A 57,671-nucleotide genomic window follows, 5' to 3' on the forward strand; every position below is an offset into this window, starting at 1 on the left:
TTCGCATCCCAGCCTGCAACGCGATGGCGCCCTCCCGGTCGCACCATCGCCGATCCGGCCGCGCGGACAAGCGGTTACCGCCAGCGGCATGCAGGACTTCGTAACGCCATGTGCGCTGCGCGTCGAGGAAATTCCCGGCGTCATCGACCAGTTCAAGCAGGCTGCGCGCCACGCACAAGCGGCAGGTTTCGACGGCGTCGAGATCCATGGCGCCAACGGTTACCTGATCGACCAGTTCCTGCGCGACGGCAGCAACCAGCGCATCGATGCCTACGGCGGCACGCCCGCGCGTCGGCTGACGCTGCTGATGGAGATCATCGAAGCCGTGGCCGAGGTATGGCCGCGCCAACGCATCGGCGTGCGGCTCAGCCCGGAGAACCGCTTCAACGACATGTCGGACAGCGATCCCGCCACCCATTTCGCGTTCCATGTCGGCGAACTGAGCCGCGCAGGGCTGGCCTACCTGCACGTGCTGGAAGGCGACATGTCGAACGACGCCAACGCACTGGATTACCGCGCGCTTCGCCGTTGCTTCGATGGCGCCTACATCGCCAACAACGGCTACGACCGAACGCGGGCGCAGCAAGCCCTGCGCAATGGCGATGCCGACCTGGTGGCCTTCGGCACCGCCTTCCTGGCCAACCCGGACCTGGTCACGCGGCTGCGCCACGGCTGGCCGTTGAACGCAGCCGACCCGAGCACTTTCTACGGCGGCGATGAGCGCGGTTACATCGACTACCCTGCCTACGACATGTCCGCCGAAACCGCCTCCCCATGAGCAAGGCCACCACCACCGCCAGCACCCGCGAACGCATCGTCCAGGCCGCCGACGACCTGTTCTATCGGCGCGGGTTCGAGAAGACCTCGTTCGCCGACATCGCGGCGGATGTCGCACTCGCGCGCGGCAATTTCTACTACCACTTCAAGAGCAAGGACGAGATCCTGGGCGCGGTGATCGCGCTGCGCGCTGCGCGCACCCAGGCGATGCTCGACGGCTGGACGCGCGGCGCAAACACGCCCGTCGATCGGCTGCGCTGCTTCGCCGACATGCTGATCCGCAACCGTAAGGACATCCAGCGCTACGGCTGCCCGGTCGGCACCCTGTGCGCCGAGTTGGCCAAGCTGGAACACGCCGCCAGCGGCGATGCGGGCATGATCTTCGGCCAGTTCCGCGGCTGGCTACGCATGCAGCTCGAGGCACTGGGCCGCAAGGACGATGCCGACATGCTTGCGATGCACCTGTTGTCGCGCAGCCAAGGCATCGCCGCACTGGCCAACGCCTTCCACGACGAAGCCTTCATCCGCCGCGAAGTCGCGCTGATCGATGCGTGGTTGCAGTCGTTGCAACCGATGCCCGAAAAGCATCCGGCGCGACGCACCAAAAACAACGCTCGATAGGGGACGACGCCATGCACATCATCTTCCTCCGCTTCGGCTCGAACCGTGCGCAGGCCAGCGAACATGCCGCCGCGCATCTGCAATGGATCCAGCAAGGCATCAGCAGCGGCGTGTTCCTGCTCGCAGGATCGTTGGATCAGGCGCAGGGCGGCGTGGTACTGGCAACCGGCATCGACCGCGCAGAGATCGAACGCGTTGTGGCCGAAGATCCGTTCGTAGCCCACGGCATCGTCGATGCGGAAATCCGCTCGATCACGCCCGCGCGCATGGCGGAAGGCATGGCCGCGCTGTTGCGTGATGTCGACGAATCAGCTGCGGCTGGCTAGCTTTTTCGCTTGTCCCGCACCTTCACCACCTGTCCTTGACGCTTGGTCTCGAACAGGCCAACCGCCTCGATCAAACTCACCAGCTTGGCGTAGCCGTAGTTGCGCGGATCGAACGAAGCCTGGTTGCGCACCTGCTTGCCCACGGCGGCGAGATTCACCCAGCCGTCTTCATCGTCGTCGTCCGCTTCGGACTCGATCGCGCTGCGCAGCATGTTCACAAGCCGCGTATCGCCGCGCAGTTTCTTGCCGTCCACCGGCTGCACCGCCGGCTGTTCCGTCGTGCTGGCGTCGCGTGCGGCGGCACCGAGCGCTTCCAGGTAGATGAACTGCGAACAGGCGGCGACGAAGGGCTCCGGCGTTTTCGCTTCGCCGAAACCGTACACGCGCAGGCCCGCACTGCGGATGCGCATCACCAGCGGGGTGAAGTCGGCATCGCTGGAGACCAGTGCGAACGCCTGCATCCGCCCGGAAGCCAGCAGGTCCATGGCGTCGATCACCATCGCGATATCGGAGGCGTTCTTGCCCTTGCTGTAGTCGTACAGCTGCACCGGCTGGATGGCGTAGGGATGCAGCGCCTTTTCCCAGCCCTTGAGGCCGGCCTTGGTCCAGTTGCCATAGGCGCGGCGCACGTGCGCCGCTCCATGGCGGGCGACCTCCGCGAGGATCGCTTCGATCTTCGCGGCAGGTGCGTTATCGGCATCGATCAGCAGGGCGATGCTGTTGTCTGCGTCGGCCATGGCACGCTCCGGTGGTGGTCGATGCAGCATAGCCGATGCCCATGACCGGTCATCGTTGGTGATGGCTAGGCACGCTCGATACGACAGGCATAGCAGCCACGACGTGCGTTGTGTGCGTGCAGGAACGCGACCTTCGGGTCGGCGAAGAAACGTTCGATCAACGATTCGAGTTCAGCACCTTCGGCAACCTCGGCATCGCGCATCCAGCCTTCGGTGTCGTAGGCGCGCACCGACAGCAGGCGGCTGTGTTGTTGTTCGGGGATCGCGTTGCGCAGCTCGCCCGTTGCCGTCGCCGATTCGCGGACGAAGATCGGGCCATCGCCGCGATACGGCGAATCGGCATCGAGATGACGCCAGTTGAGCAGCAGCAAGGTTTCGCCGGGTTCGGCATCTTCCAGCGTGATCCGGCAGGGGTAGCCGGGCTTGGCATCTGCCGTCATGCGCGTGATGCCACGCGCACGCAATTCGGTTTCGTCCAACCCGAACAACGACTGGAACGGTGCAAGCGGCAAGCCGCTGACGATGTAATCCATGGGTCGCTCCTTGAATGAAGCGACAGCATCGCAAGCCTGGCAAGGCGGCGAACTCCGTTTCTTGCGCCGCGCATGACAAGTATGCACGCGGCTGCGATCCTGCACGCCATCCACGCCGGAACATCCCATCGTGTCCTTCGCCCTGCAGCTGTTCGACCTGATCGGCATCTTCGTGTTCGCGCTCAGCGGCGGCGTGCTGGCGGTGCGCTATCGGCTGGATCTGTTCGGCGTGCTGGTGCTGGCCTGCGTCACTGCCGTGACCGGCGGCATCGTGCGCGACGTACTGATCGGCGCGATCCCGCCTGCTTCGCTGGCCGATTGGCGCTACCTGGCCACCGCGATCCTGGCCGGCCTGGTGACCTTCTGCTGGAGTGGCGTGATCGAGCGACTGCGCAACCCGGTGCTGATGTTCGATGCCGCCGGCCTGTCGCTGTATGCGGTGCTCGGCACCGGCAAGGCGTTGGCGTTCGGCCTGTCGCCGTTCGCTGCCACCCTGCTCGGGATCATCACCGGCATCGGCGGCGGTATCGCCCGCGACCTGCTGGTGGCGCGCACGCCGGTGGTGCTGCAGCAGACCGAGCTTTATGCGGTGGCGGCGATGGTCGGCGGTGGCATCGTGGCGATCGCGCATGCGCTCGGCTGGCCGCAGGTGCCGGCGATGGTGGTCGGCGCGCTGCTCTGCTTCGTCTTGCGCTTCGGGGCGATCCGCCGCGGCTGGCGGTTGCCGGTGGCACGCGCACCGGACGATCCCGACAAACCCTGATCTCCGAAACGCGAACGGCCCGGATCGCTCCGGGCCGTTTTTGATTGCTTCGATTCGCCGCGGCTTACGCCGCGAACAACGCCTTCATCTTCTTCAGCGCATTCGCCTCGACCTGGCGAATGCGTTCGGCGGAGACGCCGTATTCGTCGGCCAGTTCCTGCAGGGTCACCTTGCTGTCGGCATCCAGCCAGCGGCGCTTGATGATGTCGCGCGAACGCTCATCGAGCTTGGCCATGCCTTCGCGCAGCAGCTCCAGCTGGTTGTCTTCGCTGTCGGCGGATTCGTAGGCTTCGGCCGGGTCCACGTCATTGTTTGCGACGAGGTAGTTGGCCGGTGCCGGCGGGGCGTGGTCGTCGTCGGCATCATCCGGCGCATCGAAACCGATGTCGCGACCGGACAGGCGCGATTCCATTTCCAGCACTTCGCGTTCGCTGACGTTGAGGTCCTTCGCCACCGCACTGACTTCGGCCGCACTCAACCAACCCAGGCGCTTCTTGCTCTTGCGCAGGTTGAAAAACAGCTTGCGCTGCGCCTTGGTGGTGGCGACTTTCACGATGCGCCAGTTCTTGATGATGTATTCGTGCATCTCCGCACGAATCCAGTGCACCGCAAAGCTGACCAGGCGCACGCCGACCGTGGGGTCGAAGCGCTTCACCGCCTTCATCAGGCCGATATTGCCTTCCTGCACCAGGTCGCCCAGCTGCAGGCCGTAGCCGCTGTAACCGCGGGCGACGTGGATGACGAAACGCAGGTGCGACAGGATCAGTTCCTGCGCCGCGGCGATGTCGTTGTCTTCGCGCAGGCGACGCGCGAGGCGCTGCTCGTCCTCGACGGACAGCACCGGGATCTGGTGCACGGCACCGATGTACGCCTCCATCGAACCGAGCGTGCTCGGGATCGGCAGGTTGTTGGCGACCAATGCTTGGGACATCGAGACCTCTTTCATGTGGGTGATTTTAGCAGTCGCCATATCTGACTGCTAACCCTGCCAAAAGTTCATTAGTGTTCCGTTTATGGAACGATGGGCCGCACCAGCCCCCTCGCGCCACAGGAACGTCATGGGGACTATCAGGCGGGGGACAAGGCCCGGGCCGGCATGACGCCGACCCGGGAATCTGTCAGGGCTGGGGACGGGCCGAACCGGCCGTCAACATCCCCGTCTGATCACCCGGCTGCAGCATTGTCTGGCTCGGGCTCAGGCGCGGCAGCTGTCCGTAGGACAGGCGGATGCCGAAGGTATTGGCGAACAGGTCGCGGGCCTGCTCACGGCGGTATTCGAAAGCCAGGTTCCAGCCGTTGCCGAAGGCCATGTCGATGCCCGCACCGAAGCTCGCCACATCGTCGTTGTAGCTGCGCAGGCCCAGCAGATAGTCGCCGCTGCGCGGCAGCACCACGTAGTTGATGCCCGCATCGGCGTTGTTCTGCAGCGACTGCCGCCATTCCAGCATCCAGTAAGGCCGGATCATCGCCGTGTCGGTGCTGAAGGCGTAACGCCCCTCCACGCCTAGCGCCGCCGTGCTGCTGTCCACGTCCTGTTTGGCGTACTGCAAGTCGTAGATGCCCAACCCGGCCTCGCGGTAGGCGTCCAGCGTGGTGCGGCTGCTGTCCAGGCGGCCATAGCCGGTGTAGGCACCGTTCCCGGCGCGGTGCTCGTAACCCAGCGTCAGCGATCCGAACAGCTGGTCGCCATCGCGCTTGGCGGTCGCCGTGGCATTGGCCACCGCACTCCAGCGGACGATGTCGAAGTCCAGCCGCCCCCAGCCCAGGATGCCGTCCACGAACCACGCGTCCGCGCGCCACAGCCCGTACAGGGCCAGCGAGCGCTGGCGTGCATCCAGCGAGGAACGGCCATCGTCGAGGTCGCTGTCGTTCCAGCCGAAGCCGCCGGCCGCACCCAGCACCGCGTTGTCGCCGATCAGGCGATCCACGCCGAAGGTCACGCCGTCACTGTGGAAGTCGAAGCCCTCGCGGGTGCTGCGTGCATCGCGCTCGCCCACCACCACCGACCCGGCGCTCCAGAAGCCCCAGCCCTGCGGCATCGTCGGGGTCATCCCGGCCTGCCCGGCATTGAGCGTCAGGCCCAGTTGGCCCAGGCTGCCGCCCACCCGCAGCGCCACCGTGTTGGACGAGGCATTGCCGCCGCTGCGCAGCTGCTGCAGGCGGCCACGGATGTTGTCCTGCTGCACCTGTGCGAAGCGCACGCTGGCATCCACCTGCGCCTGCAGGCCGCCGGCCACCGAGGGATCCTTCGTCGGGTCCGGGCGGTCGCTCACGGTCAGGGTGATGCTGATCGAGGCGGCTTGGTAATTGGTGGTGGCCGCCTGCGTCGCGGTGAGCGTGGTGCTGCCTGCACCCACCAGCGTCACGGTGGTACCGCTGACCGTGGCCACCTGCGCGTTGCTGCTGGCGAAGGTGAAAGTGCCCGGGCTGGTGCTGGCCGGGGCGGGCAGGTCGAACGCAGCCTCACCGTAGACCTTGCTGATGTCCGTGGTCCATCCCAGCACGGGTGCCGCCTTGCCGATCATCACCGTAAGCGTCGCTTGCGGTGCGGCGCTGTAACTGGTGTTGCCGGCCTGGTCGGCGGTGATGGTGCAGGTACCGGCCGACAGCATCGTGACCGTGCTGCCGGCGACCGAGCACACGCCCGATGTCGTCGTAGCAAACACTACCGGATTGCCCGAGGCACCGCCCGTGGCCGCGACACTGAACGTACCACCCGGCGCATAGGTCGGCGTGGCGGGAGTGGCCGCAAAGCCGGCGATCGCCTGCGTGGCCTGGCTGATGGTGATGGTCTGCGTCACCTGCGTGGCGGCGGTGTAGTTCGCATCGCCGGCCTGGTCGGCGGCGATGGTGCAAGTGCCGGCGGACAGCATCGTCACCGTGCTGCCGCTGATCGAACAGACGGTCCCGGTCAGCGAGGAATAACTGACCGCGAGACCGCTGCTGGCGGTCGCCAGCGGGTTGAGGGCAAACGTCCCGTTCGGTGCGTAGGTCTGGTTCGTCTGCGCACCGAAGGTGATGGTCTGCGTCGCTTGGCCGATCACCGCATTCAGCATCTCCTGCGTGGCGGCGGTGTAGTTCGCATCGCCGGCCTGGTCCGCCGTCAACGAACAAGTGCCGGCCGACAGCATCGTGACTGTGCTGCCACTGACCGTACAGATGCTCGGTGAGGTGGAAGCAAACGTCACCGGGTTGCCCGAAGCACCGCCCGTGGCGCTGACGCTGAACGTGCCATTCGGTGCATAGGTTGGTGCGGCAGGATTGGCCGCAAAGCCGGTGATCGTCTGCGTGGCCTGACTGATGGCGATGGTCTGGCTCACCGGGGTTGCGGCGGTGTAGTTCGCATCGCCAGCTTGGTCGGCGGCAATGGTGCAGGTGCCGGCGGACAGCATCGTCACCGTGGTGTTGCTAATCGTGCACACGCCGGTCGTTTGCGAGGTGTAGCTGATCGCCAAGCCGCTGCTGGCGGTGGCGACCGGGTTCAAGGCGAAGGTGCCGTTCGGCGCGAAGGCCTGGTTCGCTTGCACGTCGAAGGTGATGGTCTGCGACTGCTGCCCCACCAGCACGCCCGTCGTCCCCGCGACATTGTTCAGGGTCAGGTCGGCATCGTTACCCACGGCATCCTGCACGCTGCCGCCGTTGGCCGAAAGCGCGCCCAGGGCGATGCCGTCGTTGTCGCTATCGCCCGCGACCACGGTGTAGCGGAACACCAGCGCGTTGCTGCCGGAGCCGGACAGGTAAGCCGCCTGCACGGTGGTGGTGCCGATCACCACCGCCAGCTGCGGGGTACCGGTGACCGTGACCGCTTCATTGAAGGTCACCGTGAAGTCCAGCGTCTCACCGCTCAGATAGCGCCCAGCGGCAGGCACGGCCACGGACGTCACCGCCGGCGGCGGTATGTAGGTGTACTGGCTTGCTGCACTGGTGCCGCCCGGCGTGGTCACGATGACATCCACGGTGCCGCTGCCTGCTGGTGCGGTGGCGGTGATCTGGGTATCAGTGTCGACCGTAAAAGAGCTGGCTACGGTTGTGCCGAAGTTCACCGCCGTGGCGCCGGTGAGACGGGTGCCGGTAATAGTGACCGTTGTCCCGCCTGCGGCCGGGCCGCTGGCGGGCGACAAGCCTGTAACTGTGGGAACTGGGGGTACGTAACTCGCGCAGATCTCTGCTTCACCATCGCCAGACTGCATGCCAGCCTGGTTGTAGATGACGTTCGTCAGGCCGCCGGTATAGGAGGCGCCGCCACCGCCACCGCCACCGCCACCGCCAGCGTTATTACCGCCGCCGCCGCCGGTGGCCGCACTGGCTCCATAGCCACCGCCACCGCCACCGCCGCCGCCGCCGCTGCTACTACTACCGCCGACGCCGCCGGGCTGGAAGGCGCCTGCGGGGAAACCGCTGGATGTGCCCCCGCCGCTGCCGCCGCTGCCCCGCCGCCGCTGCCGCCGCTGCGGCCGTCACCGCCGCCACCCTCGCCGCCGATGCCGGAGCCGTCGCCGCCGTAGCCGCCGCCGCCGCCCGCGACAGCAATCACAAAATTACCAGTAACTTTCGTCAGGCTGGTACCGCCGCCGCCGCTGTAGCCGCCCCCGTAGCGGTTGCCGCCGCCGCCGCCGCCGCGGCCGCCGCCGCTGCCGTCGCTACCGCCAATCACAACCTGGAAGGTGTCGCCCGCGCTCACGCTCAGCGTCCCCGCCACTAGACCGCCGTAGCCGCCACCTATGTCGCCGCCCAGCCGCAGGCCAACACCACCAATGCCATGCGCAGCCACGGGCGCCGCCCGGCCTTTTGATTCTTCCCCAACATGTGCAGTCCCCTGTGGTCGACATGAACTGTGACCGAGGCCTCGTTTTACCCCGCGGCCTCCCGGCCTGCAAGCGGCGGGCCGCACCTGCGGGCAGCGTTCAGCCGATGCCGGATGGCAGTACCCAGTCGATCGGCGTCTGCCCGGTACGAGCCAGGAATTGGTTGGCGGCGGAGAAATGCCCGCACCCCAAGAAGCCGCGATGGGCGGACAGCGGCGAGGGATGCGGGGCCTTCAGCACCCGATGCCGGCGGGCGTCGATCACCTTGCCCTTGGCCTGCGCGTAGCTGCCCCAGAGCAGGAAGACCAGGTTCTCGCGCTCGCGGTTGAGCACGTCCACCACGTGGTCGGTGAAGCCTTCCCAGCCCTTGCCCTGGTGCGAGCCGGGCTGGCCGGCTTCCACCGTCAGCACGCTGTTGAGCAGCAGCACGCCCTGCCTAGCCCACGGCAGCAGGCAGCCGTGATCGGGGCGGACGAAGCCTGTATCGCTGGCCAGTTCCTTGTAGATGTTGTGCAGCGACGGCGGCACATCGACCCCGGGCAACACCGAAAAGCACAGCCCGTGCGCCTGTCCGGGGCCGTGGTACGGATCCTGGCCGAGGATCACGACTTTCACCGCATCGAACGGGGTGGCGTCGAAGGCGGCGAAGATGTCCGGGCCGGCGGGATAGATGGTGGCGCCGGCCGCCTTGCGCTGACGCAGGAAGGCCGAGAGCTGCTGCATGTCCTCGCGCGCGAACCAGTCGCCGATGCGGGCTTTCCAACTGGGTTCGAGGCGGATGTCAGCCATGTGTCGCGCGAACCGAGCGTCCGGGCTTCATCGCGCTCTTCCTCACTGCGTTCCAGGCTCCGGCAGCTTCGCCAACCGCAGCTGGAACAGCGCCTTGGTCACCAGCAGGCGTTCCTCGATGGGCTTGAGCACCAGGTCATTGGCGCCTTCGCGCAACAGTGCGGCCTGGTTGTCGCGGTTGTCCTCGCCAGTCATCACCAACACTGGCAGGCGGCGCTTGCCGTAGCGGAACACGCCGCGGATCTGGTTGAGCAGTTCGCGGCCACTGAGTGCGCCTTTCAGGTACACGTCGGTCAGCACCAAATCGGCGCCGACATCGCCATCGCTGCGGCCGATGTACTTGTGCAGGTGCTCCAGCGCGTCTTCGGCGCTGATCACGTGCAACACCTGCATGTTCTGCCGTTCCAGCATGCGCTTGGTCGCCACCGCCACCACCCGGCTGTCCTCGACGTAGAGGATGCGTGCGCCTTCGATCGGCGCCGGCTGCACGTAGCCGCGGATGAAGGCGGCCAAGGCGCCGTGGCCGAGCGACTTGTCGAAATAGTCGGTGATGTCTTCGGTGAAGGCGCGGGTCTCAAGCGCTTCCTGCGCATTGCCGGAGACCACGATGATCGGCACGTAGGCTTGGCCCGCGGCTTCGCGCACCATTCGCGCCAAGGCCAGGCCATCGCCATCGGGCAGCACCAGTGCGGTGGTGACGAGGTCGACCGCGCCTGCGGCCAGCGCCGTGCGCGCATCGTCCAGGCCGCTACAGGCGATGACATCGGCATTGGGCAATTCGCGCAGCAGGGTGTCGCCGATCAGCTTGCGCACCAGTTTGCTGCCATCGACCACCATCACCCGCGGCGCATCGCTGACCACGTGGCGAAGATCCTGCTTCACCGCCATATCAGCGCCCTACCGGCCGGGTCTGGCGCAGGTAATGGCCGGTCACCAGGCCCGCACCCAACCAGCCCAACAGGCCGGCGGCGACCAGCACGCAGGCCGCCGGAAGCGGATCCAGCCCATGCAAGGTGAAACCGCTGCCGTATTCCGCGGCAAGATCGGCCAGCGGTTGGCGCAATGCCATCCATGCGGCGGTCAATACGGCGAGCGCCAATGCACCTGCGCCAAGGCCGTACCACACGCCGAGATACAGGAACGGCCGACGCACGAAGCCGTCGCTGGCACCGAGCAATTGCAGCACGCCGATTTCCTCGCGCCGCGACTGGATGTCCAGTCGCACGGTATTCCCGACCACCAACAGGGCACCGAGGCCCAGCAGCATGGCCAGCACCAGCACCGCGCGGCCGCCGAAGCGCAGCCATGCGTCCAGGCGTTCGCGCCAGATCGCATCGTGCTGCACGCGTTCGGCCTCGGGCAGGGTTTTCAGCGATTCGGCCAGCAACAGCTCGTCGCCCTTCGGGCTGACGCGCAGGACACTCGGCAACGCGGCCCGCGCCTGCTCCGCACCCAGTGCGTCGATCGCCGCGGCCAGGTCGGGGCGGGCGCGCAATTGCTCCAGCGCCTGCTGCGGCGTGACCAGTTCGACCTTGGCGACATCGCCGCGGGCGCGCAACGAATCGGCGATGACTTGTGCTTTCGCGGCATCGACCTCGGTGTTGAGAAACACCGCGATTTCGCGCGATTCGCGCACTTCGCCGCCCAGCCGCGCCACGTTGTCCAGCACCAGCCATAGGCCCAGCGGCAAGGCCAGCGCCACCCCCATCACGCCGATGGTGAGCAAGGTGGCCCACGGCTTGCGCAGCATGCGGCCCAGGCTGGCGACGATGCTGTAGCCGTGATGGTCGAGCCAGGCGCCGAAGCGGCTCGAATGCACGGCGCGCTCATTGACGTGCCGATCACTCATCGGCCAGGTCCTCCGGTGAGATGTCGTCCACCAGTCGGCCATGGTCGAGCACCAACACGCGCTTCTTCATGCGCTTGACCAGCCCGAGGTCGTGACTGGCGACCAGCACGCTGGTGCCGCGCTCCGGCAGTGCCGCGAACAGCGCCAGAATTTCGGCCGACAAGGTGGGGTCGAGATTGCCGGTGGGTTCGTCGGCGATCAGCATCGCCGGCTCGGCGATCACCGCACGGGCGATGCCAACACGCTGTTGTTCGCCGGCCGACAATTGCGAAGGCAACGCGCGCTCGCGTTCGCCCAGCCCGAGCTTCTCCAGCAACACGCGTACGCGCTTGCCGATCTCGCCACGGCGCATGCCGCGCAGGATCAGCGGCAACGCCACGTTCTCGGCCACGCTGCGATCCATCAGCAACTGGTGGTTCTGGTAGACCACGCCGACTTCGCGACGATGGTGGGCAATACGGCCACCGCGCACCTTCAGCAGGTTGCGCTCGGAAAACAGCACCGCGCCACGGGAGGGGCGTTCGGCCAACTGGATCAGCTTGAGCAAGGTGCTCTTGCCGGCACCGGAATGACCGGTGACGAACAGCATTTCACCGGCTTCGACCGAAAAATCGACCTCGGCCAAGGCGACGTGGCCGCCCGGGTATTGCTTGCTGACGTTATCGAAACGCAGAACCGTCATGCGCGGGCGTCGTGCGAGGGAAGCCGCAGTATCGCCCGTGGCGCTGGCCGCGGCCAGCGCGAACTTGCAGAAGCGTGGCGCGCTTAGTGCTGCTTGCTGGGCGAGCGGGTGACCAGCGATTTCAACCCGCGGCCAATGCGGGCCAGCAGCGACGGTGGCGGCGGCGCGGCGGCCGCCACAGGCGCCGAAACGGACGACTGCGACTGCGTGGCGGCTTCGCCATTCTCGATGCGCTGGCCGCCACGACGGCGACGGCGCTTGCGCGCGGGACGCTCACCCTCGACCGGCGCGAGTTTCGGCACGGCGGGTGCTGCAGCCGTGGTCGTGGCCGGCGTGGCTTCGCCCTCCACCCGCGGCTTGCGCGGCGGACGCGGGCCACGCTCACGGCGTTCGCCAGAACCGGAACCCGAACGCGGGCCGCTGCGTTCGCCACGGCCACCCGGACGGCCGCCACTGCGGCCACCGCCACGCTTGGCGTCCTCGGCGGCGCGCGCCTCGCGCACTTCCTTGAAGATCTCGCCGATGCTCTCGCCCTCTTCGGCATCGACCTCCACGCCTTCGCGCGGCTTGCGCGGGATCGCAACCAGCATCTCCGGGGTGACGTGTTCACCCGGGATTTTCTGGTCGATGTAAGCCTCGATGTCGGGCAGCGACATGCCGTAACGCTCGCAGGCGAAACTGATCGCGTCGCCTTCGGCGCCAAGGCGGGCGGTACGGCCGATGCGGTGCACGTAGTCTTCGGCATCGAACGGCAGGTCGTAGTTGTAGACGTGCGAGACACCGTCGATGTGCAGACCGCGCGCGGCCACGTCGGTGGCCACCAGCAGTTCCAGCTGGCCGGCCTGGAATTTCTTCAGCAGCGATTCGCGCTTCTTCTGCGGTACGTCGCCGCTGAGCACGCCGACCCGATAGCCGGCGCGTTCCAGCGCGCGCGCGACGCGTTCGACGAAGGCCTTGGTGTTGACGAAGACCATGGTGCGCGCGCCTTCGCTGCGCGACAAAAGGCCGATCAGCAGCGGGATCTTCTCTTCATCGGCCGGGTAATACACCTTCTGGCGCACGCGCGCGGCGGTGATCGATTCGGTTTCGACGACAAGCTTTTCCGGCTCGTTCATGTGCTCGTAGGCCAGCTCCAGCACGCGATGGCTGAGGGTGGCGCTGAACAGCAGGGTCTGGCGTTCGGTGCGCACCGGCATGCGCCGCAGCAGGAAGCGGATGTCCTTGATGAAGCCGAGGTCGAACATGCGGTCGGCCTCGTCCAGCACGCACATCTCGCAGGCGTGCAGGCTGACCACCTTGTGCTGCTTGACGTAGTCGATCAACCGGCCGGGGGTAGCGATGATGACGTCGGCACCACGTTGCAGCAGTTCGCGCTGCTTGTCGTAATCCACGCCGCCGTAGACCAGGGCGAACTTCAGGCCGAGGTCGGAGGCGAACTTCACCGCGTCCTTGTGGATCTGGATGGCCAGCTCGCGGGTGGGCGCCAGGATCAGTGCACGTGGGTCTTCCGGCTTGCGGTCGGCCAGCGCCGGGCGCTTGAGCAGGCGGTCGATCACCGCGACCAGGAAGGCCAGGGTCTTGCCGGTGCCGGTCTGCGCCTGGCCGGCCACGTCGCGGCCGTTCAGCGCCAACGGCAAGGTCAGCGCCTGGATCGGCGTGCAGCGGGTGAAGCCGGCGGCCTCCAGCCCGGCCAACAGGCTTGGATGCAGGTCGAAGGAGGAAAAAGTGATATCGGTCAGGGGTTTATCGGACACGGAGGCGGCCTCTGGCGGCGCGGCAGGCGTGTCCATCGGAACATCGCGTGCACGGTCGCACTTGTATGAATAGGGGGCAGCCACGCAGACTGTCCGGGAGATTCCGGGGCTGTTGATTCCCGGCACGGCACCTTGAAACCCATGGTGCATCCCCACAGTTTACCATCCCGGCGCAGTCGCCCCGGGCCCTGCTTCTGGAGCCGCCATGACCGACACCGTTTTGCACGCCACCGATGCTAATTTCGCCGACCAGGTGCTGGCCTCCGACCAGCCGGTGCTGGTGGATTTCTGGGCGCCATGGTGCGGCCCGTGCAAGATGATCGCGCCGGCGCTGGACGAACTGGCCGGCACCTACGCGGGCCGCGCCAAGATCGTGAAGGTGGATGTCGACCAGAACCAGCAGACCGCTCTGAAGTACCACGTGCGCAGCATCCCGATGCTGCTGCTGTTCAAGGACGGCCAGGTGCAGGCCACCCAGATCGGCGCGGTGGGCAAGGCCCAGCTGGCGCAAATGATCGACAAGTCGCTCTGATCCCGCTTTCTCCCGCTCCCGCTGGCGGGAGCGGGCTTGGGGTGAGGATGGCTCCCGCTGAACGCCAGCCACCCCGCCTGTTGCGCGCCATGCCGCGCCAGTGCTAGTTTTCCGCCTGACCCGGCGCCGCTTTACCGCGACACACCGCCTCTTGGGCGCGCCGCACCCCATCTGATTCCTTTCCCAGCCCCACCTGCAACGGGTGGGCTCGCAACGCAAGCGAGGATTTTTCCCTTGTCAGACCCGACCAACGACGCCACCGGCGAACCCGCCGAGAAGCGCGTGCGCAAGACCCGCGTGGCCAAGCCCAAAGACGCGTTGACCGTTCCCCCCATCGAAGACGCCAAGCCGGCCCCGCCGCCACGCGCCGAGCCCGTGCAGGCCGTCACTGCCGACGCACCGCCACCGCCCGCCGCGCCTGCGCAAGCCACTTCGCCCGAGGCGCCGGCCGGCCAAGCTGGCAGCGAAGCCACGAGCGGCGGCAACGAAGCCGGCGGTTTCGAACAACGCGACGGCCAGCCGCGCCATGGCAACAACAACCGCCGCGAGCGCTTCAAGAACCGCCGCGACCGCCAACGCGAGCGCTACCGCGACAATGGCATGCAGGACGACGGCGGCAACGGCGAGAACTTCGTGCCGCGCCCGCACCCGCAGGTGCCGGAAGGCTTCCCCACCTATTCGCTCGGCGACCTCAAGCGCATGCCGGCGCCGAAGCTGCTGGACATCGCCGAGCAGCTGCAGATCACCGACGGCGTGGCGCGCGCGCGCAAACAGGACATCATCTTCGCCATCCTTAAGGTGCTGACCCGCCACGGCGAAGGCGTGCAGGCCGATGGCGTGCTGGAAATCCTGCCGGACGGCTTCGGCTTCCTGCGCGCGGCCGAGGCCAGCTACCTAGCCGGCCCGGACGATACCTACATCTCGCCCTCGCAGATCCGCCGCTTCAACCTGCGCACCGGCGACCACGTCTCCGGCCGCATCCGCTGGCCGAAGGACGGCGAGCGCTACTTCGCGCTGAACATCGTCGACACCATCAACGGCGAGCCGCTTGAGGCATCCAAGAACAAGGCCCTGTTCGAGAACCTCACCCCGCTGTTCCCGCGCAAGCGCTTCAAGCTGGAACGCGGCGACGGTTCTTCGGAAGACATCACCGGCCGCATCCTCGACCTCATGGCCCCGCAGGGCAAGGGCCAGCGCGCCCTGATCGTCAGCCCGCCAAAGGCCGGCAAGACGATGATGATGCAGCAGATCGCCACCGCGATCACGACCAACCACCCGGACGTGCACCTGATCGTGCTGCTGATCGACGAGCGCCCGGAAGAAGTCACCGAGATGCAGCGCACCGTGCGCGGCGAAGTGATCTCTTCCACGTTCGATGAACCCGCCGCGCGCCACGTGCAGGTCGCCGAAATGGTGATCGAGCGCGCCAAGCGCCTGGTCGAACACAAGCGCGACGTGGTGATCCTGCTCGACTCGATCACCCGCCTGGCCCGCGCCTACAACAACGTGCTGCCGAGCAGCGGCAAGGTCTTGACCGGCGGCGTGGACTCCAACGCCCTGCATCGGCCGAAGCGCTTCTTCGGCGCCGCGCGCAACGTGGAGGAAGGCGGCAGCCTGACCATCATCGCCACCGCCCTGGTCGATACCGGCAGCGCGATGGACAAGGTGATCTACGAGGAGTTCAAGGGCACCGGCAATTCCGAAGTGCACCTGGACCGCCGCATCACCGAGAAGCGCGTGTACCCGGCGATCGGCGTGAACCTGTCCGGCACCCGCCGCGAAGACCTGCTGATCGAGCCGGAGCTGCTGCAGAAGATCTGGATCCTGCGCAAGCTGCTGCACCCGATGGACGAGATCGCGGCGATGGAGTTTCTCTTGGACAAGATGAAGAACACCAAGTCCAACGACGAGTTCTTTAGTTCGATGAAGCGGTGAGTGCCGCAACATTCGGCATTTGTAGGTACAGCAAAAAGCCCCGCATCGCGGGGCTTTTTGTTTGTACGGCGGCCGTCATCAGCCTGCAGGGATTGGCGTGATCATGACCGGGGAATTCTGCGCGATCGGCAGCGGGCCTGACGGCATCGAAGCCGCCATGCATTCCTTCGACGACCGAACGAACGCCCCTTCCCGTTCTTCACAACACGCCCCCGATCACATTTTTGTCGCTGAGCCCAAAAGGCGACGAGCCGGCGAGGTACTCGCCGTCGTTGAGGTCGGAAACGCCAACAGCTCGCTCGTCCTCCGTGCCAAGCAACCAGGGCACCGGGTAGTTCGGCCCACGAAATTCCTGGCGCCACTTGCCGGCCAGGGATTCGCTGCTGGCCCCGCCTGACGAAAGGACGTATTGGACGGGAACCCGCACAGTGAGGTCGCTCGCCTTCAATCCAGCAACCTCCTTCGCTTCGACCTTGAATTTCCACTTCGCAGCTGCCCCGGCCGCATTCTTTTCCAGCATCACTCGGGCGCGGTCCAGCAGTTCAGGCTTGCCTTTGACATTGAGCAAGCTCGATTGCGACGCGAACACGTCCGCCACCGTGCCATCACGGTTCAGCCGTACGTTCAACAGCACCAAACCCTCGACACCGGCGAGCTGCATGCCTACCGGATAACCTGGCGGCGTCATCTTGATCGACGTGATCGAAACCACCGGTTCGGGCTCGGCAGGCTCGCCGGCAAGCCCAAGCGTCTTGCCCTGTTCAGCCAACGCCTGCGCTGCGGCGCGTTCCGCGTCGTATTCCTCCTGGGTGTTGGAACGGAATACGACGTTGTCGACCCGTACCTCGTAGCCGCCTTTCACCTCGGTAGCCGCCAGCGTGATCCGCATCGGCGATTTCGCGGCAGCGGCCTTGCCATCGACCGCGATCGGTCGGAAGCGCCACGTCGGCACCGCCTTGGCGACCAACTTCTGGATCGGGGGCTCGAGCTTGGTGAGTATCCGATAATCGAGCACACGACCTTCCGGGTCGATCGAAACTTCGCCATCCACCCGCAGCGTCAGCACGCTCTCGCCCTGTGCGATCTGCACCTTGGTCGCTGCCTGCACTGTGCCCACCGCCAACAGCAGCGCCAAAAACCCCTTCACCATCACCCGCAACGTCATCGTCCCTCTCCCTGGATCGGCCCAGGCAGAGTATGCCAGCGCCGAACGCAGCCCCAATCGCGGATACTGGACGTCCCTGAACGGAAGCAGGCCACACATGCACGGCGGTCTAGAACTCGCATTAGTCTTCCTGCTGGCGGCGGTCATCGCGGTGCCGGTGTTCAAGCGCTTCGGCTTGGGCGCGGTACTGGGCTACCTGGCCGCCGGCGTGGCGCTGGGGCCGTTCGGGCTGGGGGTGATCCGCGATACCGACCGGGTGCTGGCCGCCAGCGAGATCGGCGTGGTGATGATGCTGTTCGTGATCGGGCTGGAGTTGTCGCTGCCGCGCTTGAAGGTAATGCGTCGGCCGGTGTTCCTGGTCGGTGGCCTGCAAGTGGCGCTCACCGGATTGGCGCTGTGCGCGCTGGTGATGATGCAGGGAACCGGCTGGAAGACCGCGATCGTGGTGGGCCTGGGCCTGGCGCTATCGTCCACCGCGGTGGGCCTGCAACTGCTGTCCGAACGCAAGGAATTGGCCAGCGACCATGGTCGGTTGGCGTTCGCCATCCTGCTATTCCAGGACTTGGCTGCGATCCCGCTGCTGGCCGCGATCCCGCTGCTCGGCACCGCGATCAACCCGGACTCCGGCGAAGCGCCCTGGTTGGCGGTGGCCAAGGGCGTGGGCGCGATCGCGGTGCTGGTGTTCGGTGGCCGCGTGTTGCTGCGCCACGTGTTCAAAGTCGTGGCGCGCACCGGCATGCCGGAGGTATTCACCGCGACCTCCCTGCTGGTGGTGCTGGGCAGCGCGTGGTTGATGGAGCTGGCCGGCCTGAGCGCGGGCCTTGGCGCGTTCCTGGCCGGCGTGTTGCTGGCCGATTCCGAATTCCGCCACGAACTGGAAGCGCAGATCCAGCCGTTCGAAGGCCTCTTGCTGGGTCTGTTCTTCATGGCCGTGGGCATGAGCATCGACGTGCAGCGGGTGATCGCCGAACCGGCCCGCATCGCCGCCGGCGTGGCGGTGCTGATGGTGGTGAAGTTCGTGATCCTGTACGCGCTTGGACGACGCCCCGGCAGCCTGGATCGCAAATCGGCGCTTCTGCTGGGCAGCGTGCTGGCGCTAGGCGGCGAGTTCGCCTTCGTGGTGTTCTCCGAGGCCGACAAGGCCGGCCTGTTGCAACCCGCCGTGCGCGACCGGTTGGTGGCGATGGTCGGCGTGTCGATGGCGCTCACGCCGCTGCTGCTGATCGGTGTCACCCGCCTGATCAAGACCAAGGCGCCGCGCAAGCCGGAAAGCAAGCGTCCGTATGACGAGATTCCCGACGAACATCCGCAGGTGCTGATTGCCGGCTTCGGGCGAGTGGGCCAGATCGTGGCGCGCCTCTTGTACGCCAACAAGGTGAAGTTCGTGGCGATCGACAGCGACGCCGAGGAGGTCGACTGGTTTCGCAGTCGTCGCTTCGGCAGCGAGCTGTACTACGGCGATCCATCCAAGCCGGAATTGCTGCGTGCCGCGGGTGCGGCCAACATCAAGGTGTTCGTGGTCGCGGTGCCCACGGAAGAGTCCTGCCTGCGCATCGTGCGCGTGCTGCGCCGCAATTACCCGCAAGCCAAGGTACTGGCGCGTGCGCGCGACCGCCGCCACGCCTGGAAGCTGATGGACCTGGGCGCCACCCCGATCCGCGAGACCTTCGGCTCCAGCATGGAGATGGGGCGTGAGGCACTGGTCACGCTGGGCATGCCGGCCGACACGGCCGAGCATCGCGGCACGCTGTTCCGCCAACACGACGAACACATCCTGGCCGCCCAGCACCTGGTCTACGACGACGAGGACGCGCTGATGCAGACCGCGCAAGACGCGCGCAAGGAACTGGAACAGTTGTTCGAGGCCGACGTGGGCGAAGGCACGCTCGGGCAGATCGTCAGCCGCCCGGACTGAGGTCTATGGCTCGCGCAGGAATCGCGCCATCGACACCTGCGATGGCGCACCGCCCTGTGGCGCCAGTTCCGCCGCGACATCCACGTAGCCACGCATCACCGCGATCTCGCGCGGGGTGCGGTTCAAGGCATCGCGCTGGTCGAGGTCGGCGCCTTCGCGCAACAGTGCCTGCGCGATCCGCAGCAGGCCATGCAGTGCGGCCAGGTGCAACGGGCCGAAGCCGCGTTGGTCGCGCGCGTCCAGTGGCACGTCTTCATCGAACAAGCGTTCCAAACCAGCCAGCACCACGTCTTCGGTGCTCGGCGTGCCGGGCTCGGCGCGCGCGCCCAGCAGCAGCAGCAGGGGCGTGACTCCACCGGCGGCGGATTGTTGCGGATCGGATCCGGCCAGCAGCAGCGTGTCCAGCAACGCGACCAGGCGGGGACGCTCGCGCGCGGTGAAACCGTACAAGGCGGCGCAATGCAGCGGAGTCAAGCCCTGGGCATCGGTGGCGTGCAGGTCGGCGCCGGCCTGCAGCAGGCGCGAGACCAGTTCCGGCAACCCCAGCGCCGCGGCCAGCATCAGTACGGTGACTTCGCCCGGCAAGCGCTGTTCGAGACCCGCGCCGGCATCCAGCAGGTGGTCGACGATCTCCGCCTGGCGCATGCTCACCGCCGCCGACAACGGGGTGGCGCCGGTGTTCGCCGCCAGGCCAGGGTTCGCGCCGCGGGCCAGCAGCAGGTCGACCAAGGCGCGATGCCCACCGCCAGCCGCGCGCAACAAGGCGCTGCAGCCCTGGCTGTCGACGGCATCGACCGGCAGGCCGAAATCGAGCAAGCGGCGCACAGCATCGGTATCGCCCACCAGTGCTGCGGCTGGCACGTCGCTGGCCTGCAACGGGCGGCGCGGCAACCGCCAGCCGCGCCAGTCCAACCAATCGGCCAGGTCACGGCGGCCGGCGGCAAGCGCCACGCCCAACGGCGTCTGTCCGTCCGCGGCACGACGATCCGGCGCGGCACCGGCGGCAACCAGCCGCTTCAACTCGTCCTCGCGACCCAGCGCGGCGGCCAGGTGCAGCGCGCTCATGCCATGGCTGTCGCGTGCATCCAGGTCGACGCCATGCGCGACCAGGCGCTGCAGCAATTGCGTCCATTGCAGGCGTACCGCCAGCGCCAACGGCGGATCGCCGGCAGACGAAGGCGCGAACGGATCCGCGCCGCGCTCCAGCAACTCCAGGGCGAAACGCTGCGCGCGCGGATCCTTCGTTGGCTGCGCATGGCAGGCGGCCAGCCAGTTCGCGAACCCGCCGCCGCCTGCAGGCGACGCACCATGCGCGAACAGCGCGCGCAGCGCCTGCATCCCGTCCGTGCCGCGCGCCAATGCGGCGGCGACCGGCAATGGCGCACCCGGCACCCGCGCTTCGGCCTGTGCGCCGTGGCGCAACAGCCATTCGATGCGCGCAGGCTCGGCGGCGATCTCGGCATCGCACAGCAGGCCGTTCATTTCGGCCGTGCCGAGCAGTGCCGCCAACGGCGCCAGTTCGCGGCCACCCACACCTTCCAGCAGGCGTTCGCGCAGCAACAGTTGCGGCGGTCGATCCGGTGCGGTGCCGTCGTCTTCATCCATCGCCACCGGCAAGTCGCGTTGCGGATCCAGTGCGGACACCAGCGTCCAGCGGCCGGCCGCGGCGGCCACGTCGACCACGCTGCGGCCTTCCGCATCCTGCGCCTGTGCATCCACGCCCAGTTCCAGCAGGCGCTTCACCAGTGCCGCCGAAGGCGCTTCCGCGGCAACCGCCAGATGCAGGGCGTTCGCACCCGTGCCGTCGCAGGCGCGCGGATCGGCCTTCGCCTCCATCAGGGCGTCTAGCGCCGGCAGCGCGGCGTTGCGTGCACTGTCCAGCAGCGGCGTGCGGCCTTCGCCGTCGCGCGCGTGCACGTCGGCGCCGGCATCAAGCAGGGCGGCCACGATCCCGGCATGACCGGCGAATGCGGCCTCGTGCAGCGCGCTGCGCCCGCGCGCATCACGCGCATCGACCCGCGCCTTGTGCCGCAGCAACAGCTGCACGCCGGCGGCATCGTCCTCTTCGGTACCGGCCGCGGCCAGCAGCACCGGTTGGCCGTCGGCGGGTTCCGGCTTCGCACCGCGCTCCAGCAGGAAGCGGGCGAGCCGCCAGTTGCCGGCGATGCAGGCGGTGCCCAGCGGCGACACGCCTTCGCCGTTCAGCGCATCCATTTCCGCGCCGGCATCGCGCAGCAGGGCGGCCACGCCGGGGTCGGAGCTGCGCGCGGCGTAGTGCAGGGGCGTATTGCCTTCGGCGTCTGCGATGCGTGGATCGGCGCCGTTGGCGAGCAGGGTCATCACCGCTTCCGGGCGGCCATGCCAGCTGTCGCGGGTGGCAGCCAACAGCGGCGTGGTCCAAGCGTGTGCAGCATTGATGTCGACACCGCGTTCGATCAGCCCGCGCAGCAGGCGCAGGTCGGGCAGCACCGCGGCCAGCACCGGCAAGCCACGCCGGTCACGTTCGCCAGCAGGCGCCACGGCACGTGGATCGGCGCCGGCTTCGAGCAGCTGCAGCGCACGCTCCACCCGGCCCGCGCGCGCGGCGGCGTACAGATCGCGGGTCAGCGCTTCGACATCGATTTCGGCGGCAGCGTCGGCGATGGGCAGGACGGCATCGACCTCGATGTCGGCTTGCTCGGCATCGTCCATCTCCACCACCGGCAAGCCATGCACCAGCAGGCGTGATGGCGCGGACTGCAGCAGCGCATGCGCCAACGGCAACAACGCGGCATACGCCATCGCGGCGATGGTGCGGGCGAAGCCGGTCAACAAGCCTGGCCAGGCCAGCGCGATCCCTCCGCCGAGCAACAGCAGCACCGGCACCGCGACCTGCAGGCCGCTCCACGCGCCGCGTTCGTGCTTGTCCTGCGCCGCATGGCGTACGCCGATGCCGCCGCCTTCGCGCTCGATCCCATGCCACAGCGGCCAGTTGCGCCACAGCAACAGCAGCATGGCCGCAACGGCGGCGCTCAGCGCCAGCGTCGGTATCAATCCCGGTGCACTGCGCAAGGCTTGCAGCGGCCACGCCGCCAGCAGGCCGGCCAATGCGAACCCACCAGCCCAAAGCAGCGCCAGCGACCCGGCATCGCGGCCCAGCCGGATCTTGCCGCGCGTGCCGCGCAACAATGCGACGCCCAATGCCGCGGGCACCTGCGCAAGGAAAGCAAAGGCGCCGGCGGTGCCGATGTCGAACCCGCAGGCGCCTGCCAGCAACATCGATAACGCGACCAGCGCGAACCCAAGACCACGGCGCGACTCAGCCATCGGTGCCCCAGTCTTCGGTCATCGGATCCAGCATGGTCGGCGGAAACTGCAGGTGGAAACCGCGCGTGGTCAGATTCGCGCGCACAACCTCGGGATCTTGCTGCGCCAGCTTGCGCGGCGGCGCCAGGTCGACCTCCAGCACGAACTGCAGCTTGCCCAGCTGCATGCGCACGGGCTCGGGCAGGCGTTCGAAATCATCTCGCTTGGCAAGATAAAGGTAGGTATCGGCCTTTTTCAGGCTCTTGTAGACGTAGGCGAGCATCGCGCATCCCGCGAAAGATCGCGTCGATTGTGCGCGAAAGCGCCTTGCGACGGAACCGCTGGGTCAGTGATAACCAGAATCCGCCGCCACCTTGCCGGCGAACACCCGGTACGACCACCACGTGTAACCCAGGATCACCGGCAGCAACATCGCCAACCCCACCAGCAGGAACACCTGCGAGGACGGCGGCGAGGCCGCCTGCCAGATGGTCAGCGACGGCGGCACCAGGTACGGCCAGATGCCCAGCACCAGCCCAGCGAAGCACAGCCCGAACAGGCACAGGGTCAGCACGAACGGATGACCATCGCGACCATCGGCCATCACCGCGCGCCACAGCGCGAAGGCCACGCCCAGCACCAGCAGTGGCACCGGCAGCAGCAGCCAGAAGTGGTCGCCTTCGAACCAGCGCGCCATCACCCGGCTGCTGAGGAACGGCAGCCAGGCACTGACCAGGCCGATGAAGGCCACCATCACCAGCATCAGCGGCCGCGCCAGGGTGCGCGCGATCCGCTGCAGGCGGCCATCGGTCTTCAGGATCAGCCAGCCGGCGCCGAGCAGGGCGTAACCGAACACCACCGCTACCCCGGTCAGCATCGAGAAGGGGCTGAAGAAACTGAACATGCCGCCGATGTATTTGCCGGCCTGCAGCGGCATGCCTTCGACGATGGCGCCGAGGATCACGCCCTGCCAGAACGCCGCGCACAGCGAGCCCAGCGCGAACGCCCAGCCCCATAGCCATTTGGAACGTTCCGCCTTGAAGCGAAACTCGAACGCCACGCCACGGAACACCAGCGCGATCAGCATCAGCAGTACCGGCAGATACAGCGAGGACAGGATCAGCGCGTAGGCCTTGGGGAACGCCGCCAGCAGGCCGACGCCGCCAAGCACCAGCCAGGTTTCGTTGCCGTCCCAGATCGGCGCGGCGGTGTTCATCATGTGGTCGAGCTGCTCTTCGTCCTCGGCGAACGGCGCGAGGATGCCGAGGCCCAGCACGAAACCATCCAGCAACACGTACATCAGCACGCCGAAGCCGATCACGCCGAACCAGATCACCGGGAGCCAGTACTCCATCACGCACCCCCTTCGATGTTTTCGTCGGGCAGCGACAACGGCCGCGCCGGGGTTTTCCCGCCGCCTGCCATGTCCTTGGGCGGCTGCTTGACCGGCCCCTTTCGCAGCAGCTTCTGCAGGTACCAGATGCCGGCGCCGAACACGAAGGCGTAGGCCGCCGCGTAGATGATCAGCGAAGACAGCACCGCCGCAGCCTGGATATTCGGGCTCACCGAATCCGCAGTACGCAGCAGGCCGTACACGGTGTACGGCTGGCGTCCGATTTCGACCACGTACCAACCCGCCAGCAAGGCAATGAAGCCCGAGGGCGCAAGCAACCGCCAACCATCCTGCAGCCAGCGCCCACCACGGGTGCCGGCATCGAACAGCCAGCCGCGCCGCCAGGCCAACAGCGAGGCCAGCACCAGTAGCAGCATCGCCATGCCCAGCCCCACCATCACCCGGAACGCGTAGAACACCGGCTTCACCGGCGGGCGCTCGTCGCGCGGCACCGAGGTCAGCGGTTGGATGTCGCCATCCAGCGTGTGTGTGAGGATCAGGCTGCCCAGCTTCGGGATGGCGATTTCGTAATCGTTGCGCTCCTCGCGCTCGTTCGGCACCGCGAACAGGATCAGCGGCACGCCGTGGCCCGGTGGTTCGCTGCGCCAGTGCGCTTCCATCGCCGCCACCTTGATCGGTTGGTGCTCGCGCGCGTTCAGTCCGTGCTGGTCGCCAACGAAGATCTGCAGCGGCACCGCGATCGCCGCGAAGGCCACCGCGTGCTTGAGCATGCGTTTGCCGGCCTCGACATGCTCACCACGCCGCAAATACCAGGCACTGACTCCGCCGATCACGAAACAGGTGGTGATGAACGCGGCCAGCACCATATGCGCCAACCGATACGGGAACGAGGGATTGAAGATGATCGCCCACCAGCTTTCCGGCTGGAACACGCCTTGCGCATCGATGCTGTAGCCCTGCGGCGTCTGCATCCAGCTGTTGGCGGAAATGATCCAGAACGTCGAAATCAGGGTGCCGGTGGCGACCATCATGGTCGCGAAGAAATGCAGGCGATCGGAGACTTTCTTCCAGCCGAACAGCATCACGCCGAGGAAACCGGCCTCGAGGAAGAACGCGGTCAGCACTTCATAGCTGAGCAGCGGGCCGAGGATGTTGCCGGCCTTTTCGCTGAGCTGTGCCCAGTTGGTGCCGAACTGGAAGCTCATCACGATGCCGCTGACCACGCCCATGCCGAACGAGACCGCGAAGATCTTCAGCCAGAAGAAATACAGGTCGCGCCAGAGGTCGTCCTTGGTGCGCAGCCAGCGCCATTCGATGAAGGCCAGCCAGCTCGCGAGCCCGATGGTGAAAGCCGGGAACAGGATATGAAACGAGATCACGAAACCGAATTGGATCCGCGACAGCAGCAGTGCATCCACGCATGCGCTCCACGACGCGCGGGATGGCGCCGCGCGGAGATTGTCCCATGCATGCGCTAGTGCGGCCATTCGAAATATCGATCTGGAGCCGGCTCCAGTCTTCGCGTGGGACTTCCGGCGCATGCGCGACGCGGCGCGGCTGCTACCCTGCCGGGACTTCGTTCCGGAACCGCCCCATGCGCCTTGCCCCGCTTGCCTTCGGCCTGTTGCTGGCCACCACCGCCAGCCACGCCGCCACGCCGATCACACTCGACCAGGCAATGGCCGATCCCGACTGGATCGGCCCGCAAGTGGAAGATGCATGGTGGCGCTGGGACGGCAAGGCCGCGCAATACACGCTCAAGCGCAAGGGCGCGACGGTGCGCGACACCTGGCAAATCGGCATCGAGGGCGGTGCGCCCGCCATGATCGAAGGCAGCGCGCGCAGTGACCTGGATGTCGCGAATCCCCTGCTCGATGCCGGCGGCACGCGCAGCGCGTTCGTCCGCAATGGCGATGTGTTCGTGCGCGACCTGCGCAGCGGCGCGCTGACCCAACTCACCCGCAGCAACGAAGCCGAATCGCGCCTGCTGTGGAGCCGCGATGGCGCGCTCATCTGGCGCGGCGACGACGCCTGGTATCGCTGGGATGGCCGCAGCACCGTGCAGGCCGCGCAACTCAAGGCCGAGGACGCACCCGGTACGCCGCCCAAGCCCGATGACCTGCGCGAACGCCAGCTGCGCCTGATCGAAACATTGAAGAACGACCGCGCCCTGCGCGAGGCCGCGCGCGAACAGAACGAGGCCTGGCGCAAGGCCGATCCCACCCGCGCCGCCGCGCCGATCTACCTGGGCAAGGGCGTGGAGATCGTCGATTCCGCGCTGTCGCCGGATGGCCGCTGGCTGCTGGTCGCCACCACCGAGAAAGGCGCGGATGCCGGCACCGCCGGCAAGATGCCGAAGTACGTCACCGAATCCGGTTACGAGGAATTCGAGGACGTGCGCACCCGCGTCGGTCGCAACGATCCGCTGCCGCAAAAACTGTGGTTGGCCGATGTGGGCAGCGGCAAAGTGAGCGAACTGAAATTCGATGCACTGCCCGGTATCGCCACCGATCCGCTGGCCGCAATGCGCAAGGCCGCCGACAAGGATGCGCTGAAAGGCAACCGTGCCGTGCAAGTCGCCACCAGCGGCGACAACGGCGACGCCCCGGCCCTGCTGTGGAGCAGCGACAGCCGCAACGTTGCGGTGATGGTGCGTGCGATCGACAACAAGGATCGCTGGATCGCGACCGTCGATCTTGCCGGTGCGAAACTGCAGCCGCGCCATCGCCTGACCGATCCGGCCTGGATCAACTGGAGCTTCAACGATTTCGGCTGGCTGGCCGATGGCAGCACGCTCTGGTACCTGAGCGAGGAAAGCGGCTACTCGCACCTGTACACGCTCAATGGCGCGAACAAGTCACAGCTCACCGACGGTAAGTGGGAAACCTCGTCGGTCGTGCCAGCACGCGACGGCAGCGCGTTCTGGTTCCTGTGCAACCGCCAGCAACCGGGCGATTACGAAGTGTGCAGCGTGCCCGCGCGCGGTGGTGCCACGCGCGAAGTGACCTCGCTCGATGGCGTGGAGAGTTTTCGCATGTCGCCGGACGGATCGAAATTGCTGGTGCGCAATTCCTCCGCCTACCTGCCACCGCAGGCTTACGTGGTCGATGCCAACGGCGGCAATGCAAAGCAACTCACCGATACCCGCACCGCCGAGTTCAAGGCGCGCGAATGGATCCACCCGCAAATCGTGCAGGTGCCGTCGAAGCATGGCGCCGGCACCATCTGGGGCAAGTACTACGCGCCGGCAACGATGGAGCCCGGCAAGAAATATCCCATCGTGATGTTCGTGCACGGTGCGGGCTACCTGCAGAACGTCAGCGCGCGCTACCCGAACTATTTCCGCGAGCAGATGTTCCACAACCTGCTGGTGCAGCAGGGCTACATCGTGCTGGACCTCGACTATCGCGCCAGCGAAGGCTATGGCCGTGACTGGCGCACCGCGATCTATCGCTGGATGGGCAAGCCGGAGCTGGAGGATTACCTGGATGGCCTGGACTGGCTGGTCGACAACAAGCAAGGCGATCGCGACCGCGCCGGCATCTACGGCGGCAGCTACGGCGGCTTCATGACGTTTGCCGCGCTGTTCCAGAAGCCCGGCGTGTTCAAGGCCGGCGCCGCGCTGCGCCCGGTCAGCGACTGGTCGCAGTACAACCACGAATACACCAGCAACATCCTCAATACGCCGGAACTCGATCCCGAGGCCTACAAGCGTTCCAGCCCGCTGGAATACGCCGCCGGTTTGCAGGACAACCTGCTGATCGCGCACGGCATGATCGACGACAATGTGTTCTACAAGGACTCGGTGATGCTGGCGCAGCGCTTGATCGAACTGCGCAAGGACAAGTGGGAACTCGCCAGCTATCCGCTGGAGCGCCACGGCTTCACCCATCCGGATGCGTGGTACGACGAATACCGGCGCATCCACGAGCTGTTCGAACGCACCCTGAAGTAAGCACCGCCCATGCTCCGCATTACCGAACTCAAGTTGCCGCTGGATCATGACGAGGCGGCACTCGCCGCGGCGATCGTCGCGCGGCTGGGCATCGCCGCCGACGAGCTGACCGGCTTCACCGTCGCCAAGCGCAGCTACGATGCGCGCAAGCGTGGCGCGATCGTGCTGATCTATTCGATCGACGTGGACACCCCGCGCGAGGCGGAACTGCTGCAACGCCTGCAGCAGGAACCGGGTACGCCGGGCAGCAAGGTATTGCCAACCCCGGACACCGCCTACAAGTTCGTCGCCAAGGCGCCGGCGCAACTGCTGCTGCGCCCGCTGGTGATCGGCATGGGGCCGTGCGGCTTGTTCGCAGGTTTGGTGCTGGCGCAGATGGGCTTCAAGCCGATCATCCTGGAGCGCGGCAAGGCGGTGCGCGAGCGCACGGTGGACACCTTCGGCCTGTGGCGGAAAAAGGTGCTGGATCCGGAATCCAACGTGCAGTTCGGCGAAGGCGGCGCGGGCACGTTTTCCGACGGCAAGCTGTACAGCCAGATCAGCGACAAGCTGCACCACGGGCGCAAGGTGCTGGAGGAATTCGTGGCCGCCGGTGCGCCGGAGGAAATCCTCTACGTCAGCAAGCCGCACATCGGCACGTTCCGCCTGGTGTCGATGGTGGAACACATGCGCGCCACGATCGAATCCCTCGGCGGCGAGATCCGCTTCGGCCAGCGCGTCGACGATGTGCTCATCGACGTCGATGCAGACGGTGTTCGCCACCTGCGCGGGGTCACGCTTGCCAGCGGCGAACAACTGCGCGCCGACCACGTGGTGCTGGCGCTCGGCCACAGCGCACGCGACACCTTCGCGATGCTGCATGCACGCGGCGTGTTCGTCGAAGCCAAGCCCTTCTCGCTCGGTTTCCGCATCGAACATCCGCAATCGCTGATCGACCAGGCCCGTTTCGGTCCGCAGGCCGGCCATGCCCTGCTGGGTGCGGCCGATTACAAACTGGTGCACCACGCCAGCAACGGGCGTTCGGTGTACAGCTTCTGCATGTGCCCAGGCGGCACCGTGGTCGCCGCCACCAGCGAACCCGGTCGCGTGGTCACCAACGGCATGAGCCAGTACTCGCGCAACGAACGCAATGCCAACGCCGGCATCGTGGTCGGGATCACGCCGGAAGACTTCGCGCCGTATGGCGAGGGGCCGCTGGCGGGCATCGCCCTGCAGCGGCACTGGGAATCAAAGGCCTTCACGCTGGGCGGCGGCGATTACCTGGCGCCGGCGCAACTGGTGGGCGACTTCATCCGCAATCGCGCGTCCACCGACTTCGGCGCGGTGCAGCCTTCGTACACGCCAGGCGTGACGCTGGGCTCGCTGGACGAAGCGCTGCCGCGCTATGCCATCGACGCCATCCGCGAAGCCCTGCCCGCATTTGGCCGGCAGATCCGCGGCTTCGACATGGACGATGCCGTGCTGACCGGCGTGGAAACGCGTACCTCATCGCCATTGCGCATCACCCGTGGCGAGGACGGCCACAGCCGCAACACGCGCGGCCTGTTCCCGGCCGGCGAAGGCGCGGGTTACGCCGGCGGCATCCTCTCGGCCGGCGTGGACGGGATCAAGGCCGCCGAGGCGGTGGCGCGCAGCATCGTCAACAGCGGTTGATACCGCGCCTCAGCGTTCGAGTATCGCCACCACGCCCATGCCACCGGCGGTGCAGATCGACACCAGGCAACGGCCACCGCCGCGTTCCTTCAGCTCCTTGGCCGCGGTGGCGACGATGCGCGCACCGGTCGCCGCGAACGGATGGCCGGCCGCCAGCGACGAGCCATTCGGGTTGATCTTGGCCGGATCGATCTTGCCCAGCGGGGCATCCAGGCCGAGGCGATTCTTGCAGTAGGCCTCGTCTTCCCACGCCCGCAGCGTGCACAGCACCTGCGCGGCGAAGGCTTCGTGGATTTCGTAGATGTCGAAATCCTGCAGGGTCAGGTTGTTGCGCTTGAGCATCTCCGCCACGGCCACGGTCGGCGCCATGAGCAGGCCTTCGCCGTGCACGAAATCCACCGCCGCCACTTGCGCATCGCGCAGGTAGCACAACACTTCATGGCCATGCTCGGCGGCCCACTCGTCGGTCGACAACAGGCAGGCGCTGGCGCCATCGGTCAGCGGCGTCGAGTTGCCTGCCGTCAGGGTGCCGTTGCCGGAGGTCTTGTCGAACGCAGGCTTCAGCGTCGCCAGCTTTTCCAGCGAGCTGTCCGCGCGCAGGATGTTGTCGCGGGAGACGCCGCGGAACGGCACCACCAAATCATCGAAGAAACCGCGCTCGTAGGCCGCGGCCAGTTTGTGGTGAGAGGCGACCGCCAGCTGATCCTGCGAATCCCGCGAAATGTGCCACTCCTTGGCCATGTCCTCGGTGTGCTGGCCCATCGACTTGCCGGTGCGCGGCTCGGCCACGCCGGGGAAATCCGGCTTCAACTCGGAGAACTTGAAGCCCTTGAACGCGGCCAGTTTCTGCTTGGTCGTCTTCGCCGCCGCGGCCTGCAGCAGGCGGCGGCGCAGGGCCTGGCCGTACACGATCGGCACGTCGGAGGTGGTGTCCGAACCGCCGCCGATGCCGGATTCGATCTGACCGGTGCCGATCTTGCCGGCGATATGCACGATGGTGTCGAGCGAAGTGCCGCAAGCGCGCTGCAGGGTGATGCCCGGCGTCAGCGGCGACAGCCCGGAGGACAGCGCGGCTTCGCGGCCCAGGTTCCAGTCCGACGAATGCTTGATCACCGCACCCATCGCCACTTCGCCAAGTTGCTGGCCATGCAGGCCGAACTTCTCGACCAAGGCACCCAGCGTGCGCACCGACATGCCCAGGTTGCCGACATCGGCATAGGCGGTGTTCTGCCGGCAGAACGGGATGCGGACACCGCCAAGGATGGCGACAGGACGACCGTACAGCATCAGGCACCTCGGGCTTCGCCCGCGGTGGCGGGCATAATGGTTGAGTGTAACGCCGCAATATCGAGCGGGAACTCAGGATCGATGATCGACGCAAACCAACCGGTGTTCCGTGGAGTCGTGGCGCTGGAATTGCGCGACGGCACGCCGCCGCGGCATGCCGCGCTCAATGCGGATGCCGCCGGCGAACTGACCGCATTGCTCGGCCGCGACCTGGCCGCGCTGGTGCCCGCCGTGCGCGACTGCGACCTGGCGCTGATTGCGGCGCATTTCGATCCAGCCGAAGCCCTGCGTCCGGGCTGGCCCCTGCATCGACGCGTCATCGAATTGCTGCAACGTGCGCCAGGGCAGGCGCAAGGTGTACGCATGGTCGGCTTCGGCGCCGATGCACAGGGCGAGGTGCCGATGCCGCTACAGGCGGATGCGAACCTCGCTGGCGGCGGCCTGCGCGTGTTGCCGTTCGTGCTGCGAGGCGACGCGGCGAAGGCGGGTGGCGAACAGCTGGAGGACCTCCTGCTGGATCGCGGCATGGCTGCGGCCGATACCGCGCTGGCGCTGCAGGACGGCCTAGGCGCATCGATCGAACACGCGCGCTTCCTCAGCCTGCACGACCTGGCCGCGATGATGGCGCTGCAGTACCAGAACGTCGGCCTGGAACCGTTGTGGAGCTTGCTTGAAACAGCGCTGCTGGAACCGGAGGCCGAAGCCTGGCTGGATGCCGGCCCGGAGCCGCTGGCGCGCTACGGCGATGGCGAAGTGCGCATCGCCCTGATGGATCCGGGCGCATGGCGCAAGCGCTACGCCACCGATGAAACCGACAACGCGCGGTTGGAGCGCGGCTTCGAACTGTTCCAGGCGCGCCAGCGTCAGTTCGCCGCCGTGCTGGAGGCGCACGCCATCCCGGTGCAGTTCGTGCATTGCGCGAATGGCAGCGCCGACTGCCTGCGCTAGCGCCTGGCTTGATCCACGCGAACACGAAAACGGCGCGGGCAACCGCGCCGTTTCGTATCTCACCTCGTGCGCAACGAATTACAGGTCGAAGCCGAAACCACCGCCGACCGAGGATTCGCCACTGCTGAAGCTCGCGCCCAGCGAGAACGAACCGCGATCGCCCAAGCGCTTGCCGTAACCGATCGACACCGCGCCCTGGCTACCCTGGCTACCGACACCGATCGCGATGCGGCCCTTCGCCGAATTGCCGTTCGCTGCATTCACCGCCATGTGGGTCATCGCCGAACCCATCGCGCCGATCTGGTCGATGCGCTTGTCGGTCTGCGCGAAGCGCACGTCCGTCTGCTGCTGGAACTGGGTGAGGAAACTGTCGTTCCACGCGGCGAACTTGCTGTCGGTGTATGCCTTCGATGTGGCGAGCGTCTGCGCGTCGCCGGCCTGCATCTGTCGCACATTCACCGCATCGGTGGCCTCGGTGCCGTCGGCAACGTGGATCACCTGATGTTCCGCGCCTGCCGCGCCTACCGACACCGCGTAGTCGCGATCGGCCACGGCTTGGTATCCGATGGCGGTGCTGCCCACGTTCAATGCCTGCGAACCGTAGCCGATGGCGCTGCTCTGGTCGCCACTGGCGGTGTTGTGATAGCCCACGGCACTACTTTGTGCGCCACTGGCGGTATTGCCGTCGCCAATGGCGCTGCCGTTGCCGCCAGTCACCGTGTTGTAGCGACCCACTGCGATACCGCCACCGGCACTGACGGTGTTGTCGTCACCAAAGGCCATGCTGGACAGGCCGATGGCTTCGTTGTTGATGCCGAACGCATGCGCGAACGTCCCGCTGGCGATGTTGGCCACCCCATAGGCACCGCTCCAATCGCCGCTGGCCGTATTTCCAACCCCCACCGCAGCCGCACCGTCGCCCGACGCCCCGTCATTGTTGTAGTTGGCGGCACTGCTATCCGTGGAATTCACACTGAAAAAATGCGAGGAAACGTTCGTGCCATCTGCGCCTGCCGGACCTGCCGGACCTGCCGGACCTGCCGGACCCTGCGTGCCACCGCCTGCGTTGTTGCTCATCCAGCCGTCGATGGCCGCGAACGCCGCGCCCACGTTGTTGTAACTGATGCCCTGGATGGTGAACGTCGGCGCGGTGAACGCGCCACCAGTGAAGCTGGCGCCACCACCGAACCAGTTCACCAGCATGCCCAGCTGGCCAACGTTCACCGCATCGGTGTCGTTGATGCCGGCGGCGACGTGGATCAGGCGGGCGTTGAGGTCGCTGCCGAACATATCGCCATAAACCGGATCCGTGTCGCCCGCCGAATGACCAAACGACACCACGCCTGATTCGTTCGCAACCGCCTGATAACCCAGCGCCGTGCTCTTATCCCCGTACGCGGCGCTACCGTAACCGAATGCACTGCTGTAATCGCCACTGGCAGCAGTAACGCTGCCGACTGCGCTGCTGAAGTAGCCGCTGGCAATGCTGGAGTAACCGATGGCGCTGCTGCCGTCGTCACTGGCGGTGTTCCAGCCACCGATGGCGCTGGCACCAGAACCATCTGCGACATTGCCGATGCCGTAGGCGCTGCTTTCCTCACCACTGGCAGTGTTGCCCACGCCCACCGCGCTGGCATTGATCCCCGTTGCGCCATCGTTGTTGTAATTGCCGGCAGTGGTATCGGTGGAATTGACGCTGTAGAAATGCAGCGGCGCGCCACCGCCGCTGACCCCAGAAATGGCCGCGTTCAACTGCCCCAGGTTCACCGCGTCGGTCAATGCCGTGCCGGCGGCGACATGGGTCAGGCGGGCATTCAGCTCGCTGCCGTAGGCGCTGCCGGAAATATCCAGGTCCGTCGCCGAATGGCCGAACGACACCGTGCCCGCTTCGCCGGCAACCGCCCGATAGCCCAGCGCGGTACTGCCCAAGGCCAACGCCTGCGACTGATAGCCGAAGGCGCTGGCGTAATCATCCAATGCACGGCTGTAGGAACCGAATGCGTTGCAATACCCTTCGCAACTCGCCTCGTTGCCCGCGCCTACCGCGGCGGCGTATAAGCCGAACGTGGTATTGCCGTATCCGAAGGCGCTGTTGTACCTGCCAATGGCGGTATTGCCTACGCCGATCGCAGTGGCGTAGTCACCCTTTGCCCACACGTTGGCGCCCAGTGCGATCGCGCTGTCGCCGGTGGCGATCGCGCCCACGCTGTAGGCGTCGTTGATTCCGTCGCCGTCGGTGTCCACGTCGAACACGGGCGAGCCTTCGGTGATGAAAAAGGCCGACAGCGCCAGGCTACCGCGACCGGTGGCCGTGCCATGCGAGCCGAACACGCTGCTGTCGGCGCCCTTGGCGCTATTCGCCACACCCACCACTACGCTGCGGTCGCCCTGCGCCAGCACGGCACCACCGATCGCCACCGAATACCGGCCTGCCGCGCGTGCCACCTCGGTGCTTCCCCAGCACTCGCCAAGCAGCGGGTCGCAGTTTGGATCCAGGCCACCTATCGCGATATCCCAATCCAGGACGCCATTCCCGTTAAGGTCATACAAGCTCGACAGCGTCAGGCTGCCTACGCCCGCGGCCAGGCCGCCGAGACCGATTGAGGTGCTGTACCGCGATTCCGCGGTGCTGTGGAGGCCGAAGGCGGTACTCCAGTCAGACATGGCATTACTCACCACACCAAATGCGCTGGCGTTGATGCCGCCGGCATTGTTGCCGTTGCCCACCGCCGTGCTGTAGTCGCCGAAAGCGGTGCTGTCGCGCCCCATCACGACGCTGAACCCGCCAAATGCCTTGACGCCAACGCCGAAGGCCGCGCTCTTTTCGCCGCTGGCGGCTGCATTCACACCAACCGCGGTAGCGTAGTCCGCGGTGGCATTCGCGCCCGCGCCGAGCGCAACGGCCGATTTCCCGGTCGCGCGCGACGTTTCATCAACAGTGAAAAGGCCATCGAAATTCTTGTCGTACCACCCGGAAAACACCATGCTGCCCAGCCCGGACGCGATGCCCATGTGGCCAAACGCGCTGCTCCTCAGCGCAGTGGCCTGGTTGGACATGCCGAAGGCAGCGGCCCACTGGCCACTGGCGAAATTGCCATTCCCGAACGCCGCGCTTTCAAAGCCAGTCGCCACGTTGTAGTTACCAAATGCAATGGACCAGGTGCCGCTCGCATTGTTCGATTGGCCGTAGGCACTGGAGCCGACCGAACAGGTACTGTTGTCCTGCCCGTGCTCGTTGCCCTGATTGGTGGTGGCGCCGGTCGGGGTGCCTGTCGTGTCGATGCACGCCGGGTCCGCGGCCCATGCCGGCATCGACAACACCCCCAGCAGCGCCAGACTCAGGACGGACAGGGCCGGCATGCGCCGGCGGCGATTGGCTTGCTTGTTCATTGCTCCCCACCTCGTAATGGCACCGGCGGAATGCCGGCCTTGATGGGGTATGCGCAATCCGGGCCCGGATCCGTTCACGTGCGGCCCGGATTGCGCCCGGCCGCGCCTGTGCGACACTTCCAACAGGCCCAATCCATGCCGAGCGACGCACGGTGGAACCCGCGCCCCCGACCGAAGTGACCCGCCTGCTGGCGCGTGCGCGCGCCGGCGACGCGCAGGCGATGGGCGCCGCCTATTCCGCCGTGTACGACGAACTCAAGCGTGCCGCGCGCCTGCAGCTGCGGCGCATGCACGACAATTTCGAGACCACCGCGCTGGTGCACGAGGCCTACCTCAAGCTGGGTGGCGCGCAGCTGGCGGCGCAGGATCGCAACCACCTGCTGGCGCTGTCGGCGCGGGCGATGCGCCAGGTGCTGGTGGACGACGCGCGCGCGCGCAAGGCGGACAAGCGCGGCGGTGGGCAGGACGCATTGACCCTGGGCGCGGCCGACGCCGCCGGCGATGTGGCCGCGGTCGAAGTCCTGAAGCTGGACGAGCTGCTGGAATCTCTGCATCGGCTCGACGAGCGCGCCGCGCAGATCGTCGAGTTGCGTTATTTCGGCGGCTATACCGAAGTGGAAACCGCGCAGATGCTCGACATCAGCGAAAGCACCCTGCGCCGCGACTGGCGGCGCGCACGGGCGTTCTTGATGAAGGAAACCGCGGCATGAACGAAACGGCGATGGAACGCCAGAAGCGCGTGATGGCGATCTTCGATGCCGTGATCGAGCTTGATGGCGACACCCGCGAACAACGTCTGCACGAACTGTGCGGCGACGATGCCGATTTGCTGGCTGACGTGCGCGTCCTGCTGGCGGCGGACGCGCGTACCGGCGAGCCTTTCGGCGGCAACGCCAGCGCCTGGGGCGAGGCGCTTGCCGGCGACGCCGCGCAGGACGCGATGGTGGGTCGCACCATAGGCGCGTGGACGATCATCGGCGTCATTGGCCGTGGCGGCATGGGCGCGGTGTACGCGGTCGAACGCGGCGATGGCGCCTATGTTCAACACGCCGCGCTCAAGCTGATCCGCGCCAGTGCGGATACGCCTGCCGCGCGTGAACGTTTCCTGCGCGAGCGGCAAATCCTTGCAGGCTTGCAGCACCCGAACATCGCCACCCTGCTGGATGGCGGCTTCAGTGCCGACGGCGAGCCGTACTTCGTGATGGAACGCATCGACGGTGTGCCGATCGACCGCTGGTGCGACACGCGCACGCTCAGCCTACGCGAGCGCATCGTGCTGTTCCTGCAGGTACTGGACGCAGTGCGCTATGCGCATCGCAACCTGGTGGTGCATCGCGACCTGAAGCCGTCCAACCTGCTGGTCGATGCGGACGGACGGGTGAAGCTGCTCGACTTCGGCATCGCCAAGCAACTGCAAGGCGGCGACGTCACCGCCACCCACGACCGCGCGCTGACCTTCGAATACGCCAGCCCGGAGCAACTGCACGACGCGCCGATCACCACCGCCACCGACCTCTGGCAACTGGGCGTGATCCTGCATCGGCTGCTGTCCGGCGCGCATCCGTTCGGTCTGACCCGCGACACGCCGGTCGCAAGCCAACTGCAGCAACTCGAGCGCGAACCGGAACCGCTGACGCGCGCCGCCGCACAGGCCACGCCGGAGCTGGCCGCACAGCGCGGCGGGATGAGTCCCGCATCACTGGCGCATGCATTGCGCGGGAATCTTGCGGCCATCGTGCAGGCCTGCCTGCGCCGCGATCCGGAACAACGCTACGCCTCTGCCGATGCGCTGGCCAACGACCTCAAGGCCTGGCTGGACGATCGCCCGATCGCTGCGGTGCCGCTGTCGCGCGGCGAGCGGGCGAAGTTGTGGCTGCGGCGCAATCGGTTGCTGGCGGCGTCCATCGGTGCTGTCGTGATTGCCTTGATCGCAGGTACCGGCGTTGCCCTGTGGCAGGCGAACGAGGCTCGGCGGGAAAGCGCGCGTAGCCGTGAGTCACTGCAGTTCCTCTCGGACACCCTTGCTGCCGCATCGCCCGAACAGGCGATGAGCAAGGAGGTCAGCGTGCGCCAATTGCTGGATAGCGCGCGCAGCGAGCTGGATAAACGCAATGCGGGCGCGGAGGTGAAACAGCCGGTTCAACGGATGCTCGGGCATTTGTACCAGTCGCTCGGAGAATTGAAGATCGCGGCCGCCTTGTTCGACGCCGGCTTGAAGAATGCAGAACCGAAAGACCGGGGCGAAGCGCTGGCGCTCACTGCCGACATGGACAACTACGCCGGCATCCTCGGCGAGATGGAACGCTGCAAGGAAAGCCTTGCGCTTGCCGAGCGCGTGCAGGCGATGCGGCAACGCTTTTCACCGGGTGACGAGGCGCAGCGCATGCGCTCGCTAAAGACACTGGGTTCGGCCCACAGCTGCCTGCGCGATTACAAGCGCGCGGAACGCGATTGGAACGACGCACTGGGCATTGCCGATTCGCTGCGATCGCCACCGACCGCGGAAATCGTCGGCATCTACGACGCGCTATGGCTGATGCTGGACATGCAGGGCCAATACGACCAGGCCCTGGCACTGACCGACAAGGGCCTGGCCTTCGTCGACCGGGCGGGACAGAAAGCGGACACGCCCCTGCGCGTCGGGCTGTTGCGCAGCAAGGCGACATCGCTGTACAGGCTGGGCAAGCCGAACGACGCCCTCTCCTTCATGCAACAAGCCATTGCCTTGCAGCGCGCCAGCGTCGGGGAAAAGGGCTCGAACACCGCCATCCTCTACAACGACCTGACCTTGATCCTCAATGGCCTGGGCCGTTATCGCGAAGCCGCCGATGCGGCGCTTCACGCACAGCGATTGGGCGAAGAGGCCGGCATGGGGCCTGCCGAAGCCGCCATCCAGCTGTCGAACCTCGCCGATGCGCTCGAAAACGCCGGCGACTACCCGCAAGCCGTGCAACGCAAGGAACAGGCGCTGGCCATGCTGGACAAGGCCGGAGCCGGCAGCGACGACCCGACGCGCAGGAAGATCGAAGTCATGCTCGCCCGCGCATTGGGCTTCGCAGGTCGCTTCGACGAGGCATCGAAGCGCATGACCCGCGCGCGCGAAGCCGCGCGCAAGCTGGATGGCGAAGATTCCATGCAATATGCCTATGCAACATGGCAGATGGCGGTGCTGGAAAAGAACATGGGCGATGCGACCGCCGGCCTGCCGATCCTGGAAGAAGCCGCGCGGCGATGGACGAAGCTGGTTCCGCCGGAGCACACGGTGTTCACCCAGGTACATCGCGTCCGCGTGCACTTTGCATTGATGCAAGGCGACCTGGCGCTGGCCGAGCGCGAACAGCGCGCCGCGCTGGCCCGCTTCCAGGTCACGCAGGGGGCGCCTGCGAGCCTAGCCGTCGCCCAGGCGGAAATGGCCGACATCCTCGCCGCACAGGGCAGGCATGACGATGCGCGCAAACTACTGCTGCAAGCGTTGCCCGTCCTGCGGGAATCCGTTCTGCCCCAGGAACTCAACCGCTCCGCTGCCGAAGCATTGGCGAAGCAGCTCGGCCTGCACTGACCGCGCTGCGTCTTTCGCACCTCAGCCCGAACGCCGCCCGCAACGGAAATCCCCGCTCTTGATGCTTTCGCCCGCCCGCGGGTTGGTCTGGTCGTCCTTGCGGAACACGATGGCATCGCCCCTGCGCGCGCCACGCCAGCCGGCGTAGGCGCCGCCGCGGAAACTGACCACATCGGCACTGGCCTGGATCGTGCCGCCGCCGGACTGCGCCGAGTAATTGCCGCCTTTGATCGTGAACCACATCCCGGTGGGTCGGTACTGGGTGACGTAACTCACGCCATCGAACTGCAGCGCGGCGACCTGGCAGTCGTAACGGCCATCGAGTCCGGCGCCACCGCCAGGCGCAGTCGAGCGCGCGGCGGGCGCAGCGGCCACTGGAGTGCCCACGCCGCCGGTGCCCAGCATCCCGGTCAGTTCGTGCATCTCCATGTTGAACAGCTTTCTGCCGAAACCTGCCGCCATCACCTTGGCCTGCTCGACCTGCCCGGCGTTGTTGTTCTGCTTGCCGTCCACATAGAACACCAGCGGCAGGCCTGCGCTTGCCAGCAGGACGTTGTACAGCGCGGTCTTCTCCGCGTTCGAGGCGCGCGCGATCTCCGACTGCGCCAGGGTCGCATTGAGCGAATCGAACAACCTGTTTTCCGCATCCGCGCTCGGCTGCTCATCCGTGCCCACGATGTACGACGCGACGATGAAGAACGTCATCGCCCCGGCGATGGTGTTGTCCCATCGCCCTTTGTACTTCTGTGCGAACAGTTCCTTGCCGGCACCTGCCAGTTGCAGGATCTGCTGGCGCTCCTCCGGCGTATTGCCGAGGCTGTCCGCGAAGTTCTTCACCGAGTCGTCGCCGGCGACCGGGGTGAAGCGAGTCGCCGTTGGCGAGGCCGGTTTCGATTGTGTGGAGGACGATGCGTACTTGGCGCATTCGGCGGGCACTTTCTCGCCCTTCCGCTTCCAATCCTCGCACATGTTCCGCAGGGTCATGTCGCCGTTGATGCGGTTGAAGATCATCCGATTGTTGTCCCGCATCATCTCGTAGGACGACCGTTGTGCGTACGCCACGGGGGCAATCAGCAACAAGGCGAATGCGGCGACCATGCTTGCGGATGCAGGCAGCGACTTGCGCGTCGCTGGCCGACTTTGATTGCGTGTGTTCATTGCGTGCAGGCCTCGGTCGGCGTCAGGGTGAAATGCTCGGCGCCGGCGGTGTCGCGCGACTGGCTGCCGGCGGTGGTGGTGCCACCGCCCTCGGTGGTCATGGTGCCGGGTTTGGCCGGGCCATCCGGGAATTCGATGTGATAGCGCCCGCCGGCCTTCCAGCTCAAACCAGGAATGTTCGGCGTGCGAACGAACTTCCAGGTGCCGTCCACGCCGCCGCTGAACTCCACACCGAACAGCTTGCCGTCCAGCACGAATGTTTCACTGATATCGCAGACCACTTGGTCGATGGGATCACCGCTGCCGCCGACGAAACGGTAGGCGAGGGGTGCGACTGCCGTTGCCATGCCGCCGCAGCGCGGCAGCGTGTCTTCTTCATCGGGGTGCGGGTCGTTGTTGCATGTGCGTTCGTCTTTCTGCACGACGGCGGCCATTGCCGGCGAGGTCGCAGGCTTGGCATCGTCCTGACCACCCTTCGGCGAACACGCGGCCAGTGCCAGCAATACCAGCGCGATCGCGCAGGGCGCACGAGTCGCATGCCGGCTCATGGTGCGGCCCCGCAGGCTGCGATTGGGGTCAGCTTGAAACGGATGTTGATGCCATTGCAGCCTGCGACCCCACCGGCACCGGCGCAATTCCGCGAGGCGGCGGTCTGGATCGTGCCGCCGCTTTCACCCACGTCCACGGTGTAGCCGCCGCCGCCGCTGACGCGCGCGCCCATCATGTTGCCCTGGTAAGTGAACGACCCGGCCCCGGCGGAGGCTGGGGTGAACGTGTAGTAGTCCTTGATGCCGCAGCCGGACAGCTTGAACGGCTTTTCCAGAGTGCAGGCATCACCTTCGATCACGCATTGGCCACCCTCGGAGGCGATGTGGAAAGCGCGCGGTGGCGGCGGTACGGCAGCCACGCCAACGCATCGCGGCAGCTTGCCTTCTTCGCCGGGCTGCGGGTCATCGCTGCATTTGCGCTCTTCCTGCGGCGCAACGGCGACGGTCGCTGGCGCTGGCGCAGATATGGCGTCTGGCGCAGGCACGGCGGACTGCTCGTCGGGTTTCGGCGAACAGGCTGCCAGCACCAGCAGGGCGAGCGGCAGGCAGCGGCGGAACGAGGGGTGCATGGCGGGTTTCCGGTGGGCCGTTACTTTCCTTAGCGGAAAACGGCCGCGAAACCAGTCACGCCATCGCGACGAGACGGAAACCTGGACGTCGGACACGGCCCGCCATGCGAGTCCCGACCCGGCTCAGCGCACGATGCGGATCACCCCGCAGGCCACACGCGCACCCGCATTGCCGGTCGGCTGCGAGGTGTAATCGTCCGCCGCCGCATGCACGATCACCGCGCGGCCGGCGATATCGTTGGGCGCGCCGCCGCCAAGGGTCACACCGCTGACATGCGCATCAATGTGCGCCACGCCTTTGGCATCGGCAACGATGTTGTCGGTGTCGCCGGCATGGTGCGCGCCGTGCCCGGCGCGGCCGTGCGCCTGTGCAGCGGGATTGAAGTGACCGCCAGCGCTCGTGGCATCGGCCGCGCTGCAATCGCCCTTTTCATGGATATGGAAGCCACGGATATCACCCGGCTTCAGTCCGCCGACTTCGCCGGTGATGTGCACGCCATCGCCCATCGGCACCAGCATCAGCTTGCCGCTGACCAGCGAGCCGGAAGCAGACGCGAGGTTGACCTCGGCTTTCTGCGCGGTGCTCGCCGCGGGCTTGGCTTTCGGCGTCGATGGCGTACTGGCGCAGGCGGCGAGCAGTGAACAGGCGATCGCGAAGGTCAGGCCACGTGCGGATATATGGGTCATCTCGGTACTCCTTGCTGATGCGTTGCTTGCGTTCGACCACCACGATTGACGCAGGTTCAACCCCGATGCGGCCATCAACGGCGCTTGCGCGACGGGCCCAGCTTGCGGGTCACCGTATTGCGACCCAGTCCAAGCTTGTGCGCAGCATCGCCGCGGTGGCCTTCGCTGTGATCCAGCGCGGCCTGCAGCAACACCTGGTCGAAATCGCGTTTGGCGGCTGCGTGCAGGTCTTCGACACCGGCATCGAGCTGCGCGCGCGCCCACGTCGCCAGCGCTTGCTGCCATTGCGCGGCATCGCCACTCGCACCGCGCGACGCGGGCATCGCGCCATCGAGGTCGGCGATGCCGATGGTCGCGCCCGGCGCCAGCGCGGCCAATCGCCAACACAGGTTTTCCAGTTCGCGCACATTGCCCGGCCAGTCGTGCGCGCGCAGGCGCTCCAGCGCGGCATTCGACACTTTCTTCGCCGGCAGCTGCAGGCGTTGTGCGGCATTGGCCAGGAAGCGCGCGGCCAGTTGCGGGATATCCTCGCGGCGTTCGCGCAACGGTGGCAATGGTAGGCGCACGACATCAAGACGATGCAGCAGATCGGCGCGGAAGCGGCCTTCTTCGACCAGCGATTCGAGGGGTTGGTGGGTCGCGGCGATCACTCGCACATCAACGCGAATCAGCTCGCGCCCACCCACGCGGAAGAATTCGCCTTCGGCCAGCACGCGCAACAAACGGGTTTGCAACGAGGCCGGCATGTCGCCGATTTCGTCCAGGAACAACGTGCCGCCATCAGCCTGTTCGAAGCGGCCGATATGGCGCTTGTTCGCACCAGTGAAGGCGCCGGCTTCGTGACCGAACAACTCGGATTCCAGCAACTCTGCCGGAATGGCCGCAGTATTGAGCGCGACGAAGGGGCGCGATGCACGCGGCGATTCGCGATGCAGCGCACGCGCCACCAGTTCCTTGCCGGTACCGGTTTCGCCGGTAATCAGCACCGATAGCGGCGCCTGCGCCAGCCGGCCGATGGCGCGGAACAGCGCGCGCATCGCCGGCGCATCGCCGACCAATGCCGAAGCTTCGCCATCGACGCTTGCATCTACTGCCAGCATGTTGCGCGATTCGCGTTGCGGCAACGCACGCCGCACCAGCGCCACCGCCTCGTCGAGGTCGAATGGTTTGGACAGGAATTCATGCGCGCCGCCGCGGAATGCACCGGCGGTGCTGGCCACGTCGGTATGCGCGGACATCACGATCACCGGCAGGTCGGGCTGCGCGGATTTCAACTTGTCGAGCAATTGCAGGCCGCTGTCGCCGGGCATGCGCACGTCGGTAACCACGAGTGCCGGCGCGCCTTCGCGCTGCAGTGTGTCCAGCGCTTCGGCGGCGGCGGCGAAGGCGGTGACTTCGAAGCCGGCATCGCGCAATGCGGTCGCCAGCACGAAGCGCACCGCGCGATCATCGTCCACCACCCAGATGCGTGCAGGCTCAGCCATCGTTGGTCTCCGCTTCGTACTGCATTGGCAACAGCAGCGTGAACACGGTGTGGCCCGGGCGCGAGCGATAGGCCAGCGAGCCGCGATGTTCGCGCGCGACCTGCTGCGCCAGCGGTAACCCCAGCCCGGTGCCATCGGCGCGGCCGCTCACCAGCGGCAGGAACACCTGCTCGGCCAACTCCGGCGGAATGCCGCGACCGTCGTCGATGATCTCCAGCCGCAGCGCCAACGCGTGCACCGCATCGAATATACGCACGCCATGTTCGGCACGCGTGCGCAGCTGCACCGTGCCCGCACCGGCATCGATGGCATTGCGCACCAGGTTCCACAGCGCTTGGGTCAGGCGATCCGCATCGCCCAGCAGTTCCGGCAGCGATGGGTCGTAATCGCGCACCAGTCGCGTGGCCCAGCCGGCGTCGCTTTCGGCCAGGCGCAGCACGCGTTCCAGCACTGCATGGATGTTGACCGGCTCGAACGGGCGCGGCGGCGCCGGCGATAGCAGGCGATCGACCAAGGCGGCCAGTCGCTCCACTTCGGATTCGATCAAACCGGTGAGTTCGCGTCCATCGCTATCGGCACGCCGCGCCAACAGCTGCGCCGCACCCTTGATCCCGGCCAACGGATTGCGCAATTCGTGGGCCAGGCCCTTCAACGAAGCGCTCAGCGCGGAGGGCAGCAACTGCGCCGGATCCTCGCCGGGGAATTCGTCGACCGCATGCGCTTCCAGCCAGTAACCGCCGGCATCGCGCGGGGTCAGCCACAGATCGGCGAAGCGCAGTTCATCGCTGCCGGGGAAGGCCAACGCGACCCGACGCAGCCGCAAAGGCGTGTCGATGGCTTGCTGCAGCGCGCGAACCAAGGATTGCGTTTCGCGCTCCAGCGCCGCCGCCGGCGTGCGGGGCAGGCGGCGCAAGCCAACACCCAGCCAGCGTGCGGCAGCCAGGTTGGCGGCGACCACCGTCCCCGCCGCGTCCAGCCGTAGCAACGGCGTGACCAGTTCGTCGAGGGCGTCGGATGGGGTGTCGAGGGGCATTGCACTAATTTAGTGCAATTCTTTAGTGCAATTCGCCCGGGGCGGCACGACATGCGTCCGCAGCCATTCCGATGAACGGTCGCAACGCCTCTTGCACGGTTACATGCAATGAAATAAGTTGATTACATGAAATCTCTCCTGCAACGCTCCTCGACGCAGCATGTGCGTGCATTCCGCGAGCGCATGCGGGAGCAGGGGCTGGTCAAGAAGGACGTCTGGATCCGGCCGGAACATGCGGCGGAGCTGGCCGGGATCGAGAAGGCGATGCGCGAGGCGCGCGACCCGGCGCAATCCACTCCGTCCGATGACGGCAAGGGCCCGGGCTGGAGCCTGCCGACCATCCGCCATGCGCTGGCGCAGACCAGCGTGGTGCGCGACGGACTGATCGAACTGGAAACCATCGAGGGCGCCGAACCCAGCCTGCACCTGGTCATGCGCGACTACGGCGAACTGTCGATCTTCGTTGCCATTGGCGGCGAGCAGATCATCGTCGAGGCCTTCCTGTGGCCGGTGGCGCAGGTGCGCGATCCGGCCGCGTTCAACGCCCACGTGCTGGCCACCCACAAGCTGCTGCCGCTGTCGACCATCGCCATCCAGCCGATCGGCGGCGTGCCCAGCTATGCGATGTTCGGCTCGCTGGATACGCATTCCAGCCTGGCCAACCTGATGTTCGAGATCGAGACGCTGGCCGAGAACGTGATCCACGCCAGCGATGCCTACGCGCCGTACCTGGACGCGCCGGCCGGGACACGCGGATGACATTTCCCTGGCGCAAGCTGTTCCAGTCCATCCAGGACGATATCGAGGGCGTCGGCAATGCCGTGTTCGGCGATCGCGCCGAGCGCCTGCTCGACGAGGAAATCCGCGAGGTGGACGAACTGCTGCACAACACCCGCAACGAACACGCGGCCGCCAAGGCGCGCCGCATCGATACCCAGCAGCGGGCGCAGCAACTGAAGGCCGAGATCCGCGAAACCGAAGCCGCCGTGGAAGCGCAGCTCAAGCGCCGCCGCACCACGGCGGCACGCGATGCGGCCGGCGAGGTAGTGCGCCTGCACGCGCAGCTTGCGGACATGCAAGCCGACGCCGCCGAGATGGAATTGCAGGAAGCCAAATTCGCCCAGTTGCAGTCGCAGCTGGAACATCGACTGCGCCGGCTCAAGCACCAGCTAGACACGCAACGCGCGACCGCCAGCCTGCAACGCGCGCAGGCCGCCGTCGCACGGCGGCAACCAGGTAATGCGCCCTACCCGGAACCCGCGCCGGCGTCGGCCAAGCGGATGCGGCATCCGGCAAAGACGAGCGGAAAGCCGACAGGTCAGTCCGCGCACGACGATGCGGGCACCGTGGAGATCGATCCCGTGGCGGATGTGCTCGAGCGCATCGCCAAACGCATCAAGCCGCGCCCCACCACGAACACGCCCAGTACCGAAAAGGCCCGTCGCCGATGATCGAGTTCTACACCACCGCGCTGACCTTCCCGACGCTGCTGTACAGCATCCTGCTGGCGTTCTGCGTCGTGTACTGGCTGCTGGCCGCGACCGGGCTGGTCGACAGCGACACCATCCACGGCCTGCTGCACCACCACGACGGCCTGGACGGCATGCAGACGCATCATCACCACGATGCCGCCACCGACAGCGCCGGCATCCTCGCCCGGCTCGGCCTGTCCGGCGTCCCGTTCATGCTGATCCTCAGCGTGTTGGCGTTCTTCGGCTGGCTGATCACCTATTTCGCGCAATTGCTGTTGCTGCAGTTCCTGCCGGATCCGCTACGCATCCTTGCCGGCATCGGTGTGCTGGTGGCGGCGTTGTTGCCCGGACTGGTGCTGACCTCGCTGCTGCTGCGCCCGGTGGCACGGCTGATCATGAAGCTGCGCCCGCCGGTGCCGCCGTCGATCCTCGGCAAGGCTGGCAACGTGATTTCCCCCAAGGTCACTGACACCGAAGGCCGCGCCGAATTCGACGATGGCGGTGCCGGCCTGATCCTGCAGGTACGCGCACCGCCGGGTGCCACGTTCTCGCGCGGCGAGCGCGTGGTGCTGCTGTCCTTCGACGATGCGTCCCACGCCTACACCGTGATGTCCGAATCCGAGTTCCTTTCCCGCTGAGCACCACCGAGTTTCGCCAAGGAGTTGTCCATGTCCATGTCCCTGATCCTCCCCTTCGTTGTCGGCCTCGGCGTCCTGCTGGTGCTGGCGCTGGGCATCTTCGGCCTGTTCAAGGCCTTCTACCGCAAGGTCGAGCAGGGCACCGCCCTGATCGTCAACGACATGAGCACCACGCCGAAGGTGCACTTCACCGGCGCGCTGATCATCCCCGTGCTCTACAAGGCGGAGGAGATGCAGATCAGCCTGATCAACCTGGAGATCGACCGTCGCGGCAAGGAAGGCCTGATCTGCAAGGACAATATGCGCGCCGACATCCGGGTGAACTTCTACCTGCGCGTGAATGAAAAGGCGGAGGACGTGCTGAAAGTGGCCAAGACCGTCGGTGCCACCCGCGCGTCGGACAAGGACGCGGTGGACGCGCTGTTCAACGCCAAGTTCTCCGAGGCGCTGAAGACCGTCGGCAAGCGCTTCGACTTCGTCGACCTGTTCGAGAAGCGCCAGGAATTCCGCGACGCCATCGTCGACGTGATCGGCAAGGACCTCAACGGCTACGTGCTGGAAGACGTGGCGATCGACTACCTGGAACAGACCAAGAAGTCCGAGCTCGATCCGAACAACATCATGGATGCCGAAGGCATCCGCAAGATCACCGAGCTGACCGCGGCGCAGAACATCCAGACCAACATCTTCGAGCAGGACGAGAAGCTGCGCATCACCGAGAAGAACGTGAGCGCGCGCGAAGCCCTGCTCGCGATGGAGCGTCAGCAGGCCGAGGCCGAGGCGCGCCAGAAGCGCGAGATCGCGGTGATCACCGCGCGCGAGCACGCCGAGGCGACCAAGGTCGAGGAAGAACAGCGCCTGATCTTCGAGAAAGCGCGCCTTGAGACCGAGGAACAGATCAAGATCCGCGAACAGGACCAGCTGCGCCAGGTGGAAGTGGCCGAACAGAACCGCCGCCGCGCGGTCGCCATCGAGCTGGAGCGCGTCGAGCGCGCCGCGCAGATGGAGAAGGTCACCACCGACAAGGAAGTCCAGCTGCAAGGCGTGGAGCGCGACAAGGCGGTCGAGGCCGGCAAGATGGAAGTGGCCAACACCATCCGCGAACGCACCCTGGTCGAGCAGACCGTGGCCGTCGCCCAGGAAAAGATCAAGGAAACCCGCGAAGTCTCCGAAGCCGACCGCGCCAAGCAGGTCACCGTGCTGAATGCCGAGGCCGATGCGCAGCAGGTGCTGGTCAAGGAAGTGAAGGCGGCCGAAGCGGCGGAAACCGCGGCAAAGCATCGCGCCAACGAAATGACCTTGATCGCCGAGGCCGAACTGATCGCCGCCGGCAAGCAGGCCGAGGCCAAGAAGATGCTGGCCGACGGTACGCGTGCCGAACAGGCCGCGCCCGGCCTGGCCGAAGCGCAGGTGCAGGAAGCCACCGCCGCCGCGATCGAGAAGGTCGGCGTGGCCGAAGCCCGCGTGATCGAGGCCAAGGCCGATGCCAACTACAAGCAGGGCAACGCGGACGCGCGCGTGCTGGCCGAGCGGCTGGAAGCCGAGGCCGGCGGCGTGGCCAAGCTGGGCCAGGCCAAGGCCGACACCACCAAGGCGATGGGCGAAGCCGAAGCCGATGCGATCGGCAAGAAGATGTCCGCCGAAGCCGATGGCCTGACCGGCAAGTTCGAGGCGATGGGCAAGATGTCGCCGGACGCGCGCGCGCACGAGGAATTCCGCATGCAGCTGGAAGCGGCGCTCAAGCAGGCACTGGCCTCGCTGGACGCAGGCAAGGAAGTCTCGCGTGAGAACGCCGAAGTGCTGGCGACGGCGCTGCAGAACGCCAACATCGAACTGATCGGTGGCGACGGCGGCGTGTTCGATGCGCTGACCAAGGGCGTGTCGATCGGCAAGGCGCTGGACGGCATCACCGGCCAGAGCCAGGTGCTGCAGCAACTGCTCGGCAAGTTGACGGGCACCGCCCCGGCCAAGCTGCCGGCACCGGACGACGCCGAAGCCTGAGCCCGTGATGCCCCGGCGCAATGCCGGGGCATTGCAAGCCCCAGACAGTCGATCAAGACACGGAACCGCACGCGATGACCAATCCCGCCAACGCCGCCAGCAACGCGGATGCCAGCACCAACGACGCCGTCGCCCAAGGCGGCGCCTACGAAGTGCTGCGCAAGCGCCTGGCAGATCAAGGCGTACGCCTGCGCGGGATCGCCGATGCGCTCAATACGCAGCGGCTGCAGGAGTTCGGCGACTCCAGGATGGAGATCGCCGGGCGCTTCCGCATCCGCAGCGAGCAGAACGCAGTCGGTCGCGACATCGTCCAGGTCGGCGACCTGCTGCTGTTCGGCTACAACGTGTTCCTTGGCCTGAAGTCGACCACGTCGGTGAGCGATGTGTTCGGCCTGTACAAGCTGGTGGAAACCGCCGAGGGCTACGACGTCACTCCGGTCGACCCGGCGCACAGTTTCCTCGCCGATCCCGCGTTCGTGCGCGATTTCACCGAGCTGTACGCGTACTACAAGGAAGCGCGCCTGCTGCAGTTGCTGGTCAAGGACAGCAAGCTGCTGGCCGCGTTCCAGATCGGCGCCGATGCCAAGGACGTGCGCGTGTTCCGCTGGAACCTGTCCAGCACCGGCGAGATCGGCTACATCGACGCGCGCGGCGAACGCGACATCAGCCTGCCTGCGCCGTTCGACTTCGAATGGATCCGCGCGACCAAGGACATGGAGGTCAGCGGCCGTTTCCCGCACCTCAACATCCTCGACACCTTGTTCGTCGAGACCCTCGGCGGCGACCTGACCATCAAGGCCGAGAACAACACCGAGACCGGCGCCGGCGTGTACAGCGAGCCGGTCGATGACGGCACGCAGTCGCTGGACGACGCGCAGTTCTACTTCGCCAAGGTCGGTTCGCTGATCCTGTTGAAGATCCTGCCCTACCGCGAAACCACCTGGCGCGGGCTGGTGTTCAACACCCTGACCGGCAAGGTCACCCGGCTCGACGCCATCGTGCAGGCCTGCATCCAGCTGCCGGAAGACCACGGCATCATCTTCCCCGGCGGCTACTACCTGCAGAACGGCGAGCACAAGGCGTTCGATACCGCCATCCAGGGCATGCAGTACAAGCGCGCGATCCGCTCGCCGAACGGCGAGGACGTGATGTACGTGTTCTACCAGCGCGAGTCCGGCATGGCCGCGCTGCTGGTCTACAACATGATCCAGCGCCAGCTGCTGCCGCCGACGCTGGCGCACGGCTATGCGCGCCTGGCCGATGGCCGCATGGTGCTGTTCAACGCCGAGAACGACGACCCGACCCGCATCCACCACATGCAGGTGTGGAAGACACCGTTCGTGTCCGAGGAATTCGCCGCCAGCCGGCCACCGAGCACGACCTGGCTGGGCCGCATCGGCAATGCAGAATTGGTGCGCGCGATCTCCAATCTCTACGACCTCGTCCGCGACATCGAGCGAGAGGACGTTTCCGCGCAGCGTTACGAACTGCTGGCGCATGCGACCCGCCGCCTGTTCGACGCGCATCACTGGATCGACGACGAACACAGCGACGGCCTGTCCACCTTGCTGCACCAGGTGGCGGCCACCGGCGAATCGGTGCTGGACGAGTTCCAGAAGGTACTGGAGATCCGCCGCCAGGCCGACGACGCGCTGCGCCAGGCACAGAGCGAGCATCGCGCGCTGATCGGCCGCCTGCAGCCGGATGCCTGGTCGCAGGTGCAGGAGTTCGTCGATGCGCTGAATGCGATCTCGGCGCTGCGCGGTCGCCTGCTGACCATTCGCGACTACCGCTACATCGATACCGTCGCCATCGATGCGATGGCGCAGTCGCTGTCCACCGCGCACGATGGCGTGGGCAGCGCGACCGGTGTGTTCCTGTCCTCGGCCAAGGCCCTGGCGCCGTTCGAGCAGCGCCTGACCGCGCTGGACGATGCGGCCGGCAAGGCGACCACGGCGAAGCAGCTGGCCGAGCATATCGCCGGCATGCAGGCGATGTCCGCCGACCTCGACATGCTGTCCGAGCTCATGGCTTCGCTGAAGGTCGACGATGCCACCCAGCGCACGCAAGTCGTGGATGCGCTCTCCGGCCTGTATGCGCGCCTCAACCAGGCCAAGGCGCGCGCCGACCTGCGCCGCAAGACGCTGGGTTCCGCCGAATCCGTCGCCCAGTTCGGCGCGCAGTTCACCCTGTTCGCGCAGTCGATCGCCAGTGCGCTGGGCATGGCCAACACGCCGGAGAAAGCAGACGAACAACTGTCGCGGCTGATGGTGCAGCTGGAGGAACTGGAGAGCCAGTTCGGCGAACACGAACAGTTCCTGGGCGACATCCTGTCCAAGCGCGAGGAACTGCTGGAGGCGTTCGAGGCGCACAAGCAGGCCCTGCTCGACGAACGCCAGCGCAAGGCGCAATCGGTGTTCGATGCCGCGCAACGCATCCTCGAAGGCCTGGGCCGGCGCACCGAACGCTTCGCGACGCCCGACGAACTCAACGCCTTCTTCGCCGGCGATGCTCTGATCCTCAAGCTGCGCGAGCTGGCTGAACGCCTGCGCGAACTCAAGGACTCGGTCAAGGCCGACGACGTGGAAGCGCGGATCAAATCCGCGCGCGACCAGGCCGTGCGCGCCCTGCGCGACCGCAGCGACCTGTTCGAAGACGGCGGCAACGTCATCAAGCTGGGCCCGCGCCACCGCTTCAGCGTCAACACCCAGGCACTCGATCTGACGTTGTTGCCGCGTGGCGACCACCTCGCCGTGCACCTGACCGGCACCGACTTCATGGAGCCGCTGCACGACGCCGCATTGGCCGAGCTGCAGCCGTACTGGGCGGTGACCCTGGAATCCGAATCGCCCACGCTGTATCGGAGCGAATACCTGGCCGGGCAGGTGCTGCAGGACGCCGCGGCGGGCCGCAACGCGCTGTCGATGGACGCACTGCAACGCGCAGCGCTGGATAGCGATGCGCTGAACAAGCTGGTGCGCGACTACGCCGCCCCGCGCTACCGCGACGGTTACGAGAAGGGCATCCACGACTTTGATGCAGCGAAGTTGCTGCAGCTGCTGCTGTCGTTGCAGCGCGGTGCCGGCTCGCTGATCCATCATCCGGCCTCGCGTGCACTCGCGGTCTCGTATTGGGCTTCGTTGGAGGCTTCCGCATGCAGCGCCTGGCTGGATCGGCTGCGCACCGCACGCGCCATCGATGCCTTGTCGCCCGCCGGTACGGCGGTTGCCGCTGCCAGCACGGAACTGGCGGAAGCCATCGACGCACATCTGCGCGACAACGCATTGCCGATCACGGCGGCGCGCCCCTCTTCCGCCGCCGCGTTCCTGGTGGACAGCGCACAGGGTGCGGCCATGCCCTTGCGCTTCACCGCCTACGCGCAGGCCTTGGTCGATGCATTGGCCGCAAAGCTTGCCGGCGACAACGGCCGCGTGCTGCAAGCGGCGATGGCGCACCTGCAGGAGCGCCCCGGCGCAGCGTGGTCGTTGGCGCAACAGGCGTTCACCGCACTCGCCGCGCAACCGGAGCTTGTCGCGAACAACGGTTACATCGACGAAGCCGTGGCGCTCTACCTGCACGGCAAGCGGCTGGATCACGCCGTCGAACGCGTCACCCTGCAGGGCCAGGTCGAAGGCCTGCTCGGCACCCATCCGCGCATCGTCGATGGACGCATGACCCTGTCGATCGAGGATTTCCTCGCCCGCTTCGAGGAACACCAGCGCAGCTTCGTACCCGGATGGCAGCGCTTCCAGAAACTTCGCGGCGAAGTGGTGCAGCGCGAGCGCGAGGCGATGCGCCTGTCCGAATTCAAGGCGCGGCCACTGACCAGCTTCGTGCGCAACAAGCTGATCAACGACGTCTATCTGCCGGTGATCGGCGACAACCTCGCCAAGCAGATGGGTACGGTCGGCGAAAACAAGCGCAGCGACCTGATGGGCTTGCTGATGCTGATCAGCCCGCCCGGCTACGGAAAGACCACGCTGATGGAATACGTGGCGCACCGCCTCGGCCTGGTGTTCATGAAGGTCAATGGCCCTGCGCTGGGCCACGAGGTGCGCTCGCTGGATCCGGCGCAGGCACCGGACGCGACCTCGCGGCAGGAACTGGAGAAGCTCAACCTGGGCCTGGAGATGGGCAGCAACGTGATGCTGTACGTCGACGACATCCAGCACACGCACCCGGAATTCCTGCAGAAATTCATCTCGCTATGCGACGGCACCCGCCGCATCGAGGGCGTGTGGCGCGACAAGACCCGCACCTACGACATGCGCGGCAAGAAGTTCGCGGTGGTGATGGCCGGTAACCCGTACACCGAGTCCGGCGAGGTGTTCAAGATCCCTGACATGCTGGCCAACCGCGCCGACATCTACAACCTGGGCGACGTGCTCGGCGGCATGGAAGAGTCCTTCCTGCTCAGCTACATCGAGAACAGCCTGACCTCCAACCCGGTGCTGGCGCCGCTGGCCACCCGCGACATGGCCGATCTCTACCTGCTGGCGGAACGCGCACGCGGCAAGGAAATCTCCACCAATGCGCTCAAGCACGGTTACAGCGGTGCCGAGATCAACGAGATCGTGGCCGTTCTGCAACGACTGATGCAGGTGCGCGACGTCGTCTACAAGGTCAACCAGCAGTACATCGCCAGTGCCGCACAGGCGGACAAGTACCGGGTCGAGCCGCCGTTCAAGCTGCAGGGCAGCTATCGCAACATGAACAAGCTGACCGAGAAGATCTCGCCGGTGATGAACGAGGCCGAGCTGCAGCAGCTGATCGACGACCACTACCTCGGCGAATCGCAGTTGCTGACCAGTGGCGCCGAGGAAAACCTGTTGAAGCTGGCCGAACTGCGTGGCGTGATGAGCGCCGAACAGCAAGCGCGCTGGACGCAAATCAAGGCAGATTTCCTGCGCAACAAGGCGATGGGCGCGGACGATGCGGATGTCGGCGGGCGCATGGTCGCGCAACTGGCCGATATCGCCGGCAACCTGGATGCGCTGCGCACGCCGCCGATGGAGAAACAGGAAACCGCACCGTGGCCAGCCGTGCTCGATGCCTTGCGTTCGTTGCAAGCGAAGCCGCAGGTCGCAGCTTCGCAACAGGCGGCACCCGATTTCGATGCGCTGCTCACGGCGATGCAGGGCCAGCAGGCGCCGGTGATCGAGATCCTGCGCGCCACCCTCGCTCGGCAGGACATGCTCAACAGCGCCTTGCTGGAACTGGCCGACGTGCTTGCGCGCGCACCTTCGTCCGCACCCTCACCCGCTGCGGCTGCGGGTGATAGCGATGGCAAACCGCGCCGCAACCCGCCGCGCGTGCGCACGCAGCGCGAGATCGCCTTCGAGCGCGAACTCGAGAAACTGCGCTTCAAGCACGAACAGGACAAGAAGGACGGCGAGGCCGAATGACGCGCGACGCCGTCCCGCTCGAACACGATGCGATCGCCGGCTTCGGCGACGGCATCGTGCGCGATGCGCGGCACGCGGACGCCATCGCCTCGCTGGAAGGCAGCCCGGTGCCGGCCTTGCTGGAATCGGTGCATGCCCTGCAGGCGGTTTTGCTGTCGGCGAATCCGCACGCGTTGCGCGCACGCGTGGGCTGGATCGGCCGCCTGATCGGCCGCGACCTGGTGCTGGAGGCGGAAGGCCGCGCCTTCCGCGAACGCCTGCGTGTGCTGATGCTCGATGCCGACGGCCGATTGGCCGCGTTCGCCCGCTTCGATGAGGCCATCGCCGCGCACGAACAACGCATGCTTGCCTCGATCGAGGCACTCGATGCGGCGATCGTCCATCTCGGCACTGCTTCCGCCACGCAATCCGAAGCAACGGCCGATGCCATCGAGCGCCGACGCCAGCACTTGCTGGTCATGCAACAGGCCTGGCGCATCACCGCCTCGCAACTGGCGCTGACCCGGCTCAACCATCGGCAACTGGTGCAGCGCATCCAGCCGATGCTGCCGCTGGTGCAAACCCTGCTCGACCAGCAGCACGCGACACAGGCCGCGCGCGATGCCGGCGATACCCTGCAATCGGCCAGCAAGGCGCTGGCCTCGGCGAATGCACTGCTCGCCGGTTACAGTCCACTTCATCCCGCAGCACCGGAGCACGCCCCATGACCTCGCAGAACGAACCCGTCCTCCTGCCGGCCGCGCTCAGCGAACAATCGCTCACCGACCTTGGCCTCGACACCCAGGACATCGACCGCATCAACGAGGCGAGCAAGGCGCTGCAGGACATCGCGCCCGGCAACCTCAGCGGCTATGGCCGCGACGCCACCGCCAAGACCAGCGCGTTTTCGGTGCAACTGCTGGACAAGGTGCGCAATGCCGACCTCGATACGTCCGGCGACAAGCTCGGCGAGGTGGTGCGGATCGCGCGCAGCCTCAACCTCGACAGTTTTTCCGAACGTTCCAAGCTGCCGATCCTCGGCCCGCTGATCGACAAGCTGAAGGCGACCAAGGGCGAGCTGGTGCAGAAATACAGCTCGACCAACAAGCAGATCGACCAGCTGATGGGCGACGTGTCCAAGACCCAGCAAGTGCAGCAGCAACGCGTGCGCGAGTACGACCAGATGCATGCGCTGGTGCTGGACGAGCGCCGCGAACTCGGCATCCACGTCGCCGCCGGCCGCGTGCGCATTGCGGAACTTGAGCAGGAGCTGGCATCGCTGGCCGGGATGGAGGATCCGCAGTCGCGCACCCGCCGTGCCGAACTCGACACTGCGTTGCGCCTCATCGACAAGCGTGTGTCCGACCTGCACGTGCTGCAGCATGCGGCGGAGCAAACCCTGCCGATGATCCGCCTGATCCAGGCCAACGCGATCCAGCTGATCGAGAAATTCGCCGCGGTGCGCGACATCACCATCCCGATGTGGCGCAACCAGTTCGCGATCCAGCTGTCGCTGGCCGACCAGCGCAACGCGGTGGAACTGGCCAATGCGATCGACGACGCCAGCAACGAGCTGATGCGCAAGAACGCCGAACTGGTGCATGGCACCTCGGTGGGCACGGCGCGCGCCAACCAGCGCTCGGTGATCGACATCGAAACCCTGCGCACGGTCAACGAGACCCTGATCCGCACGGTGGAGGAAGTCCGCGAGATCCATCGCGAGGGCATGGCCAAGCGCAAGCAGTTGAGCAGCGAACTGGTGGAGATGCGCGACGACCTAGCCAAGCGGCTGGCGTTGCCCACGTCTGGCCCTGCGACCTGAAGCAACCGGGCGATCGCCAACCTCGGCTGAATGCGCCGGGGCTTTCCCGACGCGTATTCACATTGCAGCGATGTGGCCTCCTGCAGCCTGTGCGCATCAATCGGGGAATGCCATGAAGCCGCTCTACGCCGCTGTTGCCGCCTGTCTCGTTGCCTCCGCCGCCCATGCCCAGAGCACGGGCAAGCCCATGTTCGAGGGGTGCGAGCCGGGGTGAATTCCACCGAGAGCATCCACCCATCGCCAACGCCCACTCCCCAGCCGGTGCAAGTGCGCGACATCCCCGCGACGGTCACGCCGGCGATTCCGTCGACTCCCGTCGCCGCGCCGCCACCTCCGCCCAAGCCCAAGCCCGTGCTGGACGACGCAGGCGAACCCAGCAAGTCATTGCGTGCGCAGATCCTGCTCGAACGCGCCTGGTTCTCGCCCGGCGAGCTCGATGGCGCATGGGGCAGCAAGAGCCGCCGCGCATTGGCTGGTTTCCAGCAGTCGCGCGGGCTTGAGGCGACCGGCGAACTCGACGAGGCGACCTGGGCGGAGCTCGACAAGGATGCCGTGCCGGCCTTGGTCGACTACACCATCGAAGAAGCCGACGTGGCCGGCCCGTTCCTGCCCACGCCGTCGGGGATGATGGCCAAGTCGAAGATGAAGAACATCACCTACCAGAGCGCTGCCGAGGGCCTGGGTGAGAAATTCCATTCCAGTCCGGCACTGCTGGCCGCGATGAATCCCGATGTGCCGCTGAATGTCGCCGGCGGCATGCTGCGTGTGCCGAACGTGCGCGATGCCGCGCCATTGGCTCCGGCGGCGAAAATCGAAGTCGACAAGTCCGATGCCGCGTTGCGCCTGCTGGATGCCGAAGGCAAGGCCTATGCGCAGTTCCCGATCACCAGCGGCACCGCGAAATTCCCGCTGCCAATCGGCGACTGGACAATCAAGTCGATCAATGCCGACCCTTGGTACAACTACGATCCGAAGCTGATCGTCACCGCACGCCGCGGCGACCGCAAGGCCCTGCTGCCGCCGGGTCCGAACGGGCCAGTCGGCAGCATGTGGATGGCGCTGTCCAAGCCGCATTACGGCATCCACGGCACCCCGGAGCCGGGCCTGATCGGCCGCACCCAATCCAGCGGCTGCGTGCGCCTGACCAACTGGAGCGCGCACGCCGTCGCCAGCGCCGCCAGCGTGGGCATGACCGTGAGCATGGTGGAATAAGCCATGCGGCGGGAACGCAAGCCCTCGCCACTGCGCGGCCTGCTGCTATTCCTGCTGGGCGCGCTGGTTGGCGCGAATGCGGTGTATTTCGTGATGTCGCGCGAGCGCGCCGCTGCCGCGCCTCCGAGCGACAGCTCGCCGCCGAACCGGGTGGAAATTCCGTTGCCCATCGGCAATGGCAGCGCATCCACGCCAACGCCGCCCGCGCAAACTCCTCCCGTTTTGCCAGCACCGCGTGTCTCAGCCACCGGGACAGGCACGACCGCCGTCACGAGTGGCGCCCTGCTGATTCCGGTGCAAGGCGTGACCGCCACGCAACTGCTCGACACCTTCACCGATGCCCGCAGCGCAGGCCGTTCGCACGATGCCATCGACATCATGGCGGCGGCCGGCACGCCGGTCTTCGCGGTGGCCGACGGCCATGTCGAGAAGCTGTTCGACAGCAAGCAGGGCGGCATCACGCTCTACCAATTCGATCCGCAGGGCACGCGTGCCTACTACTACGCGCACCTGCAGGGCTACGCCGCTGGCATCGCCGAGAAGAAAGCACTCAAGCGCGGCGAGCTGATCGGTTACGTGGGCTCCACCGGCAATGCCAGTGCGGAGGCGCCGCATCTGCATTTCGCAATCTTCGTGCTGGGCCCGGAAAAACAATGGTGGAAGGGCGAGGCGATCAATCCCTATCCGCTGTTGGGCGGCGTGCCGCGCTGATCAGGGCGACACCGCGCCGACCATCGCGTTCAACGCATACAGGATGCGCAGGTCTTCGGCATCGAAGCTCGCATCCGGATTTTCGCCATCGTCCTGTCCGCGATAGTGGCGATGGAAGGCGCGCACTGCGGCGGCGCGATCCTGCAGCGGATAACCGATCGCCGCCATCGCCAACCACGGATCGAAGCCCGCTGGCGGATCGCGTAATTCACCCTGCGGCCAACGCCCGTAACCGGCCTCGGCCAACTGCTTCCACGGAAACAGCGAGCCCGGATCGCGCTTGCGGGTCGGTGCAAGATCCGAATGGCCGATCACCTGCGTCTTCGGGATATCCAGCC

45 protein-coding genes (2 of these 45 running past the window's edge) are annotated in these 57,671 nt (G+C 66.5%); 21 read left to right on the forward strand and 24 right to left on the reverse strand.

Annotated features, from left to right (window positions below):
- The 3 genes in view from G7079_RS00525 to G7079_RS00535 are tightly spaced (at most 11 nt apart) and all read left to right on the forward strand, a layout consistent with a single transcriptional unit that may run on beyond the window.
- On the forward strand, window positions 1-778 hold the 3' portion of the coding sequence (locus tag G7079_RS00525; protein WP_166054528.1) for an alkene reductase. Its footprint begins 314 nt before the window's first position; the window shows 778 of its 1,092 coding nt (coding positions 315-1,092); its start codon lies beyond the left edge, outside the window; the stop codon is at window positions 776-778.
- The gene (locus G7079_RS00530; protein ID WP_166054530.1) at window positions 775-1,398 is read left to right on the forward strand and encodes a TetR/AcrR family transcriptional regulator; all 624 of its coding nucleotides are present in this window, start codon (window positions 775-777) and stop codon (window positions 1,396-1,398) included. The genes G7079_RS00525 and G7079_RS00530 overlap by 4 nt, the downstream gene beginning before the upstream one ends.
- Window positions 1,399-1,409: 11 nt before the next feature.
- The gene (locus tag G7079_RS00535) at window positions 1,410-1,724 is read left to right on the forward strand and encodes a YciI family protein (protein ID WP_166054532.1); all 315 of its coding nucleotides are present in this window, start codon (window positions 1,410-1,412) and stop codon (window positions 1,722-1,724) included.
- On the opposite strand, the gene G7079_RS00540 is transcribed toward G7079_RS00535, so the two are convergent.
- Both G7079_RS00540 and G7079_RS00545 read right to left on the reverse strand, forming a co-directional pair.
- Window positions 1,721-2,461: an NYN domain-containing protein gene (locus G7079_RS00540; protein WP_166054533.1), complete on the reverse strand. Its 741-nt coding sequence runs from the start codon at window positions 2,459-2,461 to the stop codon at window positions 1,721-1,723. The two genes, G7079_RS00535 and G7079_RS00540, sit on opposite strands and share 4 nt — an antisense overlap.
- Before the next feature lie 65 nt (window positions 2,462-2,526).
- The gene (locus G7079_RS00545) at window positions 2,527-2,994 is read right to left on the reverse strand and encodes a DUF1203 domain-containing protein (protein ID WP_166054535.1); all 468 of its coding nucleotides are present in this window, start codon (window positions 2,992-2,994) and stop codon (window positions 2,527-2,529) included.
- A 130-nt stretch (window positions 2,995-3,124) separates the two neighbouring features.
- Here G7079_RS00545 and G7079_RS00550 point away from each other — a divergent pair, with 130 nt between their 5' ends.
- Window positions 3,125-3,757 (forward strand): trimeric intracellular cation channel family protein, encoded by a 633-nt coding sequence (locus G7079_RS00550; RefSeq protein ID WP_166054537.1) that lies wholly within the window; start codon window positions 3,125-3,127, stop codon window positions 3,755-3,757.
- Window positions 3,758-3,821: 64 nt separating this feature from the next.
- On the opposite strand, the gene rpoH is transcribed toward G7079_RS00550, so the two are convergent.
- The 8 genes from rpoH to rhlB all read right to left on the reverse strand — a co-directional run bounded on the left by rpoH (window position 3,822) and on the right by rhlB (window position 13,636).
- Window positions 3,822-4,688, reverse strand: a complete 867-nt coding sequence (gene rpoH, locus G7079_RS00555) for an RNA polymerase sigma factor RpoH (RefSeq protein WP_166057778.1) — start codon at window positions 4,686-4,688, stop codon at window positions 3,822-3,824.
- Between the two features lie 187 nt (window positions 4,689-4,875).
- On the reverse strand, window positions 4,876-7,947 hold the full coding sequence (locus G7079_RS00560) for an autotransporter domain-containing protein (RefSeq protein WP_240906203.1): 3,072 nt from the start codon (window positions 7,945-7,947) through the stop codon (window positions 4,876-4,878).
- Between the two features lie 26 nt (window positions 7,948-7,973).
- Entirely contained in the window at window positions 7,974-8,528 is a 555-nt protein-coding gene (locus tag G7079_RS13485; RefSeq protein ID WP_166054541.1) for a hypothetical protein, read from the reverse strand.
- A gap of 133 nt (window positions 8,529-8,661) precedes the next feature.
- Window positions 8,662-9,351: a uracil-DNA glycosylase gene (gene ung / locus G7079_RS00570; RefSeq protein WP_166054543.1), complete on the reverse strand. Its 690-nt coding sequence runs from the start codon at window positions 9,349-9,351 to the stop codon at window positions 8,662-8,664.
- Window positions 9,352-9,393: 42 nt separating this feature from the next.
- Entirely contained in the window at window positions 9,394-10,188 is a 795-nt protein-coding gene (locus G7079_RS00575) for a response regulator (RefSeq protein WP_240906296.1), read from the reverse strand.
- A gap of 52 nt (window positions 10,189-10,240) precedes the next feature.
- On the reverse strand, window positions 10,241-11,200 hold the full coding sequence (gene ftsX / locus G7079_RS00580; RefSeq protein WP_166054548.1) for a permease-like cell division protein FtsX: 960 nt from the start codon (window positions 11,198-11,200) through the stop codon (window positions 10,241-10,243).
- On the reverse strand, window positions 11,193-11,882 hold the full coding sequence (gene ftsE, locus G7079_RS00585) for a cell division ATP-binding protein FtsE (RefSeq protein WP_166054550.1): 690 nt from the start codon (window positions 11,880-11,882) through the stop codon (window positions 11,193-11,195). Before ftsE ends, ftsX begins: the two co-directional genes overlap by 8 nt.
- Window positions 11,883-11,965: 83 nt before the next feature.
- Window positions 11,966-13,636, reverse strand: coding sequence for an ATP-dependent RNA helicase RhlB (gene rhlB / locus G7079_RS00590; RefSeq protein ID WP_166054552.1), 1,671 nt, complete (start codon window positions 13,634-13,636; stop codon window positions 11,966-11,968).
- Window positions 13,637-13,841: 205 nt separating this feature from the next.
- Between rhlB and trxA the strand changes: the two genes are divergently transcribed.
- Window positions 13,842-14,168 carry a thioredoxin gene (trxA, locus tag G7079_RS00595; RefSeq protein WP_166054554.1) on the forward strand — a complete coding sequence of 109 codons (327 nt, stop codon included), beginning with the start codon at window positions 13,842-13,844 and terminating at the stop codon, window positions 14,166-14,168.
- Window positions 14,169-14,402: 234 nt separating this feature from the next.
- Window positions 14,403-16,103 carry a transcription termination factor Rho gene (gene rho / locus G7079_RS00600; protein WP_166054556.1) on the forward strand — a complete coding sequence of 567 codons (1,701 nt, stop codon included), beginning with the start codon at window positions 14,403-14,405 and terminating at the stop codon, window positions 16,101-16,103.
- A gap of 199 nt (window positions 16,104-16,302) precedes the next feature.
- On the opposite strand, the gene G7079_RS00605 is transcribed toward rho, so the two are convergent.
- Complete coding sequence (locus tag G7079_RS00605; protein ID WP_166054558.1) at window positions 16,303-17,268, reverse strand: hypothetical protein; 966 nt, start codon at window positions 17,266-17,268, stop codon at window positions 16,303-16,305.
- Window positions 17,269-17,365: 97 nt separating this feature from the next.
- Between G7079_RS00605 and G7079_RS00610 the strand changes: the two genes are divergently transcribed.
- Window positions 17,366-19,183 carry a monovalent cation:proton antiporter-2 (CPA2) family protein gene (locus G7079_RS00610; protein WP_166054560.1) on the forward strand — a complete coding sequence of 606 codons (1,818 nt, stop codon included), beginning with the start codon at window positions 17,366-17,368 and terminating at the stop codon, window positions 19,181-19,183.
- A gap of 3 nt (window positions 19,184-19,186) precedes the next feature.
- Here G7079_RS00610 and G7079_RS00615 read toward each other — a convergent pair whose 3' ends face one another.
- The 4 genes from G7079_RS00615 to G7079_RS00630 all read right to left on the reverse strand — a co-directional run bounded on the left by G7079_RS00615 (window position 19,187) and on the right by G7079_RS00630 (window position 25,240).
- Window positions 19,187-22,441 carry an ankyrin repeat domain-containing protein gene (locus G7079_RS00615; protein ID WP_240906297.1) on the reverse strand — a complete coding sequence of 1,085 codons (3,255 nt, stop codon included), beginning with the start codon at window positions 22,439-22,441 and terminating at the stop codon, window positions 19,187-19,189.
- Window positions 22,442-22,481: 40 nt separating this feature from the next.
- Entirely contained in the window at window positions 22,482-22,751 is a 270-nt protein-coding gene (locus tag G7079_RS00620; protein ID WP_166054564.1) for a YcgL domain-containing protein, read from the reverse strand.
- A 63-nt stretch (window positions 22,752-22,814) separates the two neighbouring features.
- Entirely contained in the window at window positions 22,815-23,822 is a 1,008-nt protein-coding gene (cydB, locus tag G7079_RS00625) for a cytochrome d ubiquinol oxidase subunit II (protein WP_166054571.1), read from the reverse strand.
- Window positions 23,822-25,240 carry a cytochrome ubiquinol oxidase subunit I gene (locus G7079_RS00630; RefSeq protein WP_166054573.1) on the reverse strand — a complete coding sequence of 473 codons (1,419 nt, stop codon included), beginning with the start codon at window positions 25,238-25,240 and terminating at the stop codon, window positions 23,822-23,824. The genes cydB and G7079_RS00630 overlap by 1 nt, the downstream gene beginning before the upstream one ends.
- A 176-nt stretch (window positions 25,241-25,416) precedes the next feature.
- On the opposite strand from G7079_RS00630, the gene G7079_RS00635 reads away from it, so the two are divergent.
- Together G7079_RS00635 and G7079_RS00640 are read left to right on the forward strand one after the other, a co-directional pair.
- Window positions 25,417-27,777 (forward strand): S9 family peptidase, encoded by a 2,361-nt coding sequence (locus G7079_RS00635; protein WP_166054575.1) that lies wholly within the window; start codon window positions 25,417-25,419, stop codon window positions 27,775-27,777.
- A gap of 9 nt (window positions 27,778-27,786) precedes the next feature.
- On the forward strand, window positions 27,787-29,430 hold the full coding sequence (locus G7079_RS00640; RefSeq protein WP_166054577.1) for an NAD(P)/FAD-dependent oxidoreductase: 1,644 nt from the start codon (window positions 27,787-27,789) through the stop codon (window positions 29,428-29,430).
- 9 nt (window positions 29,431-29,439) lie between these two features.
- Here the strand turns inward: G7079_RS00640 and G7079_RS00645 are convergent, their stop codons facing one another.
- Window positions 29,440-30,717 (reverse strand): acetyl-CoA C-acetyltransferase, encoded by a 1,278-nt coding sequence (locus G7079_RS00645; RefSeq protein WP_166054579.1) that lies wholly within the window; start codon window positions 30,715-30,717, stop codon window positions 29,440-29,442.
- A gap of 81 nt (window positions 30,718-30,798) precedes the next feature.
- On the opposite strand from G7079_RS00645, the gene G7079_RS00650 reads away from it, so the two are divergent.
- Window positions 30,799-31,665: a hypothetical protein gene (locus G7079_RS00650; RefSeq protein ID WP_166054581.1), complete on the forward strand. Its 867-nt coding sequence runs from the start codon at window positions 30,799-30,801 to the stop codon at window positions 31,663-31,665.
- A 78-nt stretch (window positions 31,666-31,743) separates the two neighbouring features.
- Here G7079_RS00650 and G7079_RS00655 read toward each other — a convergent pair whose 3' ends face one another.
- Window positions 31,744-35,055, reverse strand: coding sequence for a hypothetical protein (locus G7079_RS00655; RefSeq protein WP_166054583.1), 3,312 nt, complete (start codon window positions 35,053-35,055; stop codon window positions 31,744-31,746).
- A gap of 152 nt (window positions 35,056-35,207) precedes the next feature.
- Between G7079_RS00655 and G7079_RS00660 the strand changes: the two genes are divergently transcribed.
- Both G7079_RS00660 and G7079_RS00665 read left to right on the forward strand, forming a co-directional pair.
- Window positions 35,208-35,765 (forward strand): ECF-type sigma factor, encoded by a 558-nt coding sequence (locus G7079_RS00660; protein WP_166054586.1) that lies wholly within the window; start codon window positions 35,208-35,210, stop codon window positions 35,763-35,765.
- Window positions 35,762-38,614 carry a serine/threonine-protein kinase gene (locus G7079_RS00665; protein ID WP_166054588.1) on the forward strand — a complete coding sequence of 951 codons (2,853 nt, stop codon included), beginning with the start codon at window positions 35,762-35,764 and terminating at the stop codon, window positions 38,612-38,614. Before G7079_RS00660 ends, G7079_RS00665 begins: the two co-directional genes overlap by 4 nt.
- Window positions 38,615-38,635: 21 nt before the next feature.
- Here the strand turns inward: G7079_RS00665 and G7079_RS00670 are convergent, their stop codons facing one another.
- The 6 genes from G7079_RS00670 to G7079_RS00695 all read right to left on the reverse strand — a co-directional run bounded on the left by G7079_RS00670 (window position 38,636) and on the right by G7079_RS00695 (window position 44,093).
- Window positions 38,636-39,712 (reverse strand): DUF6683 family protein, encoded by a 1,077-nt coding sequence (locus G7079_RS00670; RefSeq protein ID WP_166054590.1) that lies wholly within the window; start codon window positions 39,710-39,712, stop codon window positions 38,636-38,638.
- A gap of 56 nt (window positions 39,713-39,768) precedes the next feature.
- On the reverse strand, window positions 39,769-40,320 hold the full coding sequence (locus G7079_RS00675; RefSeq protein WP_166054592.1) for a hypothetical protein: 552 nt from the start codon (window positions 40,318-40,320) through the stop codon (window positions 39,769-39,771).
- Complete coding sequence (locus G7079_RS00680; RefSeq protein WP_166054594.1) at window positions 40,317-40,889, reverse strand: hypothetical protein; 573 nt, start codon at window positions 40,887-40,889, stop codon at window positions 40,317-40,319. Before G7079_RS00680 ends, G7079_RS00675 begins: the two co-directional genes overlap by 4 nt.
- Window positions 40,890-41,012: 123 nt before the next feature.
- Window positions 41,013-41,576: a superoxide dismutase family protein gene (locus G7079_RS00685; RefSeq protein ID WP_166054596.1), complete on the reverse strand. Its 564-nt coding sequence runs from the start codon at window positions 41,574-41,576 to the stop codon at window positions 41,013-41,015.
- Between the two features lie 74 nt (window positions 41,577-41,650).
- The gene (gene ntrC / locus G7079_RS00690) at window positions 41,651-43,060 is read right to left on the reverse strand and encodes a nitrogen regulation protein NR(I) (protein ID WP_166054598.1); all 1,410 of its coding nucleotides are present in this window, start codon (window positions 43,058-43,060) and stop codon (window positions 41,651-41,653) included.
- A complete protein-coding gene (locus tag G7079_RS00695; RefSeq protein WP_166054600.1) occupies window positions 43,053-44,093 on the reverse strand; it encodes an ATP-binding protein in 1,041 nt (346 codons plus the stop codon). The genes ntrC and G7079_RS00695 overlap by 8 nt, the downstream gene beginning before the upstream one ends.
- Before the next feature lie 126 nt (window positions 44,094-44,219).
- Between G7079_RS00695 and G7079_RS00700 the strand changes: the two genes are divergently transcribed.
- The 9 genes from G7079_RS00700 (at window position 44,220) to G7079_RS00740 (ending at window position 57,333) form a co-directional block, all read left to right on the forward strand.
- Complete coding sequence (locus tag G7079_RS00700) at window positions 44,220-44,852, forward strand: YjfI family protein (RefSeq protein ID WP_206203223.1); 633 nt, start codon at window positions 44,220-44,222, stop codon at window positions 44,850-44,852.
- Complete coding sequence (locus tag G7079_RS00705; RefSeq protein ID WP_166054602.1) at window positions 44,849-45,544, forward strand: PspA/IM30 family protein; 696 nt, start codon at window positions 44,849-44,851, stop codon at window positions 45,542-45,544. The genes G7079_RS00700 and G7079_RS00705 overlap by 4 nt, the downstream gene beginning before the upstream one ends.
- A complete protein-coding gene (locus G7079_RS00710) occupies window positions 45,541-46,203 on the forward strand; it encodes a YqiJ family protein (protein ID WP_166054604.1) in 663 nt (220 codons plus the stop codon). The genes G7079_RS00705 and G7079_RS00710 overlap by 4 nt, the downstream gene beginning before the upstream one ends.
- 30 nt (window positions 46,204-46,233) lie before the next feature.
- A complete protein-coding gene (locus G7079_RS00715) occupies window positions 46,234-48,204 on the forward strand; it encodes a hypothetical protein (protein ID WP_240906204.1) in 1,971 nt (656 codons plus the stop codon).
- Window positions 48,205-48,278: 74 nt separating this feature from the next.
- On the forward strand, window positions 48,279-53,609 hold the full coding sequence (locus G7079_RS00720) for a DNA repair ATPase (protein WP_166054606.1): 5,331 nt from the start codon (window positions 48,279-48,281) through the stop codon (window positions 53,607-53,609).
- Window positions 53,606-54,316, forward strand: a complete 711-nt coding sequence (locus G7079_RS00725) for a hypothetical protein (RefSeq protein ID WP_166054608.1) — start codon at window positions 53,606-53,608, stop codon at window positions 54,314-54,316. Before G7079_RS00720 ends, G7079_RS00725 begins: the two co-directional genes overlap by 4 nt.
- Window positions 54,313-55,410: a toxic anion resistance protein gene (locus tag G7079_RS00730; protein WP_166054610.1), complete on the forward strand. Its 1,098-nt coding sequence runs from the start codon at window positions 54,313-54,315 to the stop codon at window positions 55,408-55,410. The genes G7079_RS00725 and G7079_RS00730 overlap by 4 nt, the downstream gene beginning before the upstream one ends.
- A gap of 210 nt (window positions 55,411-55,620) precedes the next feature.
- Window positions 55,621-56,622, forward strand: a complete 1,002-nt coding sequence (locus G7079_RS00735) for a L,D-transpeptidase family protein (RefSeq protein WP_240906205.1) — start codon at window positions 55,621-55,623, stop codon at window positions 56,620-56,622.
- 3 nt (window positions 56,623-56,625) lie between these two features.
- The gene (locus G7079_RS00740; RefSeq protein ID WP_166054614.1) at window positions 56,626-57,333 is read left to right on the forward strand and encodes a M23 family metallopeptidase; all 708 of its coding nucleotides are present in this window, start codon (window positions 56,626-56,628) and stop codon (window positions 57,331-57,333) included.
- Here G7079_RS00740 and G7079_RS00745 read toward each other — a convergent pair whose 3' ends face one another.
- Window positions 57,334-57,671 carry the 3' end of an N-acetylmuramoyl-L-alanine amidase gene (locus tag G7079_RS00745; protein WP_166054616.1) on the reverse strand. Its footprint extends 415 nt past the window's final position, so 338 of the gene's 753 nt are visible here — the last part of the coding sequence; the start codon falls outside the window, past its right edge — the gene reads right to left on this strand; its stop codon occupies window positions 57,334-57,336.

Source organism: Thermomonas sp. HDW16, from assembly GCF_011302915.1.
GTDB lineage: Bacteria > Pseudomonadota > Gammaproteobacteria > Xanthomonadales > Xanthomonadaceae > Thermomonas.

Bases quoted from the DNA above. Each gene is read 5' to 3' on its own strand.
- G7079_RS00530 (WP_166054530.1), top strand. From the start codon at position 775: ATGAGCAAGGCCACCACCACCGCCAGCACCCGCGAACGCATCGTCCAG.
- G7079_RS00535 (WP_166054532.1), top strand. From the start codon at position 1,410: ATGCACATCATCTTCCTCCGCTTCGGCTCGAACCGTGCGCAGGCCAGC.
- G7079_RS00540 (WP_166054533.1), bottom strand. From the start codon at position 2,461: ATGGCCGACGCAGACAACAGCATCGCCCTGCTGATCGATGCCGATAAC.
- G7079_RS00545 (WP_166054535.1), bottom strand. From the start codon at position 2,994: ATGGATTACATCGTCAGCGGCTTGCCGCTTGCACCGTTCCAGTCGTTG.
- rpoH (WP_166057778.1), bottom strand. From the start codon at position 4,688: ATGTCCCAAGCATTGGTCGCCAACAACCTGCCGATCCCGAGCACGCTC.
- G7079_RS00560 (WP_240906203.1), bottom strand. From the start codon at position 7,947: ATGCAGTCTGGCGATGGTGAAGCAGAGATCTGCGCGAGTTACGTACCC.
- ung (WP_166054543.1), bottom strand. From the start codon at position 9,351: ATGGCTGACATCCGCCTCGAACCCAGTTGGAAAGCCCGCATCGGCGAC.
- G7079_RS00575 (WP_240906296.1), bottom strand. From the start codon at position 10,188: ATGGTGGTCGATGGCAGCAAACTGGTGCGCAAGCTGATCGGCGACACC.
- ftsX (WP_166054548.1), bottom strand. From the start codon at position 11,200: ATGAGTGATCGGCACGTCAATGAGCGCGCCGTGCATTCGAGCCGCTTC.
- ftsE (WP_166054550.1), bottom strand. From the start codon at position 11,882: ATGACGGTTCTGCGTTTCGATAACGTCAGCAAGCAATACCCGGGCGGC.
- trxA (WP_166054554.1), top strand. From the start codon at position 13,842: ATGACCGACACCGTTTTGCACGCCACCGATGCTAATTTCGCCGACCAG.
- G7079_RS00605 (WP_166054558.1), bottom strand. From the start codon at position 17,268: ATGACGTTGCGGGTGATGGTGAAGGGGTTTTTGGCGCTGCTGTTGGCG.
- G7079_RS00610 (WP_166054560.1), top strand. From the start codon at position 17,366: ATGCACGGCGGTCTAGAACTCGCATTAGTCTTCCTGCTGGCGGCGGTC.
- G7079_RS00615 (WP_240906297.1), bottom strand. From the start codon at position 22,441: ATGTTGCTGGCAGGCGCCTGCGGGTTCGACATCGGCACCGCCGGCGCC.
- G7079_RS00620 (WP_166054564.1), bottom strand. From the start codon at position 22,751: ATGCTCGCCTACGTCTACAAGAGCCTGAAAAAGGCCGATACCTACCTT.
- cydB (WP_166054571.1), bottom strand. From the start codon at position 23,822: ATGGAGTACTGGCTCCCGGTGATCTGGTTCGGCGTGATCGGCTTCGGC.
- G7079_RS00635 (WP_166054575.1), top strand. From the start codon at position 25,417: ATGCGCCTTGCCCCGCTTGCCTTCGGCCTGTTGCTGGCCACCACCGCC.
- G7079_RS00640 (WP_166054577.1), top strand. From the start codon at position 27,787: ATGCTCCGCATTACCGAACTCAAGTTGCCGCTGGATCATGACGAGGCG.
- G7079_RS00645 (WP_166054579.1), bottom strand. From the start codon at position 30,717: ATGCTGTACGGTCGTCCTGTCGCCATCCTTGGCGGTGTCCGCATCCCG.
- G7079_RS00650 (WP_166054581.1), top strand. From the start codon at position 30,799: ATGATCGACGCAAACCAACCGGTGTTCCGTGGAGTCGTGGCGCTGGAA.
- G7079_RS00655 (WP_166054583.1), bottom strand. From the start codon at position 35,055: ATGAACAAGCAAGCCAATCGCCGCCGGCGCATGCCGGCCCTGTCCGTC.
- G7079_RS00665 (WP_166054588.1), top strand. From the start codon at position 35,762: ATGAACGAAACGGCGATGGAACGCCAGAAGCGCGTGATGGCGATCTTC.
- G7079_RS00670 (WP_166054590.1), bottom strand. From the start codon at position 39,712: ATGGTCGCCGCATTCGCCTTGTTGCTGATTGCCCCCGTGGCGTACGCA.
- G7079_RS00675 (WP_166054592.1), bottom strand. From the start codon at position 40,320: ATGAGCCGGCATGCGACTCGTGCGCCCTGCGCGATCGCGCTGGTATTG.
- G7079_RS00680 (WP_166054594.1), bottom strand. From the start codon at position 40,889: ATGCACCCCTCGTTCCGCCGCTGCCTGCCGCTCGCCCTGCTGGTGCTG.
- G7079_RS00685 (WP_166054596.1), bottom strand. From the start codon at position 41,576: ATGACCCATATATCCGCACGTGGCCTGACCTTCGCGATCGCCTGTTCA.
- ntrC (WP_166054598.1), bottom strand. From the start codon at position 43,060: ATGGCTGAGCCTGCACGCATCTGGGTGGTGGACGATGATCGCGCGGTG.
- G7079_RS00695 (WP_166054600.1), bottom strand. From the start codon at position 44,093: ATGCCCCTCGACACCCCATCCGACGCCCTCGACGAACTGGTCACGCCG.
- G7079_RS00700 (WP_206203223.1), top strand. From the start codon at position 44,220: ATGAAATCTCTCCTGCAACGCTCCTCGACGCAGCATGTGCGTGCATTC.
- G7079_RS00705 (WP_166054602.1), top strand. From the start codon at position 44,849: ATGACATTTCCCTGGCGCAAGCTGTTCCAGTCCATCCAGGACGATATC.
- G7079_RS00710 (WP_166054604.1), top strand. From the start codon at position 45,541: ATGATCGAGTTCTACACCACCGCGCTGACCTTCCCGACGCTGCTGTAC.
- G7079_RS00715 (WP_240906204.1), top strand. From the start codon at position 46,234: ATGTCCATGTCCCTGATCCTCCCCTTCGTTGTCGGCCTCGGCGTCCTG.
- G7079_RS00720 (WP_166054606.1), top strand. From the start codon at position 48,279: ATGACCAATCCCGCCAACGCCGCCAGCAACGCGGATGCCAGCACCAAC.
- G7079_RS00725 (WP_166054608.1), top strand. From the start codon at position 53,606: ATGACGCGCGACGCCGTCCCGCTCGAACACGATGCGATCGCCGGCTTC.
- G7079_RS00730 (WP_166054610.1), top strand. From the start codon at position 54,313: ATGACCTCGCAGAACGAACCCGTCCTCCTGCCGGCCGCGCTCAGCGAA.
- G7079_RS00740 (WP_166054614.1), top strand. From the start codon at position 56,626: ATGCGGCGGGAACGCAAGCCCTCGCCACTGCGCGGCCTGCTGCTATTC.